This window comes from Arenibacter lacus, from assembly GCF_008711145.1.
GTDB classification, from domain to species: Bacteria; Bacteroidota; Bacteroidia; order Flavobacteriales; family Flavobacteriaceae; genus Arenibacter; species Arenibacter amylolyticus.
The window spans coordinates 1-57,671 of sequence record NZ_VVIN01000003.1 but is presented as its reverse complement, the minus strand read 5'-3'; the positions used below and the strand labels follow the sequence as shown (position 1 = coordinate 57,671).

Below are 57,671 nucleotides of genomic sequence, written 5' to 3'. Positions count from 1 at the left end.
ACCCTTCGGGAGTGAAATCCAAGTCTCGCGTAGATTCCGTTAATAGGGCATCAAATAGATTTTCTAGGTTATAAAAGGCAATCGTATGCATATTTTGTACTAAATTCCTCTTAAAAATCGAAAAATCCATGAAAATTATCTAATGGATGGCTAAATTAGGAAAACGCTTGCCAACTATTGTTTAGTTTTGTATTATAAACATATATATGCTAGAAAAAAACACTATAGATCATGAAAAAGTGGTCCTTATAGGCGTAATGAATAAGGACCAAAATGAAGAAAAAGTAACTGAGTATTTAAACGAATTGGAATTTCTCACCTATACAGCAGGTGGGGAAGTCTGCGAACGTTTTGTACAACGGATAGACGTACCCAACCCCAAGACCTATATAGGTAGCGGGAAAATGCTAGAAGTAGAAGCGTACGTAAAAAACAACGATATAGGATCTGTCATTTTCGATGACGAACTTACCCCTGGGCAACAGCGAAATATTGAAAGGCAGTTGAAGTGTAAGATTTTGGATCGTACCAGCCTCATCCTGGACATTTTTGCCCAAAGGGCACAGACTAGTTATGCTCGTACACAGGTAGAATTGGCCCAATATGAATACTTATTGCCCAGACTTACCGGGCTTTGGACCCACTTAGATAAACAACGAGGGGGAATTGGAATGAGAGGTCCTGGAGAGCGAGAAATTGAAACGGATAGGCGTATTGTACGTAACCGCATTACCTTGTTAAAGAAAAAGCTGAGCAAGGTAGATAAGCAAATGGAGACCCAGCGTGGAAATCGCGGATCGTTGGTACAGGTAGCCCTTGTTGGGTACACCAATGTGGGTAAATCTACCATTATGAATGTGGTAAGTAAAAGTGAGGTCTTTGCAGAGAACAAGCTTTTTGCAACAGTAGATACTACGGTACGAAAGGTAGTTTTGGGGAACCTTCCCTTTTTATTGAGTGATACGGTCGGATTTATACGTAAGCTTCCCACACAATTGGTAGAGAGTTTTAAAAGTACGTTGGACGAGGTACGGGAGGCCGACCTACTTTTACACGTGGTAGACATTTCACATCCCAACTTTGAGGAACATATAGAATCTGTGAACCATATTCTATCGGAAATTAAATGTGCCGATAAAAAAACAATCATGGTCTTCAATAAAATAGACCTTTACAAGCACGAGACCATAGAGGAAGACGATCTAATTACCGAAAAGACCAGTAAACACTTTACCCTGGAAGAGTGGAAGAAGTCTTGGATGCAACGGTCCGGGGAGAATGCCGTATTTATTTCGGCTACAGACCAGGAGAATTTAGAAGATTTCAGGAAAAAGGTATACGACGCAGTAAAAAGCATCCATACCACCAGATTCCCTTATAACGATTTTCTATACCCGGAAAACTTGGATGAATATTAGCCAAGTTTTTGTACTGCTTAAGGTTAGTGGCAGAATAAAACACCCCCTTGCCATGGTACACCACACATTAATGACCTTTCACAACAAAAATTAAGATTGTTGATAGGCATTGCCTAGTTTTACAGGGTAGTTAAGCGGTAATATTCCCCCTAAATCGTGTTGCCGCTTTAATAAATATTCAAATGTCCTTTTTTCCCCAAATTGACACTTGACAAAAGAATTTAGAAATACCCAATTTCAAAAAATTCCGACTTAACCAACACAAAAAATGCCCCTAGATTAGGGGCTTTTTTTATGGTAAATAGTTTAGTATCTCTAGAAGGAATAGTTAAGACCCAACAACCAATAGGTTTGTAAATCGTTATCTACATTATCAAAAGTAGGGGTGGGATCGCCTACATCCACATTATTGATGGCATAGGTTAATGCCTCTTGTTTATTATCCCTTAATCCAAATTCAAATCCTAGTCCTATACCTTTCCACAGTGTATACCCAAAGGAGTTGGTCCAGGTCCAGTTAGAAAAGTCGGACGACTTATAACTTTGGAACATGGACAAATTGGTTTTAAAGTTCACCTTTCCCAATTGTCTAGTATAATCGGCCACAATCTTGGCTCCCATAGAAGACTCAAAAACGGACTCCCCACTGCTAAAAACAAAGTTGTAGTTTAAGGGATGTATTACCACAATTAAATCTGTGATCGGAGTCCAGGTGGCACCCACACCAAAATCTAAATATCCGGGATCGTTAAAATTATCAATAATCGTAGTCCTGTATTCCCCTAGAGCAGAAATCGCCAATTTATCACTTAGGTTACGACCGTAGAGAGACGTTAGGGAAAACACATCGGTAGCGGAGCGGAAGCTATCATCATCGTCAGGATTATCCTTATCATCAAATTTCACCCAACCAAGATTAACGTTTAGAGAATTTCTCCAAAAAAACTTCTCCTGTTTCAAATTGGCATACACATTGGCCGTAACCCCTATATTACCCGAACTGGAGTTTGGCGCCCCTTTGGAGTACCAATTGTTAAACCCAGAAAGACTTAAACCTACAGTACCAAATGCTCCTGTTTTCCAGCCAGGTAGGGCCTTAATCTTTTTCTGAATGGCATCTACCCGTCCCTGTAGCGCAGCAATGGAATCGGTTTTTAGTTTCTTTTCCGCATTAAGTTCTTCCAAGGTTTGGGAATACCCCAATTGAAAGCCCATAAAAACGATTAATGCAAGTACAACTCTCCTCATAATAGTTTGTAATTAGTCAATTTTACACAAAACTAGGGGGTTACCGACTAAAATTTGAACCTTATCGCCAATTATTTTGCCTTATATAGCGGTACGGAAGAACAAGCTTCCCCATACATAACGCTTCTTGCCACGGTCTGGAGTTTGGCCGTAACCCATAAGTAGGCGTTGGCTGGCACGGGCTTATTAGAGCAACCTTTTACAATAACAGGCTTCCCTTCATACTCCGAAACGTCCAAGTTTTCTATAATTTCCTGGTAAAGGGAAGACTCCAAGGTATCCAAGTCTCCTATCACCATTTTTTTACAGAAAGGCTGAAGTTTGGTCCCAATGAGCATATAGGCCCATCCAGCGATAATGGCATCGGAAGAACAGCTTAGCGCCACATAACAGTCTTGGTACCTACTCCAATCGTGATTTTCCAATTGCGATCTAAAGTCCTTCTCTCTCAGAATTAACCCTTCATACAGCCAATCCTTTATATCCAACACTACCCTTTCCCCAGCAGGATAATAATCCTCCAGATCAAAGGTGATCAATTTACTATTCGCAACGCGATTTACAATCTCTGACATAATCAAAATTTAAGTAAAAATATCCCTAAATACATGGCCCCAGCTCCTATTAACAAGCTTTTAATGAAAACCCGCCTATTGGATTCCCCTATACATCATCATAATCTACCGTTAAGGTAGGCGTGGTGGGATGTGCCTGGCAGGTTAGTATTAATCCCTCGGCTATTTCGCCGTCCGTTAAAATTTGATTTTTTACCATTTCGGCCTTTCCTTCTTTGATCCTTGCGATACAACTACTGCAAACACCACCTTGACAAGAGTAAGGAGCGTCAATATTTTCTTTAAGCACCGCATCGAGCACCACAGTTTCCTTACTCATACTAAGTGAGAACTCCTCATCATCTACCAATACGGTCAACTGTGTGCTCCCCTCCAGGTTTACTGGAAGTTCATCCTTGATTTCCGTCTCGGTAAACAGTTCAAAATGAACCTTATCTTCAGTGATTTCATTTTCTTTTAAACGATCTTTCACCAAATGAATCATGGCTTCTGGCCCGCAGAGGTAGAAATCATCAAAGGCCAGGTCCTTGTGCTTGTTCTTTAATACATAGTTTACCGTAGAGGTATCTATACGCCCAAACAAGGATTCATCTTCCTGAGTCTGACTCAGTATAAAATATATGAAGAACCTATTGGGATAATCCAATTGCAATTTCACCAAGTCTGTATAGAACATGGTTTCTTTGTACGATTTGTTCCCATAGACCAGCACAAACGTATTTTTGGGATTACTGTCTAAGACGGTTTTGGCAATACTCATAATTGGCGTAATACCACTCCCTGCAGCAAAAGCAGCAATATTCTTAGGACTACTGCTAGGCTTAAAGACAAACCTACCTTCTGGCGGCATTACCTCCAACACATCGCCTACCTGTAATTTACTATTGGCATAGTCAGAAAATCCGCCTTTGTCTACCTTCTTCACCCCAATGGTGATAGAATCGGACTTGGGCGATGAGCTAATGGAGTATGATCTCCGCAATTCCTTCCCTTTAATTTCCTTTTTTATAGTAATATATTGACCTGAGGTAAAAGCAAAAGTCTGAATCAGATCCTTTGGAATAGTAAAGGTTACTGCAACTGAACTTGGTGTAAGTTGCTTTATTTTTTGTACCGTAAGTGAATAAAATTGGGCCATATTAAATCTTTGTGACAAAATTAAGCAAAGCAAGGACGATTTAAAACGGGATTGTAAAATAATATATACCTAAGTATCTTAGGTATGTTAGAAATCCCTATATTTAACACTTAAAAGCAAAAATACCGCTATACCTTAACTACTGATGCCGTCTTAAAAAAGCATTTTTCCACCAATTATGAGGAATTCTAAATTATATAAAGGAAGTTTAAACACCATTATCCTAAAACTCTTGGAAGAAAAAGGGAAAATGTACGGATATGAAATCACCCAAAAAGTAAAAGAGATCACCAAGGATGAGCTTCGGGTTACGGAAGGTGCATTGTACCCTGCCCTTCACAAGCTGGAAGCCGAAGGATTTTTGGAGGTAGAGGTTGCCAAAGTAGACAATAGGATTAGAAAATATTATAAACTAACAGAAGCGGGCGAAAAAGAGACCGTTAACCGTTTGCTAGCGTTGGAAGACTTTATCCGCAACATGCAGCAACTGTTAAATCCTAAATGGAGTTTAGAATAAACCTTACAAAAATGGCTGCCATCCCGATTATTAAATTCCCCAATAAATGAAATTAGACCAACACCAACTAAGTTTTATAGACACCTATCTAAAAAATTCAGGGATTGCATATGTAGACCTTCGTATGGAAATGCTAGATCATGTGGCCACTGGGGTCCTGGAATCAATGAATGGGGAAAACACTTCATTTTATGAGGCGTTTAAATCCTATATGGTAGTCAACAAGAAAGAACTCTTAAAGTGGAACAAAAAGTTCAGGAAGGTTACAGATGTTAAGGTATTGCAAGCCCTAAAAACCAACCTGTGCACCCCCATAAGCGCTCTGGCTTTCTTGGCTTGCATACTACTCCTAAAAATGGGAGCGGAATCATTTAATCTAATTACAACTTACAGATATATCCCAATAGGGGTATTATTGGTGATGCTGTGTTTTTATTGCTACACCTATAGGATTGTATTTGGAAAAAACCGTTTTTCAGGATTGGAGCGAATAGGAACACCCTTACTAATTTTTCAGCAGGGGATGTTATTTTTATTTTCCCCCTCTTATTCTAAAGTATTTTTTCAAGAGCAACCCTTAATTTACTTCACGCTTATTTCTTTATTCGTTCTAACGGGCTTCGCTTTTATAAAAATCATCCATACTTTAAAAAAGGAATATAGCGTTCACTTCCAAATCGCATGACATGAAAGTTAATCCAACCCAAATACAAGAGCTATACCTCTTTACACGCCAACATTTTGTAGAGCATTACGACCTACAGACCGAATTGGTAGATCATTTAAGCAATGGAATAGAAGCGCAATGGCAAGAAAATCCGAACCTTGATTTTAAAGACGCATTGAATAGGGAGTTTAAAAAATTTGGGGTTTTTGGCTTTCAGGACGTTATTACAGCACGCACCAAAGCCATGGAAAAAAGATATTTCTCCTTTATCTGGCGTTTTTTTAAAGACTATTTTAGCTTTCCTAAAGTTGCATTAACCGTTTTCTTAATAGCACTTTGCTATACGCTATTACGACTATTACCTGCCGAAATAGGAATTGGGGTGGTTTACGGAGTTTATGTCCTGTCTGTACTATTTATGCTCTACAAGCTTTTTAATTTTAAAAAGCAACAAGGTGCCAAGGAGAAAAGATGGATGCTAGAAGACATGATATTTAACCAAATAGGGTATTCCAATATTGGCATACTTCCTCTATATTTCATCTCATGGCCTTTCAGTCCTACGAGCTTAGAATCGGAGTGGCTACTAATCCTCCTATCCATTGCTCTCCCCTGTCTGTGTTTGTTTATTCATATAATTACCAACATCATCCCTCAAAAGGCAGAAGAACTACTGCAGCAAACCTATCCAGCATATAGAATTGTATAATTTACTGTAACAAATCCCACCACTTTACTACTAACCCATGGCTATAACCCAACAAGCAAATGTTAAAACACTTTTTTATCCTTGAGTGGAAATCATTCTTTAGAGCTGCTTCCTTTAAATCTAACCTAGGCATCAAAATCTTGATGTTTTTTGGGGCCATCTATTTTATGATGGTCTTTCTAGGGATGGGCGTAGGTGCTTACTACCTTATTAAAAAAAGTGGATGGGGCGATCCCTTGGAGGTAACCAATCAGTTTTTAATCTACTACCTGGCCATTGACCTTTATTTGCGGTTTATGCTTCAAAAAATGCCGGTCACCAATATAAAGCCATTACTATACCTACCCATCAAAAAAAGTGGTATTGTGAGGTACGCTATTGGCAAAACGGTCATTTCATTTTTTAATCTGTCCCACGCATTCTTCTTTATTCCCTTCTCCATTGTACTCCTAACAGAAGGGTACAACCCCCTAGGGGTAATTACATGGTTTTTGGGAGTCATGGCCTTCATATTCTGCAACAATTTTATCAATATCCTGATGAACAATAAGGATCAAGTCTTTTATGCCATCCTTGCAACGGTTACCCTTTTGGGCGCCAGTCAGTATTTTGAACTTTTCAATATCACCCACTATACTGGCTCAGCATTACACACCCTATACCAAATTCCATGGACCATCATTATACCATGGATTCTACTAATTACACTGGCCCTAGGCGCCTTCACCTATTTTAGAAGCCATATGTACCTGGATGCCGGCTTAGCTGGCAAAAAATCGGAGGCAAAGACAGAGGATTATACCTGGTTGAACCGTTTTGGAAATCTGGGTACTTTCTTAAAGAACGATATTAAACTCATTAAAAGAAACAAGCGCTCTAGGACTACCGTAATTATGAGCGTCCTCTTCATTTTTTACGGACTACTTTTCTTTACCAGGAGCATTGGAGCCTATGACAGTCCAGAATGGAAAATATTTGCAGGGATTTTTGTTTCCGGTGGCTTCCTATTTAGTTTTGGTCAGTTTGTTCCTAGTTGGGACAGTGCCTACTACCCCTTAATGATGAGCCAGAATATAAAATACAGGGAATACTTAAATTCCAAATGGTATTTAATGGTCATTGCCACTATTTTAAGTACGGTTCTCGCCTCCTTTTATCTCTATTTTGGATGGGATGCTTACTTAGCAGTTGTGGCAGGTGCTATTTACAATATTGGGGTTAATTCCTATTTAGTGCTCTGGGGAGGGGCCTATATAAAAACCCCCATTGACCTAGGCTCCAATAAAAAAGCCTTTGGAGACAAGCAGGCGTTTAACTCCAAAACCCTTCTACTTACACTCCCAAAATTAATCCTTCCCCTATTGGTATACGCCTTGGGACATTATCTAATAAGTCCTACCGCCGGCTATACTTTTGTGGTTCTGGCAGGAGTGCTTGGTTTCACCTTTAAAAACAAGGTGTTTATTAGAATAGAACGCATCTATAAAAAAGAAAAATATAAGACGCTGGCTGCCTACAAGCAAAAAGCTTAATAAGAAGATATTTTATGATTAAGATCGAAAACCTAACCAAGGCCTATGCTAGTGCCACGGTATTGAATATAGCGGATTTAGAAATTCCCAAGGGCCAGAGTTTTGGCCTAGTAGGCAATAACGGAGCAGGAAAGACCACTCTTTTTAGCCTGATGCTAGACCTGATACAACCCACAACGGGCCACATTACCAATAAGGAGGTGGTAGTAGACGAGAGTGAGGCATGGAAACCCTTTACATCTGCTTATATAGACGAGTCTTTTCTAATAGGCTACCTCACCCCCGAGGAGTATTTTTATTTCATAGGGGAATTAAGGGGGCAGAACAAGGCACAGGTAGATGAGTTACTGGCAGGTTATGAAGATTTTTTCCACGGGGAAATCCTAGGACAGAAAAAGTACTTGCGAGACCTTTCTAAAGGAAACCAGAAAAAAGTGGGCATTGTGGCCGCCTTTATTGGCAGTCCAGAGCTCATAATTTTGGATGAACCCTTCGCCAATTTAGACCCCACCACCCAAATTAGACTGAAAGGTATTATAAAGCAACTCACCCTTAACAGACAGGTGACCGTGCTAGTCTCTAGTCACGATCTTATTCACGTCACTGAGGTTTGCGAGCGCATTGCGGTATTGCACAAAGGGGAGTTGGTGAAGGATCTAAACACCTCTACCCAAACCCTTAAAGAGCTGGAAGCCTTTTTTGGGGGCGATGGCTTGCCTACACAGGCCGTTGGCTAGGCAATATTTCCATCAGGAAACCATCTAAATATAAGGCTGCACTAGCTAATTACCTGCATAAAGCATACGCTAGGCAGCCACCTCTATGATAGGCAAACATCCCCCTAATTTTAATTTTATAGTACCCCAAGATAGGATAGTCCAACAGGAACTGTCCTTCGTCATAAAATATTCCTACTTTTATCGACCAACTACATAATATTCCCGCTATTTTATAGTTTAAGAATACGTACGAATACGTTTAATTTTGAAGCTTCGCAATAATCTAATAATACTGGCCGTATTTGGTAGTCTGGCATTTAATGCCTGCTCTACCAAAAAGGATGCTTTGCTCAATAGAAGCTGGCATGCGCTAAATACCCAATACAATAGCTTGTACAATGGCAATCTTGCCTTTGAGGAAGGGCGGGAGGGACTCTATGAGTCCTACCAAGACAACTACTGGGAGGTACTGCCTGTAGAACGCCTGGAAGTTACGGAAGATTTAAAATTGGATTCCGAAGACAACAACCCCAACTTTATTATTGCCGAGGAAAAAGCTACCAAAGCCATACAGAAACACAGTATGGAAATTAATAACCGGGAACGCAATCCGCAAACGGACGAAGCCTTCCTGCTTTTGGGAAAGGCCCGGTATTTTGATCAAAGGTATATGCCTGCCTTAGAGTCCTTTAATTATATTTTAAACAAATACCCGCAGAGCGATAAGCTAAACGAAGCCACTATTTGGCGCGAAAAAGTGCATATCCGCCTGGAAAACGAAGAGCTGGCCATTAAAAACCTAAAACGGCTGTTACGACAAGAGCGTCTAAAGGACCAAGAATATGCGGACACCCATGCCATGATGGCCCAGGCGTATATTAATCTCCACATACCGGATACCGCTATACAACAACTAAAAATTGCCACCGCATACACCAAAAAAAATCCTGAAAAGGGACGGTATTTATACATCATTGGCCAGCTGTACAATCAATTAGGGTATAAGGACAGTGCCAATTATGCCTTCGATAAGGTGATTGCCTTAAACAGGAAGTCGCCCCGGGTCTATATGATTAACGCCCACATTCAAAAAATACAGAATACGGAATTAACAGCGGATAACCGGGACGCCCTATACCAACATTTAACCCGTTTAGAGGAGAATCGGGAGAACAGGCCCTTTTTAAATAAGATTTACAGGGAATTGGCAACATTTCATGCTGCGGAGAAATCGGATAGCTTGGCATTGGCCTACTATAATAAATCCCTAAGGGCCACTACCAATATGCCTCAACTGAACGCGTTGAACTATGAAAATCTGGCCAATTACAATTTTGACCGAAACCATTACCGACTCTCGGGAGCCTATTATGACAGTGTATTGCAAAACCTCCCTGAAACCTCCAAGAAACACCGACAGATAAAAAAGATATTAGACAATCTGGAAGACATTATTAAATATGAAGAGATTGCGCAGCACACAGACAGCATCATTGGATTATATGAACTCTCCATCCCAGATCGCCTTGCCTATTTTGAGTCACACATCGCCAAGCTAAAATCGGCCGCAGAAAAGGACAGAAAAAAAACTGCCCAGATGGCCAATGCAGGTTTCGAGGCGTTTTTAAAAACCAAGGGAGGCAGGGAAAACAAGGGCAAGTTTTATTTCTACAACATCACTGCCCTTGGCTACGGCAAAAACGATTTTAGATCCAAATGGGGAACCCGCAGCTTGGAAGACGATTGGCGCTGGTCTAATAAAAACAGGATAGTCCCCACGGAAGGCATCGCTGCAGCGGGAAATAAGGGTACAGCTCCTGTTGCTGGCACAGAGGGAGAAGACCAACGGTACCAGGTATCCTATTATATGGAGCAAGTACCCACCGACGAGAATCTGATAGACAGCTTAAGGACCCAACGCAATTTTGCCAATTACCAGCTGGGACTTATCTACAAGGAAAAGTTTAAGGAAAACGCTTTGGCAGCGGGGAAATTAGAGGATGTTTTAAGAAGGGATCCGGAAGAACGGCTCATTATTCCCAGCAAATACAATCTATATAAGATCTACGAGGAAGAAGGGAGTGCGTTGGCAGAAGACATGAGGTACAACATCATACAAAATCACCCCGAATCCCGTTATGCACAAATACTACTAAATCCCCAAGCCATTTTGACCCAGGATACCAATAGCCCAGAATTTGCGTATGGCCAACTATACAAACAATATCAAGGTCAAGAATACCTAAAGGTCATAACCGGTGCCGAGGCACAGATTAACAAATACCTTGGAGACCCAATAGTTCCAAAATTAGAATTACTAAAGGCAAATTCTATTGGGAGACTACAGGGATATGAGGAATTTAAGGAAGCCCTCAACTATGTAGCCCTGAACTATCCCAATGCTCCCGAAGGTAAGAAAGCACAACAGCTAGTTGCCCATCAATTGCCACAATTGGAAAACAAAACCTTCTCTATGGAAACGGGAAGTAGTGGGAGCGAAAATTGGAAGGTAGTTTTCCCGCTAAAAACCAGCGATGCCAAAAAAGCGCTCCGATTAAAGGAGCTATTAGAAAATTCCATTAAGGAATTAAGATATAGGAACAAGGTATCCTTGGATGTCTACAATTTAGAACAACTCTTCGTAGTTGTACACGGTTTTAGAGCCAAGGATTTTGCCCTAGGTTATACAGAATTGCTTCAAAAAAACAAGGATTATAGAATCGATGACGAGAATTTCGTAATTTTGTCGGCCAATTACAAAATCATCCAAGTGCATAAGAACTTAGATGACTATTTAAAAAAAATAAAAACCCCAAAATCTTAACATCATGTTTTCAGACAACAAAAAACCTCGCGTACCTAATGAACAAGGCGGACAACCTAACAGAATAGGGAGAAGCACAAGAATAAAGGGAGATATCATATCTGAAGCAGATTTTAGGATAGACGGCGAATTGGAAGGCAATATAAAAACCACTGGAAAGGTGGTTATTGGTGCCGAAGGAATCATAAAAGGAAAAGTAGAGTGCGTACAGGCCGATATTGAAGGAAAATATGAAGGCGAACTAATTGTCACCGAACTCCTATCCCTAAAAGCCTCCGCCGTAATAGAGGGTACGGTAAGCGTTGCAAAACTGGCTGTAGAACCAGGGGCAACTTTCAATGCCTCCTGCACCATGAGGGGAAAAGGAGCCAAAACAGCAAACATCCCCTCCGCCAACAAGGTAACAACCAATGGAACCGCAAAAATCTCCTAAAAAGAACAATGGCCTAAGAAATGCCGCAATCCTCTCCGGGGTCGCCATACAAATGGGAATCATAATTTTCCTGGCGGCCAAGGGCGGAATATGGCTGGACAACTATTTTGAAATGGAATCTAAGACCTTTGTTATCATCCTTACCTTAGTAGGGGTGGTTGTTTCCATTTATCTTGTTATACAACAATTGAAACGCATCAATAATTAATGTTTAAAAAAAATCTCCTTCACCGTTTTTATTTCACCCTGTTCTTATCATACCTTCTCGTATTTGGGCTACACTTATTAATATTATACGCGCTGGGCCTTCCCCTTACGGATCATAAGATTTTATTAGCCTATGGGGTCAACATCATAATGGCGGTTGCCATTTTCTCTATCCTTTACATCTTTAGGGAACCCTTTAAGGACCAATTGGGATTTTTATACTTGGCGGGAAGTATGTTAAAGTTTGTGGTCTTTTTTATTGTCTTTTACCCCGCTTATAAGCTAGATGGTGAAATGGAGACTATAGAATTTTCGGCCTTCTTTGTCCCCTATGTCGTAGGTCTCATAGTAGAAACCCTTTATACAGCCAAAATCCTGAACTCCATCAATAATTCTTAACACATCAAGTGTTTTCCGGACCTCATTAAAATAAACCGGCCAATGCTTTTTTCTTTTTTAAATAAAAGCGTACATTTGCACGGATTTTTCGAGACCGATATTTTTAAGCGATATGCAAAAACCTTTTTACGTCAGATTTCTTTTAGTCGCCACTTTCCTTCTGGGATTCACTGCTTTCGCACAAGATGAGGACGCTTCGTCCGGAAATGAGCAAGGAAGTGTAAAGGCAGAAATTAAAGAATTCATTGCGCATCACCTACTTGATTCGCATGATTTTAACCTCTTCACTATTGATGAAGAGAAGAATACGCATTTTGGCTTTCCGCTGCCTGTAATTTTATGGGATGATGGCTTAAAGGTATTTATGTCTTCTAAATTTGATCACGGCGATTCTGTTGCCCATGTAGATGGGAACTACTACGCCCTGTATCATGGTAAGATTGTAAAGACCGATGCCCAAGGCACCATCAATTACGATGAGGCCGGACATGCCACTAACGCCAAACCTTTGGATTTTTCCATCACCAAAAACGTGGTATTCATCATTGCGGTCTCGCTCCTAATGATCTTTATGTTCAGAAAAATGGCCAAATCCTACAGTGGCAGCATGCTGCCTAAGGGGATTGGACGTGGTTTGGAGCCAATTATCCTGTACATCCGTGACGACATTGCTATTCCCAATATCGGTGAAAAGCATTATAAAAAATACATGGGATATTTATTGACCGTGTTTTTCTTTATCTGGATTATTAACCTTTTAGGTCTATCGCCTCTAGGTGTAAACGTTACCAACAACATTGCGGTAACCCTTTGCTTGGCATTGTTCACCTATTTCATCACTGCTTTTACAGCCAACAAGAATTACTGGAAACACATCTTTTGGATGCCAGACGTTCCTGTATTCATGAAGATCGTATTGGCTCCGATAGAACTGCTAGGAACCTTTATTAAGCCCTTCTCCCTCATGATTCGTTTATACGCGAACATTACGGCTGGGCACTTAATATTAATGAGTATCCTAGGGATGATGTTTATCTTTAAAACCTGGATAGGAAGTTCTATGTCCTTTGTTTTGGCAAGTGCACTTTCTTTCTTGGAATTATTGGTAGCCGCCCTACAAGCGTATATATTCACCATGCTATCTGCCCTGTATTTTGGAATGGCAGTAGAGGAGCATGACGATCACTAAAAGTAGAATGTTTAATAATTAATTATATATATTATGGAAATCCCAACTATTTTAGGAGCTGGATTAATCGTTGTTGGTGCCGCTTTTGGTATCGGTAAAATTGGTAGTTCTGCTATGGATGCTATCGCGCGTCAGCCTGAGGCTTCTGGTAAGATTCAAACAGCAATGTTGATTGCTGCGGCTCTTATTGAAGGTATCGGTTTTGCAGCGTTGTTCGCAGCCTAATCAAACAAAGAAACAGCTATAACGGTTGGTTATAGCTGTTCTTTTTACCAAATTAATTATTACACGTATCTATCATAATATTACAACATGGAAAAATTAATAGAACAGTTTTCATTTGGATTGTTTTTTTGGCAATTATTATTGCTTGTAATACTGTTGCTTGTCTTAAGAAAAGTTGCATGGAGACCTATTCTTAATGCTATTGAAGCGAGGGAATCTGGCATAAAGGATGCATTAGAGGCAGCAGAGAATGCCAAAAAGGAAATGCAAAATGTTACTGCAGATAGTGAGCGTCTGTTACAGGAAGCTCGCATGGAGCGCGATGGCATGATTAAAGAGGCTCGCGAGATGAAGGAGAAGATTGTTGCCGATGCAAAAGCTTTGGCACAGGTAGAGGCAGAAAATATGATTAGTCAGGCCAAAACCGCCATTGAAGGTGAAAAGAAAGCTGCCGTTGCCGAAATTAAAGATCAAGTGGCTACCCTATCTTTGGAAATTGCCGAGAAGGTAATAAAAGGACAGATTTCCGATTCTGGGAAGCAATTGAAGTTGGTAGAAGAAATGGTAGGGGATATTAAGCTTAACTAAGGGTAAAAAATGAACGAATCTAGAGCAGCGGTACGTTACGCAAAGGCAGTTTTGGGAATGGCAGTGGATAACAATGCCACCGAAGCAGTGGAAAATGACATGCGAAATATAATGGCTACAATTTCTGGAAGCCCAGAGCTCCGTGAAATGTTGGCAAGTCCACTGCTAAAAAGAGAATCAAAGAAAGAGGCTTTATCCGCCATCTTTACGGGCAGCAATCCAGTTACGGAAGGGCTGTTTACCATCTTGGTTGAGAACAAAAGGATTTCCATGTTACAGCAAGTGGCAGAAAAGTTTATTATTCTCAATGAAACCAGAAAGGGCCAGGAAGTAGCTACAGTTACTACCGCAGTTCCTTTATCTGAAGAATTGGAAAAACAAATATTGGATAAGGTAGTTCAACTTACCGGAAACCAGTCCAGCTTAGAAAATAAGGTGGACGAAAGTATTATTGGAGGCTTTATTTTAAGGGTTGGAGATACGCAGTACGATGCAAGTATCGCCCATAAATTAGAGAACCTAAGAAGAGAGTTTACAAATAGTTTATAAATAATTACGTTGGACGACGTTGCATAACAATGAGTCCTAATCTTATATCTATAACAAATGGCAGGAGTTAAAGCCGCTGAAGTATCAGCAATATTAAGAAAGCAATTATCGGAGTTTGAAGCATCAGCTTCATTAAACGAAGTAGGTACCGTATTAAATGTTGGTGATGGTATTGCCAGAGTTTATGGGTTATCCAACGTTCAATACGGAGAACTTGTAGAGTTTGAAGGCGGACTTCAAGGTATCGTTCTTAACTTGGAAGAAGATAATGTTGGTGTGGTATTGTTGAGCCCCTCCAGAGATGTTAAAGAAGGTTCTGTTGTAAAACGCACCCAGACCATCGCCTCTATAAAAGTAGGTGAAGGAATTGTAGGTCGTGTGGTAGACACCCTAGGTAATCCTATCGATGGAAAAGGACCTATTACGGGCGACCTGTACGAATTGCCATTGGAGCGTAAAGCACCTGGGGTAATTTTCCGTGAGCCGGTAACCGAGCCATTACAAACTGGAATTAAAGCAATTGATGCGATGATTCCTGTAGGTAGAGGTCAGCGTGAATTGGTTATTGGTGACCGTCAGACTGGTAAGACCACGGTTTGTATAGATACCATTATAAATCAGAAAGAATTTTACGATGCAGGGGAGCCTGTATACTGTATATATGTTGCCATTGGCCAAAAGGCCTCCACGGTTGCACTAATCGCCAAGACCTTAGAAGAGCATGGAGCTTTAGCTTATACTACTATTGTAGCAGCGAATGCCTCTGACCCTGCTTCCATGCAGGTGTACGCTCCTTTCGCAGGTGCTGCCATTGGTGAGTTCTTCAGAGATACTGGAAGACCTGCTTTAATTGTTTATGATGATTTATCTAAACAAGCAGTTGCTTACCGTGAGATCTCTCTATTATTGAGACGTCCACCGGGACGTGAGGCGTATCCTGGAGACGTTTTCTTCCTTCACTCCAGATTATTGGAGCGTGCTGCTAAGGTAATCGCTGACGATTCCATTGCAAAGGACATGAACGATTTACCAGAAGCATTAAAACCAATGGTAAAAGGTGGTGGTTCTTTAACAGCCCTACCTATCATTGAAACGCAGGCAGGTGACGTTTCCGCATATATCCCTACTAACGTAATTTCTATTACGGACGGTCAGATATTCTTAACTCAGGACTTGTTTAACCAAGGGGTGCGTCCGGCAATTGATGTGGGAATCTCCGTATCTCGTGTTGGAGGTAACGCTCAGATTAAATCGATGAAGAAAGTAGCGGGTACGCTGAAACTAGACCAAGCACAGTTCCGTGAATTGGAGGCTTTTGCCAAGTTCGGTTCCGATCTAGATGCTGCTACCTTAAATGTGATTGAAAAAGGACGTAGAAACGTTGAAATCCTAAAACAAGCACAAAACGATCCATTTACAGTGGAAGATCAGGTTGCAATTATCTACGCAGGTTCTAAAAACTTGCTAAGAGATGTACCAGTAACCAAGGTAAAAGAATTTGAAAAGGATTATATCGAGTTCTTGAACGCTAAACATCGCCCCATCCTAGATCAGTTGAAGGCAGGGAAATTAACCGATGAGGTAATCGATGTATTAACGAAGGTTGCCAAAGAAGTATCAGCTAAATATAAAGGCTAATTTTGCGGATTTCGTTATCCAATAAGAAGTCTATTTATATAATGTGTAATGACAATTAATGATGCAGCATGGGATAAGGAGCTAAGTTAATCCTTACCAATGCTGCTCATTAAAACCTCATTACTCAACACCAAAAAAGATGGCTAATTTAAAAGAAATAAGAAATAGGATTACCTCGGTATCCTCTACCATGCAGATTACCAGTGCCATGAAAATGGTATCTGCTGCTAAGTTGAAGAAGGCCCAGGATGCTATTACCGCCATGCGCCCTTATTCCGATAAACTATCGGAGCTTTTGCAAGGTCTTAGCGCAAGCTTGGAGGGTGATTCGGGGAGTATCTACGCTGATAATCGTGAGGTAAACAAAGTACTGATCGTTGCTATCACCTCTAACCGTGGTTTGTGTGGAGCTTTTAACTCCAATATCATCAAACAAAGCAATCATTTAATCAACCATGTCTATGCCAATAAGGAGGTAGACTTCATGGCCATAGGTAAAAAAGCGAATGACATACTGCGTAAAAACAATGAGGTCATTGCAGATCATAGTGATATTTTTGATCACCTAAGCTTTGAGAATGTAGCTGAAATTGCAGAGGAGTTGATGAACCTATTTTCTACGGGTGTTTATGACAAGATTGAAATTGTATACAATCAATTCCGAAATGCAGCCACCCAGATTGTAACAACCGAACAATTTTTACCCATAGTTCCTATGGAAGGCGAGGCTGATGATATTGCCGATTACATCTACGAGCCAACAAAAGAGGAGATTGTAGAGGAGTTAATCCCTAAATCCTTAAAAACTCAATTGTACAAAGGGGTATTGGACTCTTTTGCTAGTGAGCATGGTGCCCGTATGACGGCGATGCACAAGGCTACCGATAACGCCACCGAACTTAGAGATCAATTAAAACTTACCTACAACAAAGCAAGACAGGCTGCTATTACCAGCGAAATTTTGGAAATTGTTGGAGGAGCGGAAGCGCTGAACAATTAAGCGTAGCGAAAGCGAAGCTAAATGCAACAATAGCGGAAGCGTTGAACAATTAGGCAACTAGCGGAAGCGTTGAACAATTAGACGGAGCAATAAATCATTATCTTTTCAATTGTGACAAGAATAAAATTAAGGCCCTACAGCAATGTGGGGCTTTTTTTTGTCCACTACCTCCCCACACAGCAACCAAACTCGCCTCCTCCAACAATAGGGGTAAATAATAGTCCCTTCCAGAACCTTATTCACTAACTTTGCACCTATTAATTAAATCTCTATTTTTAAGGCTAATTCATAGATTTCTTTGAGTCAGATAAAAAAACTATTTAAGCAGACCTTTATCTATGGCTTGGCAACTGTATTGCCGAGAATGCTATCATTTCTTCTACTACCCCTTTACACCGGGGTTTTAGAAACTGCAGGCTATGGCGAAATCAGTATTATATTTTCCTGGTTTGCCATCTTTAACGTCCTCTTGGCCTATGGAATGGAAACCGCTTTTTTTAGGTTCTACAACAAAGAAGAAGATCGCTCTAAGGTGGTTACCACCTCCTTAATAACCATTGGAAGCACTACCCTCCTATTTGTTGTTCTTGCCCTATTCTTAAAAGACTTTATTGCCAGCGTCACCCAAATAGACGTTAAGTACATCCATTACGCTATTTATATCTTAGCCTTAGACGCCCTCGTTATTATCCCCTTTGCTTGGCTCAGGGCCAACGAAAGGCCCATGCGCTATGCGGTGATTAAAATCCTAAACGTCTCCATTAATTTTGGACTGAATATATTTTTCCTGATTTTATTGCCCAACTGGGTGGCAGAAACCCCCAACTCGTTTCTCTCCGCTTGGTACAGACCTAATTTTGAACTTTCGTACATTTTTATATCCAACCTCATTGCCAGCGGCATTACCCTCTTGTTTATGCTGCAGTTGTATGTAAGACAACCCTATGTTTTTGATAAAAAACTGTGGCGCAAAATGATGCGCTATGGCATGCCCGTTCTAGTTGCCGGCATTGCATTTACTATCAACGAGGTTTTTGATAAAATTCTCCTGTCTTACCTCTTGCCTGCTGATATAGCAGAGAGCGAAATTGGAAAATATTCTGCCTGCTATAAACTAGCAATGTTTATGACCCTGTTTGCTACCGCCTTTAGAATTGGTATAGAGCCCTTCTTTTTTAGCCACTCTTCCTCCAAAAACCCCCAAAAGGCCTATGCGCAAATCACCAATTATTTCGTGATTTTTGGAAGCATTATTTTATTAGGGGTAGTGGTTTATGCCGATTTACTGAAATTGCTTTTCGTACGGGACAGTTCTTACTGGGAGGCCATGTCCGTAGTTCCCATAATTGTATTAGCGGCTTTTTGCCTAGGTATCTATCACAACCTTTCCGTTTGGTACAAGGTAACGGACAGGACCAAATTTGGCGCCTATATATCCATCGCTGGCGCCGTGCTGACCATTGTGGTTAATTTCGCATTCATACCCAAATTTGGTTATAAGGCATCGGCAATAGCTACCTTATTGGCGTACGCCAGCATGATGCTATTATCGTATTATTACGGAAAAAAGTATTATCCCATCCCCTATAACCTAAAGAAGATATTATTTTACCTAGGATGCTCCATTCTTTTCTCGGTAGCATCGTTCTATATTTTTGACCGGAATTTGATTATTGGAAGTATATTTCTTCTTATATTTTTGGGATTGGTATACAGATTTGAACACAATACATTAAAACAAATATTCTTAAAAAAATGACCATAAACATCATCAATAAATCGGATCACCCCCTACCCCATTACGAAACCCTAGCCTCTGCAGGAATGGATTTAAGGGCCAATATTTCCAAGCCCATCACCTTACAACCTATGGAACGGGCCATTATTAAAACAGGCCTTTTTATAGAACTACCCATAGGCGTAGAAGCCCAAGTGCGACCACGAAGTGGGTTGGCAGCAAAAAAGGGAATTACGGTACTGAATGCCCCTGGAACCATCGATGCAGACTACCGAGGGGAAATCGGCGTGATTCTTGTGAACCTTTCTAATGAGTCCTTCGTAATTGAGAATGGCGAGCGCATTGCTCAAATGGTCATTGCCAAACACGAACGGGCACAATGGAACCAAGTAGACGTGCTTTCCGAAACCTCGCGTGGGGAAGGTGGATTTGGAAGTACAGGCATTAAATAATTATGCAGAGACCGTTCCAGGTCACATGGAACATCGTACTTTTGATACGGAGGCCTTTGGAAAGCCAATAAACTTGTAAACTAAAGTTGGTGAAATGAACAAGATAGGTACCTTCTTTCTCCTAATGATAGGGTTTTTATTAACCCCTATAACCTCCCATGCGCAAAACGAACTTTTTGAGGAGGAAGAAAGTGCCGAGCTTACCATGGAAGCGTATACAGACGAATTCCAAGAGAAGTTTTTTGAAGCTTTAAAACAAAAGGGCATAGAAAACTATGACCGAGCCATTAACCTCCTGCTAGAATGTAAGGCTATGGGGCTAGATTATGCGATTGTAGACTATGAGTTGGCAAAAGCCTACTTAGCCTCCAAAAACTATGTAAAAGCTCAGGAACATGCCCTAGCAACCTTAAGAAAGAGGCCTCAAGATTATTGGGTGCTTCATACCACCCTCGGCATTCTTGCCAGTCAAGGTCTCCATCTCGTAGATATAAAGCAACAGCTCCCCATCAGCAATATGGACTTAAAGAAAAATGCCGTGTTAATCTACTACCAGCAGCAACGCTATGAGGCCGCTATGGAAGTGTTAAAGGAGATGGAAAAAAGCTCTTTTTCTACAGAATTCACACAAAAAATTGAAGATTCCCTTCATACAACAGAACAGGAGGATGTAGAGGAAGTGATAGTACCAACAAAGGAGGAAAATCCAATGGATAGGTATTTCCGATTGCTCCAAGATCTTTTGAGCAAGGAAAATTATACGGAATTACAGGCACAAAGCTTAGAAGCAATGGAGCATTTCCCCGTACAACCTTACTTTTATTACACCTATGGCGTAGCATTACATAAAAACGGAAGCCATAAAGAAGCCATTTCAATTTTGGAATCGGGTTTAGATTTTATATTAGACGATGAGGGCCTATCCAAAAAGATATACCAAGAATTGGCAAGTGCACACACCGCTTTAGGAAATTCTTCCAAGGCAAATATGTATCTTAGCAAATTAAAATCCGGGTCTTAACACAATGGGAAATATAAAAATACATCTTCAACAGTGGGCCGTAGTGCTAGTAATGCTTTCACTACTCGCCTCCTGTAAATCTACCAGCGTAGTAACAGACGGGACGGTAGATGAGAATGTCAGTGCAAAATCGGTTATTAGAAACCACTACTACAATAACCTGAGCTTCAAGACACTGAGCGGAAGAATGAAAATAGAATACCAAGACGGAGCTACCTCCAACAGCGTCAATGTCTCCTTACGAATGGAAAAGGACAAGGCCATATGGATTAGCGCCCCCTTGGGGATCGTAAAGGCATATATTACCCCTAATAGGGTATCCTTTTACAATAAATTGGACAACGAATATTTTGATGGCGACTTTTCCTATTTAAGTCAGCTTTTGGGAACGGATCTAGATTTTAACAAAGTACAAAGCTTACTTCTAGGGGAGGCCTTATTTGATTTAAGGGATCAGAAATACACGGTAGATATCGCGAATAACAATTACCAGCTAAAACCTAAGAAATCTGAGGACCTCTTTAAAACACTTTTCCAGATAGAACCTCAAAATTATCGGATGGCCACGCAGCAGCTCTCGCAACCCTGGAATAAACGGCTGTTGGAAATTCAATATAAAAATTACCAAAAAGTAAGCCACTGGATCCTTCCTAACAAGATAGAGATCTTAGCGCTGGACGGAGATAATTCCAATAACATCCGCCTAGAATTTAGAAACATGGAATTCAATAGGGCCTTAAACTTCCCCTATAGTATTCCCAATGGTTTTAAAGAAATTGCCTTAAAGGAATATGGGAATTAGAAGGTCTTTGTTTACATATCTCCTACTGTTTGCATGCCTTCTTGGAGGTACAGGTCTTGTTGCACAATCTAATGAGCAAAAAGCCCTTGAGACTAAGCGGAAACAGTTGGAAAAGGAGATTAAGGAAATTAACCGCTTGCTTTTTGCCGAGAAGAAAGAGCGGGGCAATGTATTGGAGCAGCTAGAAGCCATGGATCACAAGATCAATGTAAGGCAGCAACTAATCCGCGTAACCAACCAACAAGCCAACCTGTTAAACAGGCAGATAAACACCAACATTAGAAATATAGGGAAACTACGGAAAGACCTTGAACTATTAAAGGAGGAGTACGCCAACATGATTCTAAAGTCCTATCAAAACAAATCCCAACAGAGTAGACTTATGTTTCTGTTGTCTGCGGACGACTTCTTCCAGGCGTTTAAGCGGTTTCAGTATATGAAACAGTACACCCAATACCGTAAAGAACAAGGGGAAGAGATTCAGAAAAAAACCGACGAGCTAACCCAACTTAACAAGGAACTTTCCACACAGCGCAAAGAAAAAGACAGATTGGTTGCAGAGAACACCCTGGTGAAAAATCAGCTGTTTAAGGAAATGCAATCTCAAAAAGAACTATTAAAAAATATAAGGCGGAACGAAAGTAAGTATGCGGCCCAAATTAAAAAGAAACAACAGGAGGCAAAACGAATTGATGAACAAATAGAGCGTCTAATACGAAATGCCATTGCCGCCGCCAATAAAGAAGCCGGAAAATCTACGAATACCAAAACTGCCGGCAGCAGTAAATTTGTAATGACCCCAGAAGCCACTATAGTAGCCAATAATTTTGCTGCCAATAAAGGGAAGTTAATCTGGCCTGTGGAAACGGGAATTAAAAGACAGGGCTTTGGGATCTACAAGGATCCTGTATACCCCGGTATAAAACACCAGAGCAATGGTGTAATTATTGCTACGGACGAAGGTGCCCAGGCCCGATCTATCTTTGAAGGAGAGGTAATTGCCATACTATCTGTTCCCGGGGGTAACAAGGGGGTTCAGATTAAACACGGTAACTATATAAGCACCTATTACAATCTGTCTACCGTGAATGTAAAAAAGGGAGACAAGGTTAAAATAAAGGACAGTTTGGGGGAAATCTACACCAGCAAGTCCAATGGCAGCACCCAATTAAAGTTCTATTTGTACCGAGATGCTACCAAACTAAATCCTGAAGACTGGATTTATCAATTGTGATTTAAAGCACTTCCCGAAAGCGGGATAATTACTGAGTAAACAGATTAACGGGTCGTCATGGAGCCACCAATTGGTAGCCCGTGACAAACATACTTATAGAGGATAAAATAGCCTCCTCCAGGGAATATTAATCCATAAAGAGGGCGCGCAGTTCCGTAGCCTCTTTGGGCTTCATTTTTCCTGCTAGTACCAAACTCAATTGTTTTCTGCGCAATGCGGCTGCAAATCGTTCCTTTTCTAAAGGAGTTTCTGGGGATAGTTCTGGTACCTTAACAGGCCTACCACTATCATCTACTGCTACAAAAGTGTATATGGCCTCGTTCACCTTGGATCTCTCCCCGCTAAAACGATCTTCCATCCAAACGTCTATAAAAATCTCCATGGACGTATTAAACGCCCTGGAAACGGCAGCTTCTACGGTTACCACGCTACCTACCGGCACCGCTTGGTTAAAGGCTACGTGGTTCACAGAGGCGGTTACCGTAATCCTTCTACTGTGCCTCCTGGCAGCAATACTGGCAGCCCGGTCCATACGGGCCAATAGCTCTCCTCCAAAAAGGTTGTTCAGTGGATTGGTTTCACTAGGTAAAACCATATCGGTCATTAAAGTACGCGATTCACTCGGTGTTTTGGGCTGCATAAATATCAATTTTTGCCCAAAGATACACTGCTATTAATAAGGTGAAAAATAGAAGCGCAATTATTTTACAGAGCGCATCCAAGCCTCGGAAGATTCGGAAGTTTTTATTTTTCTCAGTTCCTTTAGTGCAACCTCAGCGTCATCATAAGTCCCGTAGGCAACCATGTGCAGACCATACTCGTTTTCCCCTATATAGGAAGCGTTATACCCCTTCCCTTTTAATTGGGTTACCTTTTTCTCCGCATTTCCCTTAACTCGGAAGGCACCAGCAATAATCTGATGAGACTCCTTCTTTTTAGGAGTACTAATAGATAGGGAAATTACCGGCAATTCTAAAGGCGCGGTATTAAAGAAGGTTGCTTCCTGAATATTTTTGGAAACCTGTTGTTGGGCTTCTTGCCTTACCAATTGTTGGGTAATTACATTCTCATTATACAACCTATACCCGGTAAAACCAGTGGCCACTGCCAATAAAACCACAGCGGCATATTTAAAGTAAGGCCTATTACTTCTAGACTTACGGGCTTCGGGAGTAATGGTAAATGGAATTTTTTCCTCTAAGGCTACTACTTCCTCTTTCATAACTTCCCGTTGGATTGGGGCAGCTACAAAGGAAGACAGTCCAAAGGAAGAGGTAAGGTAATTAACTTCGTTAGAAGGTTGAAATTGAGTCTTCCCCTCGTTGTTGCGCCATAAAACGCCCAAATTGGGAAACCTCAGTTCTTCACCTGCTTCCAAACGCTGTGTCCACTCTTGGGAAACCAAGGCAATTTTTTGCTGCATCTCCTCATAAGATGTCCTTTCGGCCTCTGCCATATACGAAACCAATAGACCATCGTTGGACCTAAGCTGTCCGTTGAAAGAGATACTCTTCCTTGGTGGTACAAATGTATTGTTGTGTTCGTTAATTACCGCAGACTCCATCTGGGTTAAAAACGCGCCAAATTCTGGCACCATAACACAATTATATCTATAAAGTAATTCCGCTATATAAAATTCCGTTCCCATAAAGACAAAGATTGCAAATATTACGCAAGTTCAAAACACCTGAGCCATCTTTTTATTAACATAAAATTTTATGTATTTTGTAAACAACTAAGCATGGGATACAAATGTCTAAAGATGAAATAATTGCACTTTTAAGATTACAGAACGCCCCCCATATAGGCGACATCTCAGCCAAAAAATTAATTGGGCATTGCGGGGGTGCCGAAGCTGTTTTTTCTAGTGGCACCTCATCACTTCTTAACATTGATGGCATTGGTAAACACACCTTAAAGGGACTTTTTGACACCGAACATTTAGAAGCCGCAGAGGAAGAGTATATTTTTATCCAAGAAAACAACCTGCAGCTATATCCCTTTACACACCCCCTCTACCCAGCTGCTTTAAAACATTGTATAGATGGTCCTATCTTGCTTTTTGGCAGGGGCAACATCAATTTAAATAAAAAAAGAATCATTAGTATAGTAGGCACTAGAAACATTACCAGTTACGGTGCGGCCTTCTGCGAGGAGCTCATAGCAGAGATTGCTCCCTTAGACCCTATTATCGTAAGTGGTTTTGCTTATGGGGTAGATATCTGTGCACAGCGGGCAGCCATAAAACACGGCCTACAAACTATAGGCTGCTTAGCCCATGGTTTAAATCAGATTTACCCAAAGGTCCACGAGTGTTTTGTAGGAGATGTAGAAAGGAATGGAGGCTTTTTAACGGAATTCTGGAGCACTTCACAACCAGAGAGGGAAAATTTCCTAAGACGAAATCGCATTATCGCTGGCACCAGCGAAGCAACCGTGGTTATTGAGTCGGCAGAAAAAGGGGGCAGTTTGGTAACCGCGGATATTGCCAACAGCTATAATCGCGATGTATTTGCGGTTCCCGGACGGGTGCAAGACCGATTTAGCATTGGCTGCAACAACCTTATAAAACAACAAAAGGCACAAATGATTACCTCGGCGGCAGATCTCATCTATATGTTGGGCTGGGAATTAGAGGAAAAACAACCACAAGCAATACAGAAGCAACTATTTGTGGAATTGGATGAAACGGAAAAGGATATTTACAACTACTTACAATTAGGCGGAAAAAAAATGCTGGATAACATCGCTTTAGATTGCAAGCTCCCCATCTTTAAAGCCTCCTCTACCCTTTTAAATATGGAAATGAAAGGGGTAATAAGACCGCTACCAGGAAAAGTTTTTGAAGCGATTTAAGTTTTAACCAAAATCTAAGGCACTTACCAATACATATTCCTGTTTAGGCCACCCGGTTACCTCCTTACAATCCGACCAAACGGTCTAAAATCCCTTCTTTCACCCCTAAAATGTAAATTATGTAAGCTTTTAACGATGAATTCCGTCAAAAAAAAGAAAAACCCACCACACCAATGAGGAGCAGTGGGTATACTTAAAGACCAAGCGGTCTTTTATTAGGTTTAGTACCCTACTTTATCTCTTACACGCAATAAGACCTCATCGGCTATTAGCTGAGCTTTTTTAGCACCCAACGCCAAGGCGGCATCCAACTCATCTAAGTTTGCCATATAGTAATTGAATTTCTCACGAGCCTCTCCAAAGCGCTCCAACACCACCTCGTACAAGGCTTGCTTGGCATGGCCATACCCGTAATTTCCCTTTAGGTAATTCTCGCGCATTTCTGCTACCTGACTTTCCGAAGCTACTATTTTATAAAGCGCAAATACATTATCCGTATCCGGATCTTTTGGATCTTCCATAGGCGTACTATCGGTTTGGATCCCCATAATCTGCTTCCTCAATTGCTTGTCCGTTTGAAAAAGACTGATTAGGTTCCCCTTGCTCTTGCTCATTTTGGCTCCATCGGTTCCTGGGATATACATGGTTTCTTCCTGCACCTTTCCCTGTGGCAATACAAAAGTGTCTCCTAACTGAGCATGAAACCTAGATGCCACATCGCGGGCCATCTCCAAATGCTGCATCTGGTCCTTGCCTACAGGCACAATCTCTGCGTCGTAGAGCAAGATATCTGCCGCCATTAGCATGGGGTAGAAAAACAAACCTGCATTTACATCATCCAAACGATCTGCCTTATCCTTAAAAGAATGCGCAAGGGTAAGTCTTTGATACGGGAAAAAACAACTTAGATACCACGCCAGTTCCGCCGTTTGCGGAATATCACTTTGGCGATAAAAAACAGTCTTGTTTATATCCAGTCCAAAGGCAAGCCAAGTAGCGGCCACCGCATAGGTATTATTCCTTAACTCCTCCCCATTTTTTATCTGGGTAAGAGAATGCATATCAGCGATAAAAAGAAAAGATTCGTTCTTCGGGTCGTTCGCCATTTCTATAGCTGGGAGAATGGCTCCCAATATGTTGCCCAAGTGCGGGGTTCCCGTACTTTGTATTCCTGTTAAAATTCGTGCCATCGTATTATTTTCAAAAGACTACAAAGGTAAAAGAAATCCTAAAAAGGAACTTATAATTATTATTTTTGATTTTATGATATCAATCCTAAGAAAAATAGGTCAGACCCTATATCGCATCTGGTTTTATTTGTTGGTAGCCCTACCCATTTTAGTAATGCTACCTTTTCTAGTTATTTTTACCATGTCCGAAAAAACCTATGCCCAGTTCTTTTGGCTGGCCCGAAACATTTGGGCAAATTGTATTTTATATGGCATGGGATGTTATCCTAAAATAAAAAGGGAACAGCAGTTGATAAAAGGAGAGAGCTATATGCTGGTGGCCAACCATACCAGTATGTTAGATATTATGTTGATGCTAAAGGTGAGCAAAAACCCCTTTGTATTTATTGGAAAGAAAGAACTGGTGAAAATCCCTCTATTTGGATTTTTCTACAAGCGGGTTTGCATAATGGTAGACAGGGAATGTACCAGAAGCAGGACGGCTGTTTATAGAAGGGCACAAAGAAGGTTAGACCAAGGCCTCAGCATTTGTATTTTTCCGGAAGGTGGGGTGCCAGACGAATCAATCCTCCTAGACAATTTTAAGGATGGCGCCTTTAAGATGGCTATTGCGCATAACATCCCCGTTGTTCCAATCACATTTTGCGATAATAAAAAACGGTTTTCATTCACCTTTTTTAGCGGGGGTCCCGGGAAACTGCGCACAAGAGTACACCGTTTTTTTGATACGGAACACCTGGGCTCCGAAGACAAAAATGAATTAAAGGAAGAGGTAAGAAAGGTTATCCTTAACGAGTTAAAGGCTAACTGCTCCCACCCGATAACCCCAAGTAGCATTTCCGTAAAACTATAACGCCTAAACCCAGACAGCGCATTCTTTCTTAAAACTTAAAGCTAAAACCGCTATACACCCCTAAAGAATAAGGGTTAAAACTCCCTGCCGTATCCTCAAACGTATTTAATTGATACTTGAATACCGGCTCTACGTTCAGCTTTAACTTACTATTAAATTCATAATTAAGCCCCAAACCAATATTGGTACTAAAGTTTACCGAATTGATATTATTGGCCTCTCCCAAGACCGTGGTCTTTCCGCTAGATTGTAACACCACCTCATTATCCGTTAGAAAAAGGGAACTGACCCCACCAATTAGGTTCACGCCAAACCTACTATCTACTAAGGTGTAATTAACCTCCAAGGGAACCTCTACATAGCCAATCTGCTGCCCCATGGTTCCCATACGGCTGGGACTTTTCCCGCTAACATCCAACGCAACTGGCACTCCCCCTTGCTGAATTCCTAAGTGGTTTCGGGTATCCCTAATAACAATGGACTGAGCAGTATTGGTATAATTAATATTTTCTAATTGGGCATGCGAAGGAGCATTAAAAGAGGAAGTAAAGGCAACATTATTGGTGTTGTATCCAAAATCTACCTTATGAACCCCTGAGCGTATGCTAATTTTTTTAGACACTTCATAGGCAACATTCACCCCATAACTAATGGTAACGCTACCAGTCTTGGAATTGGAGGCCAACATAGAATTTATAGGCGATCCTCCACCGATACCATTAAAATAAACAGGAGCCACACTTGGCCCAGCAGACCACTTACTCCCCTTAACTCCAGCAACAGCATTTTCTTCGGCCTGTTTTTCAATTTCATCCAGAAGGGATTTCTTCTTCAGATCCACCTCGGCTTGGGAAGTATCAATTGCCTTTGCCAATTGGCTTTGCTCTGCCAATCCATTAGTCTCCTCCCCTAGCGGAACCTGATTTCCGGTATCCATCAATTCTCGGTTGCCTTCCTTATTAGCATTTCCTTCTACTAGGTTCTGGTTGTCTGCCACCCCCATTTCTTTAGTCTCCCCGTCTGCGGGAAACACACTTGGGTCCTCAATATTGGTGCTCCTTGTAGCTACTCCTATATTAGTTGCGGACTGTTGGCCTTTTATCCCTTTCCCGGTCACCTCTAGTAATATAGACTCTTCCTTGTTCGCTTTCTGGGTATCAGTAAGTACGGGCGTCTCCTGCACCGCTTCATTTAAATTGTTTTTTGGAGCATCCTCTACCTCATCCACATCCTTAATTTCTACATCGGTAACGATAGGGCTTAGGGTAACCGAATCGAAAAATGGATTAATAGCCACAAATAGAAGGGCCAGAACAGCCGCAATGCCACCCAGTTTCCACCAAAGGGGAATCACCTTCCGAGACCTTTGTTTTTTATCCAAGGATGCCTCAATGGAGCACCAAATCCTTTCGTCTGGCACTTCTTGAAAGTCATTCAACTTTTCCTGGAATAATTTGTCTAATTTATTTTCACTCATATTTTCTGCACTTGGGGCATAGACACCTTTTACGGGCTTATCCCTCTATATATATCTTGGCCTTATTGGCTTCAATTTTTTCTTTTAATATTCCCCTCGCCCTCGCCAAATTGGATTTTGAAGTCCCTTCGGAAGTTCCAAGCATCTCGCTAATTTCTTTATGACTATATCCGTCCAAAACATATAGGTTAAAGGTAAGACGGTATTTATTGGGAAGTTCCTGCACGTAACGCAATAAGGTTTTTAGGTCCAAATCTACATAACCTGACTCTTCTACCGCCTCTTCCTCTATATTTTCGGATACCAATGGAAGGCTTTCCTCCTTTCTATATTTCTGCAGTACGGTATTAATGGCAATCCGCTTCATCCAACCCTCAAAAGACCCCTGATGTTTAAACTGATCTATCTTATCAAAGATGGTCATAAAACTATCGTGCAAGCTATCTTCGGCCTCCGTTTTATTGCGCGAGTACTTGAGACAAATACCGAACAGTATTCGGGAATAATCCCGATATAGCTGTTCTTGTGCTTGTCTATTCCCTTTTTTACAATTATTAATGAGCTCAACTAGATTACTCAAAATACAGATTGGGTTATGCTATTCCTTTGCCTGATCGGAGCTGTCCGAACCTACGGGAACCGTAATTTCTAAATACTCCGACTCACCATTTTCATTGTCACCAGTCCAAAATTTAAACAAATAAGGCTGATCGTACAACACTTCAAAGTTAAATGATGCCGTTACCTCATCCATTTTTTCGATACATTGGGAATCCTTATTCTCAATAACCGATCCAACAGCGACCACATTACGGGTGGTAAGCTCCTCTTTCACCACATCAAAACCTTCAAAATAAGTACAGCTATCAGGTCTAAAATACGATACTTTTATATTGTACACCTCACCCAATTCGAAGGATTCCGGCATTTCCACGGAATTAATCTTCAAAGCTTCAAAATGATAATTAATACCATCGTCCACAGAGCAGGAAGTCAATACAGAAAAAGTGGCAACCACCAATAAAAAGAGTAATCTTTTCATGTTTACACTACATTTAAAATGATTTGAGAAACCTTTGGCATCCCTTAAGCCTCCTTCTGAGGAGTAGGATAAAAACACCTTCAGTTTCAATACAATTCCTTTTTATTAGGTAGATGTGATTTAAAGCAATGGTTGCGTATGGGTAAAAAAAAAATCCCGAATAAATCGGGATTTTTTTAATTCTTATGAATTTACTGTTTTGATGGCGTCCACAATTTTGCCTTCTAGTTCTTCCAGCAATTCGGGATTGTCCAACAACAGATTTTTAACGGCATCTCTTCCTTGCCCAAGCCTGGTATCACCATAGCTAAACCAAGAACCGCTTTTCTTAATAATTTCGAACTCCACTCCCAAGTCAATGATCTCTCCTACCTTGGAAATTCCTTCGCCATACATAATATCAAACTCGGCGGTCCTAAATGGAGGAGCCACTTTATTCTTTACAATTTTCACCCTGGTTTTGTTTCCTTGCACTCCACCATCGGTATCCTTTATCTGGGTAGACCTCCTAATATCCAATCGCACAGAAGCGTAGAACTTAAGGGCGTTTCCACCAGTAGTAGTTTCTGGGTTACCAAACATCACCCCAATCTTCTCCCTTAACTGGTTAATAAAAATTACGGTACAATTGGTTCTACTAATAGAACCTGTTAATTTTCTAAGCGCCTGTGACATTAATCGGGCATGGAGTCCCATTTTGGAATCCCCCATCTCCCCTTCAATCTCACTCTTAGGCGTTAAAGCCGCCACGGAATCTATCACCACTATATCGATCGCTCCGGATCTAATAAGGTTATCGGCAATTTCCAATGCCTGCTCCCCGTGGTCTGGCTGGGAAATAATTAAGTTATCTATATCTACCCCTAATTTTTGGGCATAAAATCTATCAAAAGCATGCTCCGCATCAATAAATGCGGCTATTCCCCCATTTTTTTGGGCTTCTGCCATGGCATGCAAGGTAAGGGTAGTTTTACCGGAAGATTCCGGTCCGTAAATTTCAATAACCCTTCCTCGTGGGTATCCACCAACACCCAATGCAACATCCAATCCCAAAGACCCAGAGGATATTACCTCTACATCTTGGACTACGCTATCCCCCATCTTCATTACGGCTCCTTTACCGTAAGTTTTATCTAATTTATCTAGGGTTAGTTTTAATGCTTTTAATTTTGCTTCTTTTTCAGAACTCATCTTCGTATTGTATTAGGGTCGCTAAAATACCATTTCTTTTTGCATAATGCCATCTAAAAAGCGGATTTTATACGGGGTGATCTCTTAGCCTGCATGGTCCCTTAGGACACTTATGAACAAGAACCGTATTAGGCACGGGATCTTTAATCGGCTAGACAACACCTAACGCAAGCAACTGTAACCTAGCTACTTCAAAAATAAATCCAACTTTTTTTTTACCAAATACGCAACCTTTTTCAAATACTCACATCTAACTATTAACTAACTCAAATTAGGTTGCTTATTGTTTTTGGTAGGACAATAAGGGTTGAAGGTCAATATCACATCAAAAGTCTATGAAAAAGAGGTTTTGGTATTGACTAAATTAAAAAGGGTCTTGAACGTTCAAGACCCTTTTTTTATACCACAGCTCGCTCTGCGCGACTTAAAAATAGCTTAATTGCTTTTAAACCCTCCCTAGATGTCTTAATTTTGCACTTTTAATAATATCTTTTAACTTAAACTATTGGTATAGCATGCAACTGTACAATACACTAAGTGCAAAGGAAAGAGAAGTTCTTATAGAGGAAGCTGGGGAAGACCGGCTAACAATCTCTTTCTACAAATATGCACACATTGGCAATCCGGCCATTTTTAGAAATCACTTATTTATTCATTGGAACGAATTGGATGTCTTAGGCCGTATTTATGTGGCCCATGAAGGAATAAATGCCCAGTTGTCCGTTCCTGCAACAAACTTCACGAAGTTTAAGTCACACTTGGACAGTATTTCGTTCTTGGAAAACGTTCGTTTAAACATCGCCATTGAACAAGACAACAAATCTTTCCTTAAGCTAAAAGTGAAGGTTAGAAAGAAAATTGTAGCCGATGGACTAAACGATGCTACTTTTGATGTTACCAACAAAGGTATTCATGTAGATGCAGAGAAGTTCAATGCGCTTATTGAAGATCCAGATACCATTTTGGTAGATATGCGCAACCATTACGAAAGCGAAATTGGCCATTTTAAAAATGCCATCACCCCGGATGTGGATACGTTTCGGGATTCTTTGGACATCATTGAACAGGATTTGGCGGCCCATAAGGAAGACAAAAAACTGGTTATGTATTGCACCGGTGGTATCCGTTGCGAAAAGGCCAGTGCTTATTACAAGCACAAAGGTTTTCAACAAGTATATCAATTAGAAGGAGGTATTATAGAGTACACCAGACAGGTACAGGAGAAAAACCTAGAAAACAAGTTCTTAGGTAAGAATTTTGTGTTCGATCACAGGCGCGGGGAACGCATTACAGACCATGTAATTGCCAACTGCCATCAGTGCGGCGCTCCCAATGACACCCATGTTAACTGCGCCAACGAAGCCTGTCACTTATTATTTATCCAATGCGAATCCTGTGCGGAAAAGATGAACAATTGCTGCTCCAAGGAGTGTATGGACATACATGCCTTGCCTTATGAAGAGCAGAAAAAATTGCGGAGAGGTAAGGTAGTAAGCAATAAGATCTTTAAAAAAGGAAGGTCCGAAGTACTTACCTATAAGCGGTAGGGATCTAAATGTATCTAACGGCACTCTTTCTTTTCATCGCTTAAAAAAAACACTATCTTTACGGTTGATAAAAATTATGAACCTTTTTCGGTGACAGTATTACTTTCTTCACCGAACCAACATATTAATTATGGGTTGCAGCAGTTGTTCAACCGGTAAGGACGGACAGCCAAAGGGATGCAAGAACAATGGGACTTGTGGCACCGATGGCTGTAATAAATTGACGGTATTTGATTGGCTTTCCAATATGTCGCTACCAAATGGGCAAAAACCATTTGATTGCGTGGAAGTCCGCTTTAAAAATAGTAGAAAAGAATTCTTCAGAAATTCCGAAAACCTGTCACTTTCCATCGGGGATGTGGTGGCCACCCAGGCTGCCTCTGGACACGATGTAGGCATTGTTTCCCTTACGGGGGAATTGGTGCGGGTGCAGATGAAGAAGAAGAAAGAGGATTATAACAATCCCCAACTCCCTGTGGTGTATCGGAAAGCCACACAGAAGGATATCGATAAATGGCAAAAATGTAGAGACCGCGAAGAGGAAATAAAGAAGAGGGCCCGAGAAATTGCCATTCTTTTAAACCTGGAAATGAAAATTTCGGATGTGGAATTTCAAGGGGATGGTTCCAAAGCCACCTTTTATTATACTGCGGAAGATCGGGTAGATTTTAGGCAGTTAATCAAGGACATGGCCAAGGCATTCAGAATCCGCATAGAAATGCGGCAGATTGGCTATAGGCAGGAAGCACAGCGCCTAGGTGGGATTGGATCTTGCGGAAGGGAATTGTGTTGTTCTACTTGGTTAACCGACTTTAGATCTGTTAGCACCTCGGCCGCACGTTACCAGCAGCTTTCCCTAAATCCGCAGAAATTAGCCGGACAATGCGGAAAGTTAAAATGCTGCCTCAACTACGAACTAGATGTATATTTAGATGCCCTAAAAGATTTCCCTAGTCAAGATACCAGACTCTTCACAGAGAAAGGGGTAGCCTTTTGTCAAAAAATTGATATTTTTAAAGGATCCCTGTGGTTCTCCTATAAAAGCGATCCGGCCAATTGGCACGAGCTAACCAAAAATCAGGTTGCTGAAATAAAGGAGAAAAACAAGAAAAAGGAAAGTGTAACCAGTTTGGAGGAATACACCCTAACCAATGTGGAGCGCGATGAAAAAGTGTTCGAAAATGTAGTAGGACAGGACAGCCTTACGCGTTTTGACGCTCCCAAAAGATCTAGAAATAAAAAAAGGAGTAAAAAAAGAAGAAAGTCCAACTACAAAAAAAGACCTTCCAATAATGCTTAGAGGCATAGCGTTACTAATGCTGGTCAGTTTAATGGTTTCCTGTGACGGACAGACCGTTAAATCTGCCTATACCCCTACCAACAATGGGGTGTGGCACAAGGACAGCATAATTCAGTTTAACTTTTCCGGTCTAGATACGGTACAACCCTTTAATGTGTTTATCAACATTAGGAACGATCAGACCTACCCCTATAGCAATTTATTCCTTATTGCCGAGCTGCAAAGTCCGCTGGGCGACCTAGTAAGGGATACCTTGGAATACGAGATGGCCCGGCCCAATGGCGAATGGTTAGGGAGTGGCCACGGTAGTTTAAGAGAAAATAAATTGTGGTATAAGGAAAACATCGTTTTCCCAGCCTCTGGCGTATATACCTTAAAAGTTTCCCATGCCATGCGCAAAAATGGCCAAGTAGAAGGCATTGAAGCACTGGAGGGTATAACCGATGTAGGATACCAAATAGAAAAAATTAATCCGTAGGCCCATGGCGACCGCAAAAAAAACAACGAAAAAGAAAGGAAAAAGCTTCTCAAAATTCATCTTATGGTTCTGGATCCTGTTCATTACCGGAATCCTATCCGTGGTTTTGATATTCTATATTACCGCTTGGGGAGCTTTTGGCCCCATGCCAGAATACGAGCGTTTGGAAAACCCACAAACCAATCTCGCCAGTGAGATCATTTCCTCGGACGGGGAAACCCTGGGAAAATTTTACCTGGACGACAACCGGACGGATGTAAATTATGAAGACCTACCAAAGACTTTGGTACAAGCCCTAATTGCTACCGAGGATGCCCGCTTTTACCAACATTCCGGTATCGATGCTCGGGGTACTTTAAGAGCCGTTGTATTTTTGGGAAAAAGAGGGGGAGCAAGTACCATTTCACAACAATTGGCCAGACAACTATTTGTTGGGGTACGCTCTAAGAATTTATACGAGACCATTACTCAAAAACTAAAGGAGTGGGTCCTAGCAACTAGGTTAGAGCGCAGCTATACCAAAGAAGAGATCATCAAAATGTATCTCAATATTTATGACTTTAACTATAATGCCGATGGCATTCGGTCGGCTGCAAGAATTTATTTCGGTAAGGAGCCCAGTAACCTAAAGATTGAGGAATCGGCCGTTTTGGTGGGTATGCTAAAAAACTCTTCCTACTATAATCCCTTGCGAAGGGAAAAACTGGTATTGGATCGTAGAAATACCGTCTTGGCACAAATGGCCAAATACAACTATATCACGGAAAAGGAAAAAGACTCCCTACAGGCCTTAAAAATGGACATCAATTTTAGTCCGGAATCGCATAGGGAAGGGATTGCCACCTATTTTAGGATGTACCTACAAGGCTTTATGCGTAAGTGGATAGCAGAAAATCCCAAACCAGCCATCGAAGGGGAACGCGACAAATGGAATATCTATTTAGACGGTCTTAGAATCTACACCACCATTGATTCCCGTATGCAAAAAAATGCCGAAGAGGCCGTGGAGGAGCATATGAAACGACTACAGGCAGAGTTTTTCCATCAAAACACACCACAAAGGAACAAAACAGCGCCTTTTATAGAGGAATTTCCAGGAGAAATAGATCGTATCATGGAAAGAGGAATGAAAACCTCGGACCGTTGGCGAATCATGAAGGCGGAAGGCAAATCTGAAAAGGAAATCAGGGAATCTTTTACCAAGAAGACCGAGATGACCGTTTTTGATTGGAATAGTGAGACCATGGAGAAGGATACCATCATGACTCCCCTAGACTCCATTCGCTACTACAAATCCTTTTTAAGGGCAGCCATGATGTCCATGGAGCCACAAACAGGCCATGTAAAGGCATGGGTAGGCGGACTCAATTACAAGCATTTTCAGTACGATAATGTATACCAAGGAGCGAGACAGGTAGGATCTACCTTTAAGCCCTTTGTATATGCTGCCGCCATAGACCAATTAAGATTATCGCCCTGCGACGTGCTTCCGGACAATCAATATTGTATTGAAGCCAATAAACACGGAAACCCTGACCCATGGTGTCCTAAAAACTCCAATGCACAATATTCTGGGGAAATGCTTACCCTTAAGGATGCCCTAGCAAATTCTGTTAACACTATCACCGCCCAGTTAATAGACAAGGTAGGCCCCAAAGCGGTTATAGATATTGCTAAAAACCTGGGGATTACCGGCCACATCCCAGAGGTTCCCTCCATTGCCTTGGGTAGTGCAGACCTCAACGTTTATGAGATGGTGGGCGCCTATGGAGCCTTTGCCAACCAAGGCGTATATGTAAAACCGGTAATGGTTACTAGAATAGAGGATAAGAACGGGACCGTTTTATTCGAATATGTACCCGAGACTAGGGATGTGCTCAGTAAAGACGTATCCTATGCAATGATAGACCTTATGTCTAGCGTTACCCAGGGAGGATCCGGAACAAGGTTAAGAACCAGAGGTGCTGAAAAATGGAACAAGATGTACGATGAAATCATCACTGGGTATCCCTACGAATTTGACAATCCTATAGCGGGTAAAACAGGGACTTCCCAAAATCAGACCGATGGTTGGTTTATGGGAATGGTGCCTAATTTGGTCACCGGAGTATGGGTTGGTGGCGAGGATAGGGCCACCCATTTCAGAACCATCACCTACGGACAGGGAGCCTCCATGGCACTACCCATTTGGGGATTGTACATGAAAAAGAACTACGCAAACGAAGAATTGGGAGTTTCCAAAGGCGAATTTGAAAAACCTGAGGAATTATCTATCAACGTAGATTGTAGCAAAACCACCGAAGAAGAAGAACAGGATATAGACATGGAAGACGATCTGAATTTCTAGGATCTACCTCCTATCATTTAATAAAGACGCCCTAGCTTTTTACCGAAAGTTAAGGGCGTTTTTTGATTAAAATCCCGTATTTTAGGAGAAAGGAAGCAACGAATAAATGAACCACCTATAAAATATGGCTTAAATGATACGGAAAACAGTAGCAAACGTAGAAGAGGCACTCAAGGGTGTCCAAGATGGAATGACACTAATGCTTGGCGGATTCGGATTGTGTGGTATCCCCGAAAATGCGATCTCAGAATTAGTAAAAATGGGCATCAAGGACCTCACCTGCATATCCAATAATGCCGGGGTAGACGATTTTGGGCTAGGACTGCTATTACACAAAAAACAGATTAAAAAAATGATATCGTCCTACGTAGGCGAGAACGACGAGTTTGAACGACAAATGCTCAGTGGGGAATTGGATGTAGAGCTTACTCCACAGGGCACCTTGGCAGAAAAATGCAGGTCGGCACAAGCAGGCTTTCCCGCTTTTTACACTCCAGCAGGCTATGGGACCGAAGTGGCAGAAGGAAAGGAAACCAGGGAATTTAACGGTAAAATGTACGTGCTAGAAGAAGCTTTCAAGGCCGATTTTTCCTTTGTAAAGGCTTGGAAAGGCGATGAGGCAGGTAATCTCATATTTAAAGGAACCGCCCGTAATTTTAATCCCGTTATGTGCGGCGCTGCGAAGATTACAGTAGCAGAAGTGGAAGAGTTACTTCCCGCAGGTTCCCTAGATCCCAATCAAGTACATGTTCCCGGTATCTTTGTACAACGGATCTTTCAAGGCACCAATTACGAAAAACGCATTGAGCAGTTGACGGTTAGAAAAAAAGGATAAGAAATGTAACAATGAAATCAATTTAGCAATGTAGCAATGAAAAACTAAATTAATGTGGAAATGTGACAAATTGGAGATGTGCCATGAAAACCAATGTAGAAGTATATTAACAACATCAATGTAGCAATGAAAAACTAAATTAATGTGGAAATGGAAGTCAATGTAGCAATGTGAAAATGGAATAAGGTAACAATGAGGCCTTGAATTAGTGTGAAAATGTTACAACGGAAGTCAATGTAGCAATTAAATACTAAAACCATGTGGAAATGCACCGATAGATACTAATATTAATATAGTAATGAACATTATTATTACTATGGAAATTTTAAACAATATAGAAATGTAACTATTCATTATTTTATCAAAATGCTAAAAAAGGAAAATATTGCAGTTACAAAGTCTATCAACTGTGCACTTATGATTATTGATTTCTGTGAACGTCTAAAAAAAGAAGAAAAGTATGTTGTAGCAGGACAATTATTAAAATCGGGAACCAGTATAGGAGCAAATGTTCATGAAGCTCAAAATGCTGAAAGTAGGACTGACTTTATACACAAAATGAAAATCGCCGTAAAGGAATTGGAAGAAACCAAATATTGGCTTATTTTATGTGAAAGGTCACCATCTTATCCTTTCGACAAAAACCTGAAGAAAAACATTGATGAATTAGGATTGATATTATATAAAATCATAAGCACCAGTAAAAGGAATTTATAGTAGATTTTTTCAATAGTCAATGAGGATAGCCAGTTGCTATATAATTTCATTAATAAATTGATACATTGGTAAATCATTACATTAATTATGTTGGACAAAAACGGAATCGCAAAGCGAATAGCAAAAGAAGTAAAGGACGGATATTATGTAAACCTGGGAATTGGCATACCCACTCTGGTGGCTAATTTTGTTAGGGATGATATTAGCGTAGAGTTTCAAAGTGAGAATGGCGTTTTGGGCATGGGGCCCTTTCCACTGGAAGGGGAGGAGGATGCCGATATAATAAATGCAGGTAAACAAACCATCACCACCTTACCGGGAGCCTCCTTTTTTGACTCTGCGACGAGTTTTGGAATGATTCGGGGGAAACATGTAGACCTCACCATCCTAGGCGCTATGGAAGTCGCTGAAAACGGAGATATAGCCAACTGGAAAATACCAGGTAAAATGGTGAAGGGAATGGGGGGCGCTATGGACTTGGTTGCCTCTGCAGAAAACATCATAGTCGCCATGATGCATACCAACCGCCAAGGAGAATCTAAATTATTAAAACGCTGCAGCTTACCACTCACTGGGGTAGGATGTGTTAAGAAAATAGTAACCAATTTGGCCGTGCTAGAAGTTGTTTCCAACGGTTTTAAACTCTTGGAAAGGGCGCCTGGAATTACGGTAGAGGAAATAAAAAAAGCCACCCAAGGGAACTTAATTGTGGAAGGAACCATCCCTGAAATGGAACTCTAAAACAGGGGTTACCCATTACACCTCAACCACTTACACAATTAACTCACAACAAATACCATGGGTTTCACAACAAATAGTATTGGAACTACCTAAGATCTAGTATATTGATCCTATCATATAAACATACCTACGACAATCAATTACTCTAAAACTTAACCACCATGGACGCCCAAATGAATCATGCCCCAACCCAAGAAAAAATTCAGGTTTATCAGAACGACTTCTATCAAGGAACCCTAAGATTAATCAAAAAGTTATTTATGCTTTAAGATAGCAAACCCCACTTATAAAACGGCAATGCATCACAGCTTGCCGTTTTTTGTTTTTAAGACAGCCCGTAAAATATTATTTTTAATATAAAATAATATATGGAGCTAACCCTATCCCTTTGCACCCTTAAGAACTTAGACACCCTGATAGCCATAGGGAAACGCACCTTTACGGAATCGTTCCAAGAACAGAATAATCCGGACGACTTTAACGATTACTTGGAATCGGCCTTTAGTAAAGCGACCATTTTAAGTGAACTGAAAGATCCCAACACCTCGTTTTATTTTGTTTATAGGGGCACCATAAAGGTAGGGTACTTTAAAATTAACAAAGCTGCATCCCAAACGGATATTAAGGACGACAATGCCATAGAACTGGAGCGCATTTATGTACTAAAGGAACATCAGGGGCAGCGTATTGGCAACTACATCTTAAACTGGGTTATGGATTATGCCCGCTCCAAAAACAAAAGATATGTATGGCTGGGGGTTTGGGAACGCAATGCCAAGGCCATCGATTTCTATAGACGGTATGGATTTGTAAAGTTTGGAACACACCCCTATTATATTGGCAAGGATCGGCAAACGGACTGGCTAATGCGGTACGATTTATAGCGCCATCCAAGGAATATCCATCAGCTTCCCTTATCCGAAACAACGACTACCCCATAACTGCAAATTGAGAAGCTACTTGTATTTTTTGGCAACCTTTTGCTAGGAGATACCAAGCCAATAACAGCACGTCTAGCAAGCTATTATTGTATAGACACCCTTAAACTAGGCCACACATCACAACCACTATTAAAGTGGCCTATTTTAGTTTTCTTGCCTTATACCTGCCCCTTTTCATGACAAATTAGGATCCATACTCCTCAAATGAGAGATGACCGATTGCAAACAATGATCAAATTCCTTGGAGATTTGTTGTGCCCAAAATCTAAACACCTTATATCCCAATTCCTTCAAAGCCCCATTCACTTCCTCATCCCGTTGGATATTACGCTCTATTTTTGGAATCCAAAACTCCCTATTGGTCTTAATCTTTTGTTTTCGCTCCCCCCAATTATATCCATGCCAATATTCACCATCAATAAAGATCACCGTTTTATACTTATTGAGTACAATGTCCGGCCTTCCTATTAATTTTTTATAATCGATCCGGTACCTATAACCCGCCCTCCACAACGCCTTTCTAAAAGCCAACTCGGGCTTTGTGTCCTTAGCGCGTATCTTACCCATTATTTTGGAGCGTTCAGGAGTAGTATAAAACCCCGATTCCTCGTTAAAGCGAGGGACTATAATCCGATTAGGTGGATACTTTTTGGGCATATTTAAAGATAAAAAATATTATTCTGAATAAATAGCTCTAGGGGTATCCTAAAATTTTTCTACGTACCAACAATAGAATCGCAACCCATGGCATACGGAATTATAGCAACAAAAAAATCCCAAGCTCCAGTAATTGGTGCTTGGGATTCAGTGTTTTAATGATCTATCTACAGGAGGGGATGACTACCCCTTTACATTCGCCTTAAAATACTCTCTATTTAATCGAGCTATATTCTCCAAGGAGATCCCTTTTGGGCATTCTACCTCACAAGCGCCCGTATTGGTGCAGTTTCCAAAACCTTCAAGATCCATTTGTGCCACCATATTCTTCACTCGGTCCACAGCTTCTACCTGTCCTTGTGGCAATAGGGCGTACTGGGATACTTTGGCTCCTACAAACAACATAGCTGAAGCGTTTTTACAGCTGGCCACACAGGCACCACAACCGATACAGGTAGCTGCATCCATCGCCTTGTCCGCTGCGTGCTTATCAATAGGAATAGCATTCGCATCCTGGGTATTTCCGGAAGTGTTCACGGAAATATACCCTCCTGCTTGCTGTATTCTTTCAAAGGAACTACGATCTACCACCAAATCCTTGATCACCGGAAAAGCTTTGGCTCTAAACGGCTCTATGGTAATGGTATCGCCATCCTTAAAGGAACGCATGTGCAATTGGCAGGTGGTAATGCCTTTATCCGGACCATGGGCCTCGCCATTAATGTGCATGGAACACATCCCACAGATACCTTCCCTACAATCGTGATCAAAGGCAACCGGTTCTTCTCCCTTATTGATGATCTGTTCATTTAAGACATCCATCATCTCCAAGAAAGACATGTCTTTAGAAATATCAGACACTTGGTAATCTACCATTCTACCCTTGTCCTGAGATCCGTTTTGTCTCCAAATTTTTAATGTAAGATTCATATGTTAAGTATTGAGTATTGAGTATTGAGTATTAAGATTTCTTCTATCCTCTAATCTGTCAACACTACTTATTTATAACTCCTTTGTTTCAATTCTATATCCTTAAACTCCAATTCTTCCTTGTGTAGAACGGCATCGGAGGGTTCCCCCTTGTATTCCCATGCGGCCACAAAGGCAAATTCGGCGTCGTTACGCTTAGCCTCTCCTTTTTGCTCTCCTTCTAGCTCCACGGACTCTTCCCTAAAATGCCCGCCACAGGATTCCTCCCGCATCAGTGCGTCCTTGGCAAACAATTCTCCAAGCTCCAAGAAATCGGCCACACGACCCGCTTTCTCCAATTCCGGGTTCATTTCATCGGCTCTACCAGGTACTTTTACGCTTTTATAGAACTCCTCACGGATTTCCTTGATTTCTGAAATAGCCTTCTTTAAATCGGTCGCGTTCCTAGACATACCGCATTTATCCCACATTACCTTACCTAGTTTCTTATGGAAATAATCTACGGAATGGGTTCCATTATTGTTGATAAATGCATTGATCCGATCTTTCACTGCTTTTTCAGCTTCATCAAATTCTGGCGTATCCGTTGGTATCTTCCCGGTCCTAATTTCGTGAGACAGGTAGTCTCCAATAGTATAAGGTAAAATAAAATACCCATCGGCCAAGCCTTGCATTAGCGCGGAAGCCCCCAAACGGTTAGCACCGTGATCGGAGAAGTTAGCCTCCCCAATACAGTACAGCCCCTCCACAGTAGTCATTAGGTTATAATCTACCCAGATACCACCCATAGTATAGTGCGTAGCAGGATAAATCATCATTGGGGTCTTATATGGATTTTCATCCACAATTTTTTCGTACATCTGGAAAAGGTTCCCGTATTTAGCTCTTACGATTTCCTCTCCCAATTCGGTAATTTTTTCTTTGCTAGGATTGGTTAATCCATGAAGTTTTGCCTGCTCGTTTCCATAACGCTCAATAGCTGATTGGAAATCTAGGTAAACCGCTTCTCCTGTAGCATTTACCCCATAGCCAGCATCACATCTTTCCTTGGCTGCCCTAGAGGCAACGTCCCTTGGCACTAAGTTTCCGAAGGCTGGATATCTTCTTTCCAAATAATAATCCCTTTCCTCCTCACTTAGGTCAGTAGGTTTCTTCCTTCCCTCCCTAATAGCCAGTACATCTTCCATCTTTTTGGGAACCCAGATCCTTCCATCGTTACGAAGCGATTCTGACATCAGAGTCAATTTGGACTGATAATCGCCAGAACGAGGAATACAGGTAGGGTGAATTTGGGTGTAGCATGGGTTGGCAAAGAAGGCTCCTTTTTTATGTATTTTCCACGCTGCGGTAGCATTGGATCCCATGGCATTGGTGGAAAGGAAATACACGTTTCCATATCCTCCGGTAGCGATTACCACTGCATGTGCAGAATGGCGCTCTATTTCTCCGGTTACCAGGTTACGGGCAATAATACCCCTTGCCTTTCCATCAATTTTTACCACATCCAACATCTCGTGTCGGTTGTGCATTTCTATTTTTCCACGGGCAATCTGCCTGTTCATGGCAGAATAGGCACCTAACAGCAATTGCTGTCCTGTTTGTCCTTTGGCATAAAAGGTACGGGAAACCAATACCCCTCCAAAAGAACGGTTGTCCAACAGTCCCCCATAGTCACGCGCAAACGGCACCCCTTGGGCAACACATTGGTCAATAATATTTGCAGATACTTCTGCTAAACGATATACATTCGCTTCTCGGGACCTATAATCGCCCCCTTTTACAGTATCGTAGAAAAGGCGGAAGGTAGAATCCCCATCCCCCTGGTAATTTTTAGCCGCATTGATCCCTCCTTGGGCAGCAATAGAGTGTGCCCTACGCGGTGAATCTTGATAGCAAAATGCTTTTACATTATATCCCAGCTCCGCCAAGGTTGCCGCAGCAGAACCTCCAGCCAACCCGGTCCCAACCACAATAATATCTATAGAGCGTTTGTTGGCGGGATTAACTAAGTTAATCTTATCCTTATAGTTTGTCCATTTATCCTTTAATGGCCCTTCTGGTACTTTAGAATCCAATACAGACATAGGTTTGTAGTATTATATTAATGGTTGAAATGGTGAAAAAGTGCAATGAAAATAAATCCTAATGGAATTAGGATAGCATATGCTTTTCCAAACCCTTTTAATCCTCTTGTGTATTTGTTATTGGCACCCACCGACTGAAATGCAGAACTAAATCCGTGTAACAAGTGAAGGGAAAGAAATACAAACCCTACACAGTAAAGTGCTACCCTCCAAATAGGAACAAACTTATGGGTTAGTTCCTCATAATATCGATAATCGCCATTCGGTAGCAACCCCGACATATCCCCTTGGATAAATTTGGTGTTGATTTCCGGAAACCAGAAATCGATAAAGTGAATGACTAAAAATATCAGAATAAATCCGCCACTCCAGATCATGTTTCTACTCATCCAAGTAGCATTGGCAGCGCCATTGTTGCGAACATACTTAACCGATCGGGCGTTCCTGTTTCTGATTTCCAGGATAAAACCCATCACAAAATGAAAAATAACCCCAAAGAGTAAGATTGGCTGCAATCCAAACTGGACTAATGGGTTAGTTCCCATAAAATGGGAGATTTCGTTAAAAGCATCCGGATTGAATACGGAAAGAATGTTAATTGCAAAATGTTGAACGATAAAAATCATCAAGAAAAAAGCGGAAAGTGCCATAGCGTACTTTCTGCCTATTGAGGAGTTAAAAAATCCACTCATTACGTTAGTTGTTTTAAATACAAATCTACTCTACAAAGCAGTTATTAACAAACTTTGTTTGCTTAATGTCTCATATTTAGAACCAATTTAAAGAAAAGGTTCCATTTTAGGAGAGACTTAGCCCTAAAAAGAGGGCTAGCCTATAAAAATACCGATTGTCCTAAAAAATTAAAAGAAACAGATTCCAAGCTGCATTTCACAGCACATCAATCGGAATTGTAAACAACACTTTCTTAATCCTTTACAGCACCTCACCTAAATAAATCTATAATACCTAAAACTTATACATCCCAATTAAGACCTTCCGTATTTATTATGCAATTCTGAAATAAAACTTTCTGCCTGCACTTCCAATACGGACTGAGCCATTAGAATTGCCTTTTCCACTATGGCAGTATTTCCTGAGTTACTAATATCTCGGGTAGCTTCAATTGCCTTTAGGTACCAATCTGCCCACGCCTCTATAATTTGCTCCTCATCTTTTGGTGAGGCTCCATTCTTTACAGCGGCTTCACTCAATAAAAACTCTGTCGCCAAACGCTCTGTACCGGCCTCTTTCAGTAGCTCAATGAGGTCAACAGCCGTATAACTATCCCCATTCACCAAGGTAAGGGCACTCGCCAGCGCCGCCGTACTAACATTTCTAAGTGTTTCCTTAGACACCTTGTCCATGGTATCATTATCCGTATGATAAAATTCATCCGTAAAATGCCAAAGCAATAAGCCTGGTATATTGGCCCTTAAGAAAGGCATATGATCACTGCCCCCTTCATAGGGATTGGTTTTCACCACCCAATTAGCAAACTTGCCCTGATCTTTAAAGTTGTGCAGAATAAAATCATTTAAATAGTGGGGCTTCATATCCTCTAGGCTAAGCACTCTCCCACCCCATTCCGAATGCTGGTCCTTCCCTCGGGTCCAAATAGCACTGGGATCTGGCATTTTCTCAATTAAGAAACTACCCCCTGTTAATGCGGTGTTTTGCCCTACCATATCTAGGCTAATTCCCCATTTAATATTTTTTGCTCTCGCTTCATCCTCAACGATATACCGATTGGTAGATATAATCTCATCCCCCCATAAAAAGGTGATACTCCTGTAGGCATCTATGGTCTCGGAAGCTATGAGTTTGGCTGTGGTGATAGCCATTTCTAACTGGGCACCTACCCCAGATGCATTGTCATTTGCTCCAGGCTCCTGCACGTGTGCACTAAAAACGAGCCGTTCTTCCGGTAGTTCGGCCCCTCTAATATCGGCCACTAAGGTTAGGTCTTCCGAAGCATATAACCTGGTATCCACTTTCACCCTGGCACGTACCGGTCCGTTTTTCATGGCCGACACTAAATTCTCCTTAGCCTCATAAGATAAGGCTATAGCCCATTTATTATCAGGATGGTAAGCTAGGCTCCGAAATTGGATGGAGGTCCTGTTTTTTTCTGGCTGTAAATAGCTAGGATTGTTATAACTCAACATTCCCAATGCGCCCTGTTCCAACACCCCTTGTTTATAGATTTCCGATACGCGTCTGGTATCCGTATATATAATTTTCCCTCGTACCGATTGGTTTTTTAATTCCTCCGCATCTGCAATATAGACCACCTCCCCAACAACTCCATTTTTAGGAGTAGCCGCAGAATTTATATAGACCATGTTCCGATTAGTAGCCTGACTAAGCAAGGGAGAAGAAGCCCCCACAAGACTTAACTCCGCATCCACTGGCTCCCAAGTAGGATGTTGAAGGGGCCGCTTTTCTACCCTATAAGTAAATCGGTCCAAAGCCGTTGCTTTTTCCTCCAGTACATAACCAGCAGCTTCCAACTCGGAGGCCAGCTTAAAAATACTTTTATCAAAGCCCGAGTTGCCCACTACCCGCCAGAATTGGGATACGTAAGCGGTGGTTTCATATGCCTTCTCTCCGTTAATGTTCTCTCGCAACAATTTAAAATAATCCTCGGTAGTAACCGCCGAACTTTTTTCTTGGGACCAGCCCATATTCATCGCGAGGAAAAAGAAAAAAACTAACTTTTTTGTCATATCAACATATTATTATAAACCGAAAGCCACCTTCACATGCGTACAGTTGGCCAAGGTGGTAAAAACCTTGCCGAAGATAGGATATTTTGAAATTTTGCAGAATGGAAGACCTTCTTTTTAAAATGATTTGCTCCTTCTTGGCATTAAGCCTATCCTATTTCATAAATTTGCAAACATAATTAAAAACTGGTGCATAGTAATTAGGGGTTGCCGCCCTTTGTGCGGAATGATGACAACGCCACGTTCCCGCCCAAATAATTTTGGCAAGACCCTATGCCCATAAAAATATATCAGATGAAGTACGAGCAAATACCACAACAACTATTCGTGAAGAACCGCAAGAAGTTCATGGCCCAAATGAAGCCTAACAGCATTGCAGCATTCAATTCCAACGACATATACCCAATGGGTGCGGATAGCACCATGCCTTTTGAGCAGGATCGGGACCTTTTTTATTTAAGTGGTGCAGATCAGGAAGAAACCATTCTTTTACTTTTCCCGGATGCCCATGACAAAAAGCATAGAGAAGTATTATTTGTAAGAGAAACCAATGCCCATATTGCGGTATGGGAAGGCGCTAAACTCACAAAGGAAAAAGCGACCGAGGTATCTGGAATAGAATCCATTTACTGGCTTACGGAATTTGACAAGGTATTCTTTGACCTAATGACCGAAGCAGACACCATTTATTTCAACACCAACGAACACTATAGACAATCGGTGGAAACCCAAACAAGGGAAGACCGATTTATAGAAAAGGTAAAAAAGGAATACCCTGCACACAATTGGGCAAAGAGTAATCCCATCCTACAGGAAATTCGAGGTGTTAAGGAGCCAGAGGAGATTGCGATTATACAAACGGCCTGTAACATCACCGAAAAAGGCTTTAGACGCTTACTACCTTTTGTAAAGCCAGGCGTATGGGAGTATGAAATTGAGGCTGAATTACTACATGAGTTTATCCGAAACCGATCCAAAGGATTTGCCTACACCCCTATTATTGCCTCTGGGAACAATGCTAATGTATTACATTACATAGAAAACAACAGGCAGTGCAAGGACGGCGACCTTTTGTTAATGGACGTAGCTGCAGAATATGCTAACTACTCCAGTGACCTTACCCGTACCATTCCCGTAAATGGAAGATTCACCCCTAGACAGAAGGAAGTATACGAAGCGGTTCTAAGAGTAAAGAATGAAGCTACTGCCATGTTGGTGCCAGGAACCATGTGGGCAGAATTCCACAAGGAAGTAGGTGATATAATGACATCGGAATTATTAGGACTAGGATTGCTAGACAAGGCCGATGTTCAAAATGAGGACAAGAATTGGCCTGCCTACAAAAAGTACTTTATGCACGGTACCAGTCACCACATAGGGTTAAACACCCATGACTATGGCCTGTTAAAATCCCCTATGAAAGCAAATATGGTATTTACCGTTGAGCCAGGCATCTACATCCCAGAAGAAGGTATGGGAGTTAGATTGGAAGACGACGTGGTAATCCAGGAAAATGGTGCCCCATTTAATCTAATGGCCAATATTCCGATTGAAATAGAGGAGATTGAAGAACTGATGAACACTAAGGGATAAGAAAATTCACAGCATAGCAATTCTAAAAGAGCCAGCGAACTGGCTCTTTTTTATTTTAAACACTTTTACGCTCCAATTCCGCTCTTGGAACTAGTGGCCTTATCAAGGACATTCGCAATTATAAATGCCACCAACGCAGGCAGCACCCATCCTAATTGATAATCACTAAAGGGAATCCACCCAAAAATATCGGTATTTATATCCACAAAGCTTAAGGTTCCCAAAAAGTCGGGAATACTAAAGACAAAGGTCGCCAGCACAACTTTTTTAAATACCCTGGGAGACGCCCATCTATCCGGGACTAGATTTAACAGGATCAACACAATGGTAATAGGATAGATAAACATTAGTGCTGGCAAGGCAATAGTTATAATATATCCCACATTAAACTGCCCTATTAAGATTCCTAGCAAACAGCCAATGATTGCCGTGGCTAGATATCCGTAATACCATCGCGAGAATTTTGCCTTAATAAAATCGGCCGCCCCAGTTACAATTCCCACTGCGGTAGTAAAACACGCCAAACTTACCAAGATGCTTAAGAAAATATTAGCCGTATTCCCTAGCGTTAAACTACTTATTCCGGTAAGTAGTTCGGTTCTACTGACACCCTCCATAAAATGATCTTGTTGCAATGCTCCGGTAAGTATCAGCCCCGCATAAATCAAGAACAGCGCGAGTCCGGCCAACCAGCCCGATCTTTTAATTAATCTTTTTTTGGCCTCGTAGGGCGCCTTGGACCTTAGGTTAATAGAAACAATGATAACACCTCCAACCACCAATGCCGCAATAGCATCGAACGTCTGGTATCCTTCCAAAATACCGAGGCTCAACGGATTCACAATAGACGATTTCTCAAATGCAAAATCGAGGTCCATTATAGTGATTCCTATGATGGCCAACAATATAAATATGATAGCAGGAGTAAGTAGTTTACCAAGAATATCCAAAATTTTGGAACGATTCATTACAAACACAAATACCAGAGAAAAATAAAGGATACTTGTAGTTAGGGACGAAACATTAAAGAATGGCTGTATGGCAATTTCATGGGTTACTGATGCGGTACGCGGGGAGGGAAGGCCAACAGCTATAGCATAAATTGCAAAGGAATAGACCATACTAAAGGCTGGAGACACCTTCTTTCCAAAATCGAATATAGTCCCTTGCAATTTCGCATGAGCCAGGATTCCAAAGATGGGCACCAAGACTGCCGAAATGGCAAAGCCCCAGGCCACCAACCACCATAATTCCCCAGATTTGAAACCCAAAAAAGGGGGTAAGATTAGGTTGCCCGCCCCAAAAAATAGGGAAAACATAGCAAAAGTAGTAATCAGCGTCTCTTTATTCTTAAGCATACTGGCAAATTTCGGCGAAAGATAGGATAAAAACCAATTAGTATAAAACTTAACTTCAGCTTCAATAAACAACCGTTCATCGAAAACATGTGTATTTTGCAGGTAAAATCAAAAAAAGATATAAGACACACTCAATAATTTTTAAATTAACCCGTTAGAGTGTTGTTAAGCATGAAAAGTATTGCTTTAACCACCAACCAATACGTTTAATATACAGCTACGGATCCAAACCCGTATCATCCCCAACTAACCCCCAACATTATGAAAAACAACATCAACCACTACGCCAACAGACTTAGCACCTTTTTCTGCGCTATTTTTGGACATCATTATGCAGTGACCAAGATTATTACCTCCCACATTAAGGAGTACCAATGCGTTCACTGTAATAAGGAAGTCACTACGGATGCCAATGGCAATCTCTCCGAACTGACCCCTAAACAACAGGATATCAATAATACCTTGCAGTACATTTACCAAAAAAGACATGGGGCAGACCAACAGGTTGCATAGCCACTAAAGGCTACCCACCATCGGCGGAGTAGACTGATAACGACTAACATTCCTGAAGATAGAAGGCCTAAGATTTGTTTAAACTGTCCCCCCCCCTAGACAGCAACAATAAACCAGCCATCAGTTTTCGGGAATTTTTTGTTTAGGTAAAGGAGTTCCACCCCTGGGCGGTTATTGGAATCTTAGTATTGGCACGGGAAATTAAATGAGCTCCTTCCTTGTGATCTGTCATATGTCCAATTACCGAAAAATGGGGATTCCCCTTTATCTTAGGGAAATCTTTTTGATCTATGGTAAACAACAGCTCATAATCCTCTCCTCCACTCAGGGCTACCAACGTACTGTCAATTTTAAACTCTTCACAGGCCGAAATAACGGTTGGATCCAGTGGAATTTTATCTTCATACAGATTACACCCCACCTCACTTGCCTTACAAATATGCAATATCTCTGAGGAGAGCCCATCACTAATATCAATCATGGCAGTAGGTTGAATTTCCAATTTTGCCAACAAGCCTTTTACATCCTTTCTGGACTCAGGCTTTAACTGTCGCTCTATGATATAGGTATAGGGAGAAAGATCGGGTTGGTTGTTGGGATTCACCTTAAACACTTCTTTTTCCCTTTCTAACACCTGCAGACCACAATACGCTCCGCCCAAATCACCAGAAACCACCAACAAATCATTGGGCTTAGCCCCACTTCTATAGGTAATATCGGCCTCGTTTGCTTCCCCAATGGCCGTTACACTAATGATCATCCCTTTGGTAGAAGAAGTAGTGTCTCCGCCAATTAAATCTACTTTATAAATTTTTGCTGCCAAGGCCACGCCAGCATAAAACTCCTCCAAAGCTTCCAGGGGGAACCTATTGGAAACCGCAATAGACACCGTAATTTGAGTTGCTACGGCATTCATGGCGTATATATCCGATAAGTTCACCATTACCGACTTATAGCCCAGGTGCTTCAAGGGCATATAACTGAGATCAAAATGCACTCCTTCTACCAGCATATCCGTAGAAACCACCACCTTTTTATCGCTAAAATGGAGCACAGCGGCATCATCCCCGATTCCTTTTACGGTAGAACTTTGTTGTATTTCAAAGTTTTGAGTAAGGTGCTGGATTAATCCAAATTCTCCCAGCTCCTCTAGACTTGTCTTTTCTTGATTCTTATCTTCTAACATGCTGCAAAAGTAAGGAGGAAATTTATTTATTGCCCCTTTTGCGCTAAATATTGAGAGGAGGCGCCTATATTTTAGAAATACTATTTTATTCATTACTCCCCTAAGACTACCTGCCGCAATTTAACAGGTATTTTGTACTGCAAGTCGGTAGCAAGGTCGCTTACAAAATAAAACGCCAGCCTTTTCAAGAAAGACTGACGTTTATATATTCTAATTACGGGAGTTCCTAACCCAAGGAGTAGCCTTCCCTATAATTTCGTTTCACGTATTTATTGGCGGCATCAAAATTGCTCACCTTCATATTTTCTGCATCCCACAGAAGTCGCTTTCTACCATAATACTGAGAACCACCGCTCCAGAACCCTTTGTTTTCTGCATTAGGATCTACCTCAAAATAGGCCTTAAGCGCCAAGTTCCCAATAAGGATACTTTCGGTAAAAGGACCAGCATAATCGAAAGAAGAACTGGTTTCCGCATTTTCGTAGCCGGCCATACAAGCATTTACCCACTGCAAGTAGTGTCCTTCAGGCACCCTGGCTATGGTTTCTTCCACTTCAAACTGTTCGTTTAAGCTTAAGGGAAGCAATCTAGGATTAGCTCCATAACAATCTGCCATTAACTTTCCTTTGGTGCCTATAAATAGCACACCACCATCCCAGTTACCCATTGGCTCGTCATCGCCCATTTCCTCTGGACGCTCTGGAAGCAATCCGCCATCCATCCAGGTAACCTTTACTTTCCCTTTACCATCGGTTCTAGGGTAGCTTAGGTGTATTTTACTGGAGTTGGGGAAGCTTTTTGGGTAATCGGCAGTTTCAAACTTCCCTTTAAAGGAATCGGACACACTACACTCTACTTGGTCTGGGTATAGAATGGGGAGAATTCTATAAACTGGGTCCATAATATGGCAAGCCATATCCCCTAGGGCACCCGTTCCAAAATCTGACCAGCCCCTCCAATCAAACGGAAGGTACGCATCGTTGTAATCGCGCATTTCTGCAGTGCCCAACCACAGATCCCAATTAAGCCCCTTGGGAATCCGGTCTTTTTTAGTAGGTGTTTGCAAGGCTTGGGGCCATATAGCCCTATTGGTCCAACATTTAACGGTATGCACTTCTCCAATGATCCCGGTATCGTAAATCTCCTTCATTTTTCGGACTCCATCCCCGGAGCCTCCTTGGTTCCCCATCTGGGTAACCACCTTGTATTTTTTAGCCGCTTCGGTAAGCATTCTTGCTTCCCAAATATCATGGGTCAACGGTTTTTGAACATACACGTGCTTCCCCATCTGCATGGCCATATAGGCCTGAACTGCGTGATTGTGATCTGGTGTAGATACGGAAACAGCATCAATGGTATTTCCTTCCTTCTCCAGCATCTCCCTAAAATCTGCATAATACTTGGCCTTTGGGAAGTTCTTTCTGGAATCTACTGATTGCCTATCGTCCACATCACAAAGCCCCACAATATTAACATTTGGGCTTTCAGCAAAAGAAGTAAGATCACTCCTTCCCTTTCCACCAACTCCAATGCCGGCAATGTTTAATTTATCACTTGGGGCAACAAACCCAGGGCCGCCCAAAACATGCCTTGGAACGATCATAAACCCGGCAGTTGCCAGCCCGGTCCCCTTTATAAAATCCCTCCGGGATTTACTGCTAAACGTGGTTTTTTTGTTGGACATAACTTTAGTTAATTTTTTGGTTTTTTAAAAATGCTGTTGAATTTAAAGGTTTTTTTTTAAACGATATACGGATCAAGGAACTATTTTTTCACCAATCCATTGGTTGCGGCAATTCATAGACCCCATCCAAAATTGACACCACCTCCTATCCCCTAATTTCCTTTAAGGTTAAATCGGAGCACAACTTACTACATTCCTACAATATAAAAAAACAACCTCCTTTCTTATCATTATCCCACCAACTCCCTAGGCTATTTATCAATCACATAATTATACAGGGCAATTCCCCATAAATTAGCAGCGAATAAAATTGGAAAAACTTTGGTTAAATCAGTCCAGCTGGGACTTTCAAACCGCTTGCCATACGCTTATCCTTCCCATAGAGAAATCTAATACCCCTATTGGCTAGATTAATGTTGTAAAGTATGGTAAAACCCTTCTTATGTAGTATCTTTGCAATCTAATTTAGATTAAATCCAATTAACAATGATTAAAGTATCTGAAACAGCAAGAGAAAGGGTAACGGCCCTGATGCGCGAAGGAGGCTTTGATGCAAGCACCGACTATGTGAGGGTAGGAGTTAAAAGCGGCGGATGCAGCGGATTGTCCTATGAGCTGAATTTTGACAAAACGATTGGAGAGGACGACAAAATGTTTGAGGATAATTCCGTGCGTATCGTAGTGAATAAAAAAAGCTTTTTATACCTCGTAGGCACGGTCCTGGAATATTCTGGCGGACTTAACGGTAAAGGATTTGTCTTTAAAAACCCCAATGCGCAAAGGACTTGCGGATGTGGGGAAAGTTTTTCCCTGTAAAGCATCAAAGGGAAACAAAGCAAATGCATCCAAGCTTGGAAATGTCTTTACCAGCGAAAAATAATCAATCATCACCAAGAGCATTTGTTAGATTATAAAATTTGTTAATAAGAGTAACGGTTAAGTTACAACCTACCCTCTTTCTAACTCGTTAACTTATATGAAATGGCATACACAGAAGAAGAATTAAAAAAAGAATTAGAAACCAAGGAGTATGAGTATGGTTTCTATACAGATATTGAATCGGATACCTTTCCAAAGGGATTGAACGAGGAGGTCGTTATTGCTATCTCCAAAAAGAAAGAGGAACCAGAGTGGATGACCCTATGGAGGCTAAAGGCATTTAAGATTTGGAAAGAGATGGTAGAGCCCGAGTGGCCAAACGTAAAGTATGAGAAGCCAGACTTCCAGGATATCTCCTATTACTCTGCACCCAATGTAAAACCAAAATACGATAGTTTGGACGAGGTGGATCCAGAGCTTCTGGACACTTTTAACCGTTTGGGGATTTCATTGGAGGAACAAAAGAAGTTGGCAGGGGTAGCCGTGGATATTGTGATGGACTCTGTTTCTGTAGCTACTACCTTCAAGGAGACCTTGGCAGAAAAAGGAATTATTTTCTGTTCTATTTCCGATGCTATTAAGAACCATCCGGAATTGGTCAAGAAATACATCGGTACCGTGGTTCCACAAACGGACAATTTTTATGCAGCCTTGAACTCGGCCGTATTCTCGGACGGATCTTTTTGCTACATCCCAAAAGGAGTTCGCTGCCCCATGGAACTATCTACCTACTTTAGAATTAACCAAGCTGGTACCGGACAGTTCGAGAGAACTTTGGTAGTTGCAGACGAGGATAGTTATGTAAGCTATTTGGAAGGTTGTACTGCCCCCTCCCGTGACGAAAACCAATTGCATGCGGCCGTTGTAGAACTTATCGCCTTGGATGGTGCTGAGATAAAATACTCCACTGTTCAAAACTGGTTCCCAGGAACCAAAGAAGGAAAAGGCGGTGTCTTTAACTTTGTAACCAAGAGGGGTATTTGTGAAAAGAACGCGAAAATTTCTTGGACGCAAGTAGAAACCGGATCTGCCGTTACATGGAAGTATCCTTCTTGTATCCTTAAGGGAGACAATTCTATTGGGGAATTTTATTCCGTTGCCGTTACCAACAATCACCAACAGGCTGATACCGGTACAAAGATGATCCATTTAGGGAAAAACACCAAGAGTACCATTATCTCTAAGGGGATCTCCGCAGGGCACTCTCAAAATAGTTACCGAGGATTGGTACAGGTGGGTAGTAGGGCCGAAAACGCTAGAAACTTTTCCCAGTGTGATTCCTTATTGATGGGGAATGATTGTGGCGCCCATGCCTTCCCATATATTGAAGCCAAGAATAAATCCGCAATGATAGAACACGAGGCAACGACGAGTAAAATTGGGGAGGATCAGATTTTCTATTGTAACCAAAGGGGAATTGATACTGAAAAAGCCATTGCCCTAATCGTAAATGGGTTTAGTAAGGAGGTATTGAACAAATTACCGATGGAATTTGCCGCGGAAGCCCAAAAATTATTGGAAATAAGCTTAGAGGGCTCTGTAGGATAAACCATCAACCCCGTAGAAAGGGAAATAAAAATCTGGATTAAAAAAACACTATAACGAGAAAAATAGTTTAAAATGCTAAAAATCACAAACTTACACGCCAACATAGAGGGCAAAGAAATATTAAACGGAATCAATTTAACCGTGAATGCTGGGGAAGTACATGCCATAATGGGACCAAACGGTTCTGGAAAAAGTACTTTGGCCTCTGTTATTGCAGGAAAAGAAGAGTTTGAAGTTACCCAAGGTGAGATTACCATGGATAATGAGAGTTTGGAAGAGCTATCTCCTGAGGAAAGAGCCCATAAGGGGGTATTCCTTTCCTTCCAATATCCTGTAGAAATTCCTGGGGTATCGGTTACCAACTTTGTTAAAACCGCTATCAACGAATCTAGAAAAGCACAGGGCTTGGAGGAAATGAGGGCAAAGGAAATGTTGCAATTACTACGTGAGAAATCCGAGTTGTTGGGGATCGATAGAAAATTCTTATCACGTTCATTGAACGAAGGCTTTTCTGGAGGGGAAAAGAAACGAAACGAAATATTCCAAATGGCTATGTTAGATCCAAAATTGGCCATCTTGGACGAAACAGACTCTGGTCTGGATATTGACGCGCTAAGAGTTGTTGCCAATGGGGTAAATACTCTTAAGAGTAAGGACAATGCTGTAATATTGATTACCCACTACCAGCGCTTGTTAGAATACATAGTTCCAGATTTTGTACACGTACTTTACAATGGTAAGATCGTGAAGTCCGGCACCAAGGAACTGGCATTGGAGTTAGAGGAAAAAGGATATGATTGGCTAAAGCCAGAGACGGTGATCTAATACCACCGTCTGCGGTTCCAGATCTTAATGCAAAAAGTCTATAAAATCGTACTACCTCTCATAAGTAGGGCATGGTAAGAAGCAAAATGTTTGAAGCAATAAATTCCCAGAAAGTAAAAAGGGATTTCTTCGAGCAAGTTTTAAGCCCCGTCCGCAAGGGCGTCCTAGAGCAGGATGGCGATTTAATTTGGCTACCCAAAAGAGCTGCCAATTCCATAAGCTCCCAATCAGCAATAAGATTTGAAGGAAAATTGATAATGGGTTATTCACTACCCATACAGCTTATAGGAAAACCTGGAGTAAGAAAATCCGAGCTGTAGCCAACATAAGAACTGGGACATTAGGATAACATGGAAACTATCATATTAAAGGAATAAAAGAAAATATTTCTAAACTGTTAAGTAGTTATCGAACATCTCAACACAAATAAGAGATCTATAACCTTTAACATTTAGACATTACAACTTAAGAAAATGGATTTAAAAGAAAAATTAGTCTCCTCTTTTTTAGCGTTTGAGAATAATGTAGACGTAGAGCATTCCGTACATGATATACGTACCGAAGCAATAAAGAAGTTTGAGGAAAAAGGATTTCCCTCCCGAAAAGAGGAGGAGTGGAAATACACTTCCTTAAATAGACTACAAAAAGTAGATTTCAGCATATTTCCCAAAACCGAGAGTAACCTAGACTATAAGGATGTTAAGCGGTATTTTATGCATGAGATAGATACTTATAAAATTGTATTTGTCGATGGTGTCTACAGTTCTTATTTATCGGAAACCACCCATGACGGGGTAGATGTTTGCCTAATGAGTTCTGCGCTTACCAAACCTATGTACAAGCCGGTAATAGACGTATACTTCAACAAGATTGCCAACAAGGAGGATTCATTAACAGCTCTAAACACTGCCTTTAGCAGAGAGGGAGCCTATATTTATATCCCCAAGCACAAGACACCCAAAAAACCCATAGAAATTATACATTTCTCTACGGGTACGGAGGCCGCCTTGATGTCACAACCACGTAACCTGATTATCGCTGAAGAAAATTCTGAGCTTCAGGTTATAGAGCGCCATCAAAGCCTTACCTCTAATGAGGTCTTTACCAACGCGGTAACGGAAATATTCGCAGGGAAAAATGCGATCGTGGACTACTATAAGGTACAAAATGATGGATTATCGGCTTCCTTGATAGACAATACCTATATAGATCAGAAAGATGGAAGTGTAGTAGACGTACACACCTTCTCCTTCGGTGGTAAACTTACTAGGAACAACCTAAACTACTATCAGAACGGGGAGCGACTAAACTCTACCTTAAGAGGGGTAACCATTATTGAAGGGAAACAACA

At 41.3% G+C, this 57,671-nt stretch carries 56 protein-coding genes (1 of these 56 running past the window's edge); 37 read left to right on the top strand and 19 right to left on the bottom strand.

From position 1 onward, the window contains the following. On the bottom strand, nucleotides 1-130 hold the beginning of the coding sequence (locus F1E73_RS02215) for an endonuclease/exonuclease/phosphatase family protein (protein WP_150450997.1). The gene continues 845 nt to the left of window position 1, outside the view; only the first 130 of its 975 coding nucleotides appear in the window; its start codon is at nucleotides 128-130; its stop codon lies off the left edge, out of view. Nucleotides 131-206: 76 nt separating this feature from the next. Here F1E73_RS02215 and hflX point away from each other — a divergent pair, with 76 nt between their 5' ends. Beyond that, complete coding sequence (hflX, locus tag F1E73_RS02210) at nucleotides 207-1,418, top strand: GTPase HflX (RefSeq protein WP_086476455.1); 1,212 nt, start codon at nucleotides 207-209, stop codon at nucleotides 1,416-1,418. A 315-nt stretch (nucleotides 1,419-1,733) separates the two neighbouring features. On the opposite strand, the gene F1E73_RS02205 is transcribed toward hflX, so the two are convergent. From F1E73_RS02205 to F1E73_RS02195, 3 genes are all read right to left on the bottom strand, one after another. After that, nucleotides 1,734-2,666 (bottom strand): DUF3078 domain-containing protein, encoded by a 933-nt coding sequence (locus F1E73_RS02205; RefSeq protein WP_150450996.1) that lies wholly within the window; start codon nucleotides 2,664-2,666, stop codon nucleotides 1,734-1,736. Between the two features lie 71 nt (nucleotides 2,667-2,737). After that, nucleotides 2,738-3,241 (bottom strand): DUF2480 family protein, encoded by a 504-nt coding sequence (locus tag F1E73_RS02200; protein ID WP_086476457.1) that lies wholly within the window; start codon nucleotides 3,239-3,241, stop codon nucleotides 2,738-2,740. A gap of 88 nt (nucleotides 3,242-3,329) precedes the next feature. Next, nucleotides 3,330-4,379 (bottom strand): ferredoxin--NADP reductase, encoded by a 1,050-nt coding sequence (locus F1E73_RS02195; protein ID WP_086476458.1) that lies wholly within the window; start codon nucleotides 4,377-4,379, stop codon nucleotides 3,330-3,332. A 178-nt stretch (nucleotides 4,380-4,557) separates the two neighbouring features. On the opposite strand from F1E73_RS02195, the gene F1E73_RS02190 reads away from it, so the two are divergent. From F1E73_RS02190 to F1E73_RS02095, 20 genes are all read left to right on the top strand, one after another. Continuing rightward, entirely contained in the window at nucleotides 4,558-4,896 is a 339-nt protein-coding gene (locus F1E73_RS02190) for a PadR family transcriptional regulator (protein WP_150450995.1), read from the top strand. Nucleotides 4,897-4,942: 46 nt separating this feature from the next. Further along, nucleotides 4,943-5,581 (top strand): hypothetical protein, encoded by a 639-nt coding sequence (locus tag F1E73_RS02185; protein ID WP_150450994.1) that lies wholly within the window; start codon nucleotides 4,943-4,945, stop codon nucleotides 5,579-5,581. A 1-nt stretch (nucleotide 5,582) separates the two neighbouring features. Further along, the gene (locus tag F1E73_RS02180) at nucleotides 5,583-6,272 is read left to right on the top strand and encodes a hypothetical protein (RefSeq protein ID WP_150450993.1); all 690 of its coding nucleotides are present in this window, start codon (nucleotides 5,583-5,585) and stop codon (nucleotides 6,270-6,272) included. A 59-nt stretch (nucleotides 6,273-6,331) separates the two neighbouring features. Continuing rightward, entirely contained in the window at nucleotides 6,332-7,804 is a 1,473-nt protein-coding gene (locus F1E73_RS02175) for a DUF5687 family protein (RefSeq protein WP_150450992.1), read from the top strand. 14 nt (nucleotides 7,805-7,818) lie between these two features. Next, on the top strand, nucleotides 7,819-8,541 hold the full coding sequence (locus tag F1E73_RS02170; RefSeq protein WP_150450991.1) for an ABC transporter ATP-binding protein: 723 nt from the start codon (nucleotides 7,819-7,821) through the stop codon (nucleotides 8,539-8,541). A gap of 247 nt (nucleotides 8,542-8,788) precedes the next feature. Next, entirely contained in the window at nucleotides 8,789-11,347 is a 2,559-nt protein-coding gene (porW, locus tag F1E73_RS02165) for a type IX secretion system periplasmic lipoprotein PorW/SprE (protein WP_150450990.1), read from the top strand. Nucleotides 11,348-11,351: 4 nt separating this feature from the next. Next, nucleotides 11,352-11,780, top strand: a complete 429-nt coding sequence (locus F1E73_RS02160; protein WP_150450989.1) for a bactofilin family protein — start codon at nucleotides 11,352-11,354, stop codon at nucleotides 11,778-11,780. Further along, a complete protein-coding gene (locus tag F1E73_RS02155) occupies nucleotides 11,758-11,988 on the top strand; it encodes an AtpZ/AtpI family protein (protein ID WP_086476466.1) in 231 nt (76 codons plus the stop codon). The genes F1E73_RS02160 and F1E73_RS02155 overlap by 23 nt, the downstream gene beginning before the upstream one ends. Further along, nucleotides 11,988-12,386 carry a DUF6168 family protein gene (locus F1E73_RS02150; protein WP_150450988.1) on the top strand — a complete coding sequence of 133 codons (399 nt, stop codon included), beginning with the start codon at nucleotides 11,988-11,990 and terminating at the stop codon, nucleotides 12,384-12,386. The genes F1E73_RS02155 and F1E73_RS02150 overlap by 1 nt, the downstream gene beginning before the upstream one ends. 112 nt (nucleotides 12,387-12,498) lie before the next feature. Then, nucleotides 12,499-13,575 (top strand): F0F1 ATP synthase subunit A, encoded by a 1,077-nt coding sequence (gene atpB / locus F1E73_RS02145; RefSeq protein WP_150450987.1) that lies wholly within the window; start codon nucleotides 12,499-12,501, stop codon nucleotides 13,573-13,575. Between the two features lie 33 nt (nucleotides 13,576-13,608). Further along, entirely contained in the window at nucleotides 13,609-13,800 is a 192-nt protein-coding gene (gene atpE, locus F1E73_RS02140; RefSeq protein ID WP_176328460.1) for an ATP synthase F0 subunit C, read from the top strand. An 87-nt stretch (nucleotides 13,801-13,887) separates the two neighbouring features. Next, nucleotides 13,888-14,388 carry a F0F1 ATP synthase subunit B gene (locus F1E73_RS02135; protein ID WP_086476470.1) on the top strand — a complete coding sequence of 167 codons (501 nt, stop codon included), beginning with the start codon at nucleotides 13,888-13,890 and terminating at the stop codon, nucleotides 14,386-14,388. Between the two features lie 9 nt (nucleotides 14,389-14,397). Continuing rightward, nucleotides 14,398-14,937, top strand: a complete 540-nt coding sequence (gene atpH, locus F1E73_RS02130; RefSeq protein WP_150450986.1) for an ATP synthase F1 subunit delta — start codon at nucleotides 14,398-14,400, stop codon at nucleotides 14,935-14,937. Between the two features lie 57 nt (nucleotides 14,938-14,994). Beyond that, nucleotides 14,995-16,575: a F0F1 ATP synthase subunit alpha gene (gene atpA / locus F1E73_RS02125; protein ID WP_086476472.1), complete on the top strand. Its 1,581-nt coding sequence runs from the start codon at nucleotides 14,995-14,997 to the stop codon at nucleotides 16,573-16,575. Nucleotides 16,576-16,714: 139 nt separating this feature from the next. Next, nucleotides 16,715-17,575 (top strand): ATP synthase F1 subunit gamma, encoded by an 861-nt coding sequence (atpG, locus tag F1E73_RS02120; protein WP_150450985.1) that lies wholly within the window; start codon nucleotides 16,715-16,717, stop codon nucleotides 17,573-17,575. A 298-nt stretch (nucleotides 17,576-17,873) separates the two neighbouring features. Then, the gene (locus tag F1E73_RS02115; RefSeq protein ID WP_150450984.1) at nucleotides 17,874-19,334 is read left to right on the top strand and encodes a lipopolysaccharide biosynthesis protein; all 1,461 of its coding nucleotides are present in this window, start codon (nucleotides 17,874-17,876) and stop codon (nucleotides 19,332-19,334) included. After that, nucleotides 19,331-19,765, top strand: a complete 435-nt coding sequence (gene dut, locus F1E73_RS02110; RefSeq protein ID WP_150450983.1) for a dUTP diphosphatase — start codon at nucleotides 19,331-19,333, stop codon at nucleotides 19,763-19,765. Before F1E73_RS02115 ends, dut begins: the two co-directional genes overlap by 4 nt. Before the next feature lie 94 nt (nucleotides 19,766-19,859). Then, complete coding sequence (locus F1E73_RS02105; protein ID WP_086476238.1) at nucleotides 19,860-20,786, top strand: tetratricopeptide repeat protein; 927 nt, start codon at nucleotides 19,860-19,862, stop codon at nucleotides 20,784-20,786. 4 nt (nucleotides 20,787-20,790) lie between these two features. Beyond that, nucleotides 20,791-21,588: a DUF4292 domain-containing protein gene (locus F1E73_RS02100; protein WP_223883337.1), complete on the top strand. Its 798-nt coding sequence runs from the start codon at nucleotides 20,791-20,793 to the stop codon at nucleotides 21,586-21,588. After that, complete coding sequence (locus F1E73_RS02095; protein ID WP_150450982.1) at nucleotides 21,578-22,822, top strand: murein hydrolase activator EnvC family protein; 1,245 nt, start codon at nucleotides 21,578-21,580, stop codon at nucleotides 22,820-22,822. Before F1E73_RS02100 ends, F1E73_RS02095 begins: the two co-directional genes overlap by 11 nt. 127 nt (nucleotides 22,823-22,949) lie before the next feature. On the opposite strand, the gene F1E73_RS02090 is transcribed toward F1E73_RS02095, so the two are convergent. Together F1E73_RS02090 and F1E73_RS02085 are read right to left on the bottom strand one after the other, a co-directional pair. Next, a complete protein-coding gene (locus F1E73_RS02090; RefSeq protein WP_086476236.1) occupies nucleotides 22,950-23,462 on the bottom strand; it encodes an acyl-CoA thioesterase in 513 nt (170 codons plus the stop codon). Nucleotides 23,463-23,522: 60 nt separating this feature from the next. Continuing rightward, the gene (locus tag F1E73_RS02085) at nucleotides 23,523-24,470 is read right to left on the bottom strand and encodes an HU domain-containing protein (RefSeq protein WP_086476235.1); all 948 of its coding nucleotides are present in this window, start codon (nucleotides 24,468-24,470) and stop codon (nucleotides 23,523-23,525) included. Between the two features lie 104 nt (nucleotides 24,471-24,574). On the opposite strand from F1E73_RS02085, the gene dprA reads away from it, so the two are divergent. Next, complete coding sequence (gene dprA, locus F1E73_RS02080; protein ID WP_086476234.1) at nucleotides 24,575-25,678, top strand: DNA-processing protein DprA; 1,104 nt, start codon at nucleotides 24,575-24,577, stop codon at nucleotides 25,676-25,678. 221 nt (nucleotides 25,679-25,899) lie between these two features. Here the strand turns inward: dprA and trpS are convergent, their stop codons facing one another. Beyond that, entirely contained in the window at nucleotides 25,900-26,868 is a 969-nt protein-coding gene (gene trpS, locus F1E73_RS02075; RefSeq protein ID WP_086476233.1) for a tryptophan--tRNA ligase, read from the bottom strand. A gap of 73 nt (nucleotides 26,869-26,941) precedes the next feature. Here trpS and F1E73_RS02070 point away from each other — a divergent pair, with 73 nt between their 5' ends. Further along, nucleotides 26,942-27,721 (top strand): lysophospholipid acyltransferase family protein, encoded by a 780-nt coding sequence (locus tag F1E73_RS02070; RefSeq protein ID WP_086476232.1) that lies wholly within the window; start codon nucleotides 26,942-26,944, stop codon nucleotides 27,719-27,721. A 28-nt stretch (nucleotides 27,722-27,749) separates the two neighbouring features. On the opposite strand, the gene F1E73_RS02065 is transcribed toward F1E73_RS02070, so the two are convergent. The 4 genes from F1E73_RS02065 to recA form a co-directional block, all read right to left on the bottom strand. Continuing rightward, complete coding sequence (locus tag F1E73_RS02065; protein ID WP_150450981.1) at nucleotides 27,750-29,198, bottom strand: outer membrane beta-barrel protein; 1,449 nt, start codon at nucleotides 29,196-29,198, stop codon at nucleotides 27,750-27,752. Between the two features lie 37 nt (nucleotides 29,199-29,235). Beyond that, nucleotides 29,236-29,778 (bottom strand): RNA polymerase sigma factor, encoded by a 543-nt coding sequence (locus tag F1E73_RS02060; RefSeq protein ID WP_086476230.1) that lies wholly within the window; start codon nucleotides 29,776-29,778, stop codon nucleotides 29,236-29,238. Between the two features lie 18 nt (nucleotides 29,779-29,796). Beyond that, nucleotides 29,797-30,240: a hypothetical protein gene (locus tag F1E73_RS02055; RefSeq protein ID WP_086476229.1), complete on the bottom strand. Its 444-nt coding sequence runs from the start codon at nucleotides 30,238-30,240 to the stop codon at nucleotides 29,797-29,799. A gap of 183 nt (nucleotides 30,241-30,423) precedes the next feature. Then, nucleotides 30,424-31,431 (bottom strand): recombinase RecA, encoded by a 1,008-nt coding sequence (recA, locus tag F1E73_RS02050; RefSeq protein ID WP_086476228.1) that lies wholly within the window; start codon nucleotides 31,429-31,431, stop codon nucleotides 30,424-30,426. Nucleotides 31,432-31,946: 515 nt separating this feature from the next. Here recA and trhO point away from each other — a divergent pair. From trhO to F1E73_RS02010, 8 genes are all read left to right on the top strand, one after another. Further along, entirely contained in the window at nucleotides 31,947-32,978 is a 1,032-nt protein-coding gene (trhO, locus tag F1E73_RS02045) for an oxygen-dependent tRNA uridine(34) hydroxylase TrhO (protein WP_150450980.1), read from the top strand. Between the two features lie 130 nt (nucleotides 32,979-33,108). Then, nucleotides 33,109-34,278, top strand: coding sequence for a PSP1 domain-containing protein (locus F1E73_RS02040; protein ID WP_086476226.1), 1,170 nt, complete (start codon nucleotides 33,109-33,111; stop codon nucleotides 34,276-34,278). Next, nucleotides 34,271-34,756, top strand: coding sequence for a gliding motility lipoprotein GldH (locus tag F1E73_RS02035; protein WP_150450979.1), 486 nt, complete (start codon nucleotides 34,271-34,273; stop codon nucleotides 34,754-34,756). The genes F1E73_RS02040 and F1E73_RS02035 overlap by 8 nt, the downstream gene beginning before the upstream one ends. Nucleotides 34,757-34,760: 4 nt before the next feature. Further along, nucleotides 34,761-37,103 carry a penicillin-binding protein 1A gene (locus F1E73_RS02030; protein WP_086476224.1) on the top strand — a complete coding sequence of 781 codons (2,343 nt, stop codon included), beginning with the start codon at nucleotides 34,761-34,763 and terminating at the stop codon, nucleotides 37,101-37,103. Between the two features lie 133 nt (nucleotides 37,104-37,236). Then, nucleotides 37,237-37,938 carry a CoA transferase subunit A gene (locus F1E73_RS02025; RefSeq protein ID WP_086476223.1) on the top strand — a complete coding sequence of 234 codons (702 nt, stop codon included), beginning with the start codon at nucleotides 37,237-37,239 and terminating at the stop codon, nucleotides 37,936-37,938. Nucleotides 37,939-38,304: 366 nt separating this feature from the next. Continuing rightward, on the top strand, nucleotides 38,305-38,655 hold the full coding sequence (locus tag F1E73_RS02020) for a four helix bundle protein (protein ID WP_086476222.1): 351 nt from the start codon (nucleotides 38,305-38,307) through the stop codon (nucleotides 38,653-38,655). A gap of 87 nt (nucleotides 38,656-38,742) precedes the next feature. Further along, nucleotides 38,743-39,396 carry a 3-oxoacid CoA-transferase subunit B gene (locus F1E73_RS02015; RefSeq protein ID WP_086476221.1) on the top strand — a complete coding sequence of 218 codons (654 nt, stop codon included), beginning with the start codon at nucleotides 38,743-38,745 and terminating at the stop codon, nucleotides 39,394-39,396. Between the two features lie 368 nt (nucleotides 39,397-39,764). Next, on the top strand, nucleotides 39,765-40,280 hold the full coding sequence (locus F1E73_RS02010) for a GNAT family N-acetyltransferase (RefSeq protein ID WP_086476220.1): 516 nt from the start codon (nucleotides 39,765-39,767) through the stop codon (nucleotides 40,278-40,280). Nucleotides 40,281-40,511: 231 nt separating this feature from the next. On the opposite strand, the gene F1E73_RS02005 is transcribed toward F1E73_RS02010, so the two are convergent. From F1E73_RS02005 to F1E73_RS01985, 5 genes are all read right to left on the bottom strand, one after another. Further along, on the bottom strand, nucleotides 40,512-40,994 hold the full coding sequence (locus F1E73_RS02005) for a very short patch repair endonuclease (protein ID WP_150450978.1): 483 nt from the start codon (nucleotides 40,992-40,994) through the stop codon (nucleotides 40,512-40,514). A 183-nt stretch (nucleotides 40,995-41,177) separates the two neighbouring features. Further along, a complete protein-coding gene (locus F1E73_RS02000; protein WP_086476218.1) occupies nucleotides 41,178-41,924 on the bottom strand; it encodes a succinate dehydrogenase/fumarate reductase iron-sulfur subunit in 747 nt (248 codons plus the stop codon). 68 nt (nucleotides 41,925-41,992) lie between these two features. Further along, the gene (locus tag F1E73_RS01995; protein ID WP_150450977.1) at nucleotides 41,993-44,008 is read right to left on the bottom strand and encodes a fumarate reductase/succinate dehydrogenase flavoprotein subunit; all 2,016 of its coding nucleotides are present in this window, start codon (nucleotides 44,006-44,008) and stop codon (nucleotides 41,993-41,995) included. Nucleotides 44,009-44,025: 17 nt separating this feature from the next. Further along, entirely contained in the window at nucleotides 44,026-44,700 is a 675-nt protein-coding gene (locus F1E73_RS01990; protein WP_086476216.1) for a succinate dehydrogenase cytochrome b subunit, read from the bottom strand. A gap of 294 nt (nucleotides 44,701-44,994) precedes the next feature. Beyond that, nucleotides 44,995-46,734: a M28 family peptidase gene (locus F1E73_RS01985; RefSeq protein WP_150450976.1), complete on the bottom strand. Its 1,740-nt coding sequence runs from the start codon at nucleotides 46,732-46,734 to the stop codon at nucleotides 44,995-44,997. Between the two features lie 294 nt (nucleotides 46,735-47,028). Between F1E73_RS01985 and F1E73_RS01980 the strand changes: the two genes are divergently transcribed. Then, nucleotides 47,029-48,327, top strand: a complete 1,299-nt coding sequence (locus F1E73_RS01980) for an aminopeptidase P family protein (RefSeq protein WP_150450975.1) — start codon at nucleotides 47,029-47,031, stop codon at nucleotides 48,325-48,327. Between the two features lie 65 nt (nucleotides 48,328-48,392). On the opposite strand, the gene brnQ is transcribed toward F1E73_RS01980, so the two are convergent. Further along, nucleotides 48,393-49,685 carry a branched-chain amino acid transport system II carrier protein gene (gene brnQ, locus F1E73_RS01975; RefSeq protein ID WP_150450974.1) on the bottom strand — a complete coding sequence of 431 codons (1,293 nt, stop codon included), beginning with the start codon at nucleotides 49,683-49,685 and terminating at the stop codon, nucleotides 48,393-48,395. A gap of 261 nt (nucleotides 49,686-49,946) precedes the next feature. Here brnQ and F1E73_RS01970 point away from each other — a divergent pair, with 261 nt between their 5' ends. Continuing rightward, nucleotides 49,947-50,198, top strand: a complete 252-nt coding sequence (locus F1E73_RS01970; protein ID WP_150450973.1) for a hypothetical protein — start codon at nucleotides 49,947-49,949, stop codon at nucleotides 50,196-50,198. Between the two features lie 142 nt (nucleotides 50,199-50,340). Here the strand turns inward: F1E73_RS01970 and thiL are convergent, their stop codons facing one another. Together thiL and F1E73_RS01960 are read right to left on the bottom strand one after the other, a co-directional pair. Then, nucleotides 50,341-51,384 (bottom strand): thiamine-phosphate kinase, encoded by a 1,044-nt coding sequence (gene thiL / locus F1E73_RS01965; protein WP_150450972.1) that lies wholly within the window; start codon nucleotides 51,382-51,384, stop codon nucleotides 50,341-50,343. A gap of 226 nt (nucleotides 51,385-51,610) precedes the next feature. Further along, nucleotides 51,611-53,068, bottom strand: a complete 1,458-nt coding sequence (locus F1E73_RS01960) for a Gfo/Idh/MocA family protein (protein ID WP_150450971.1) — start codon at nucleotides 53,066-53,068, stop codon at nucleotides 51,611-51,613. A 486-nt stretch (nucleotides 53,069-53,554) separates the two neighbouring features. Between F1E73_RS01960 and F1E73_RS01955 the strand changes: the two genes are divergently transcribed. From F1E73_RS01955 to F1E73_RS01940, 4 genes are all read left to right on the top strand, one after another. Continuing rightward, entirely contained in the window at nucleotides 53,555-53,884 is a 330-nt protein-coding gene (locus F1E73_RS01955; protein ID WP_086476210.1) for a HesB/IscA family protein, read from the top strand. 165 nt (nucleotides 53,885-54,049) lie between these two features. After that, nucleotides 54,050-55,495 carry a Fe-S cluster assembly protein SufB gene (gene sufB / locus F1E73_RS01950; RefSeq protein ID WP_086476209.1) on the top strand — a complete coding sequence of 482 codons (1,446 nt, stop codon included), beginning with the start codon at nucleotides 54,050-54,052 and terminating at the stop codon, nucleotides 55,493-55,495. A 72-nt stretch (nucleotides 55,496-55,567) separates the two neighbouring features. Continuing rightward, nucleotides 55,568-56,320: a Fe-S cluster assembly ATPase SufC gene (gene sufC / locus F1E73_RS01945; protein ID WP_150450970.1), complete on the top strand. Its 753-nt coding sequence runs from the start codon at nucleotides 55,568-55,570 to the stop codon at nucleotides 56,318-56,320. 473 nt (nucleotides 56,321-56,793) lie between these two features. Further along, nucleotides 56,794-57,671: SufB/SufD family protein (locus F1E73_RS01940; protein WP_191088974.1), on the top strand; the 878-nt coding region annotated here is incomplete at its 3' end.

Bases quoted from the DNA above. Each gene is read 5' to 3' on its own strand.
- hflX (WP_086476455.1), top strand. From the start codon at position 207: ATGCTAGAAAAAAACACTATAGATCATGAAAAAGTGGTCCTTATAGGC.
- F1E73_RS02205 (WP_150450996.1), bottom strand. From the start codon at position 2,666: ATGAGGAGAGTTGTACTTGCATTAATCGTTTTTATGGGCTTTCAATTG.
- F1E73_RS02200 (WP_086476457.1), bottom strand. From the start codon at position 3,241: ATGTCAGAGATTGTAAATCGCGTTGCGAATAGTAAATTGATCACCTTT.
- F1E73_RS02195 (WP_086476458.1), bottom strand. From the start codon at position 4,379: ATGGCCCAATTTTATTCACTTACGGTACAAAAAATAAAGCAACTTACA.
- F1E73_RS02190 (WP_150450995.1), top strand. From the start codon at position 4,558: ATGAGGAATTCTAAATTATATAAAGGAAGTTTAAACACCATTATCCTA.
- F1E73_RS02185 (WP_150450994.1), top strand. From the start codon at position 4,943: ATGAAATTAGACCAACACCAACTAAGTTTTATAGACACCTATCTAAAA.
- F1E73_RS02180 (WP_150450993.1), top strand. From the start codon at position 5,583: ATGAAAGTTAATCCAACCCAAATACAAGAGCTATACCTCTTTACACGC.
- F1E73_RS02175 (WP_150450992.1), top strand. From the start codon at position 6,332: ATGTTAAAACACTTTTTTATCCTTGAGTGGAAATCATTCTTTAGAGCT.
- F1E73_RS02170 (WP_150450991.1), top strand. From the start codon at position 7,819: ATGATTAAGATCGAAAACCTAACCAAGGCCTATGCTAGTGCCACGGTA.
- F1E73_RS02160 (WP_150450989.1), top strand. From the start codon at position 11,352: ATGTTTTCAGACAACAAAAAACCTCGCGTACCTAATGAACAAGGCGGA.
- F1E73_RS02155 (WP_086476466.1), top strand. From the start codon at position 11,758: ATGGAACCGCAAAAATCTCCTAAAAAGAACAATGGCCTAAGAAATGCC.
- F1E73_RS02150 (WP_150450988.1), top strand. From the start codon at position 11,988: ATGTTTAAAAAAAATCTCCTTCACCGTTTTTATTTCACCCTGTTCTTA.
- atpB (WP_150450987.1), top strand. From the start codon at position 12,499: ATGCAAAAACCTTTTTACGTCAGATTTCTTTTAGTCGCCACTTTCCTT.
- atpE (WP_176328460.1), top strand. From the start codon at position 13,609: ATGGAAATCCCAACTATTTTAGGAGCTGGATTAATCGTTGTTGGTGCC.
- F1E73_RS02135 (WP_086476470.1), top strand. From the start codon at position 13,888: ATGGAAAAATTAATAGAACAGTTTTCATTTGGATTGTTTTTTTGGCAA.
- atpH (WP_150450986.1), top strand. From the start codon at position 14,398: ATGAACGAATCTAGAGCAGCGGTACGTTACGCAAAGGCAGTTTTGGGA.
- atpA (WP_086476472.1), top strand. From the start codon at position 14,995: ATGGCAGGAGTTAAAGCCGCTGAAGTATCAGCAATATTAAGAAAGCAA.
- atpG (WP_150450985.1), top strand. From the start codon at position 16,715: ATGGCTAATTTAAAAGAAATAAGAAATAGGATTACCTCGGTATCCTCT.
- dut (WP_150450983.1), top strand. From the start codon at position 19,331: ATGACCATAAACATCATCAATAAATCGGATCACCCCCTACCCCATTAC.
- F1E73_RS02105 (WP_086476238.1), top strand. From the start codon at position 19,860: ATGAACAAGATAGGTACCTTCTTTCTCCTAATGATAGGGTTTTTATTA.
- F1E73_RS02100 (WP_223883337.1), top strand. From the start codon at position 20,791: ATGGGAAATATAAAAATACATCTTCAACAGTGGGCCGTAGTGCTAGTA.
- F1E73_RS02095 (WP_150450982.1), top strand. From the start codon at position 21,578: ATGGGAATTAGAAGGTCTTTGTTTACATATCTCCTACTGTTTGCATGC.
- F1E73_RS02090 (WP_086476236.1), bottom strand. From the start codon at position 23,462: ATGCAGCCCAAAACACCGAGTGAATCGCGTACTTTAATGACCGATATG.
- F1E73_RS02085 (WP_086476235.1), bottom strand. From the start codon at position 24,470: ATGGGAACGGAATTTTATATAGCGGAATTACTTTATAGATATAATTGT.
- dprA (WP_086476234.1), top strand. From the start codon at position 24,575: ATGTCTAAAGATGAAATAATTGCACTTTTAAGATTACAGAACGCCCCC.
- trpS (WP_086476233.1), bottom strand. From the start codon at position 26,868: ATGGCACGAATTTTAACAGGAATACAAAGTACGGGAACCCCGCACTTG.
- F1E73_RS02070 (WP_086476232.1), top strand. From the start codon at position 26,942: ATGATATCAATCCTAAGAAAAATAGGTCAGACCCTATATCGCATCTGG.
- F1E73_RS02065 (WP_150450981.1), bottom strand. From the start codon at position 29,198: ATGAGTGAAAATAAATTAGACAAATTATTCCAGGAAAAGTTGAATGAC.
- F1E73_RS02055 (WP_086476229.1), bottom strand. From the start codon at position 30,240: ATGAAAAGATTACTCTTTTTATTGGTGGTTGCCACTTTTTCTGTATTG.
- recA (WP_086476228.1), bottom strand. From the start codon at position 31,431: ATGAGTTCTGAAAAAGAAGCAAAATTAAAAGCATTAAAACTAACCCTA.
- trhO (WP_150450980.1), top strand. From the start codon at position 31,947: ATGCAACTGTACAATACACTAAGTGCAAAGGAAAGAGAAGTTCTTATA.
- F1E73_RS02040 (WP_086476226.1), top strand. From the start codon at position 33,109: ATGGGTTGCAGCAGTTGTTCAACCGGTAAGGACGGACAGCCAAAGGGA.
- F1E73_RS02035 (WP_150450979.1), top strand. From the start codon at position 34,271: ATGCTTAGAGGCATAGCGTTACTAATGCTGGTCAGTTTAATGGTTTCC.
- F1E73_RS02030 (WP_086476224.1), top strand. From the start codon at position 34,761: ATGGCGACCGCAAAAAAAACAACGAAAAAGAAAGGAAAAAGCTTCTCA.
- F1E73_RS02025 (WP_086476223.1), top strand. From the start codon at position 37,237: ATGATACGGAAAACAGTAGCAAACGTAGAAGAGGCACTCAAGGGTGTC.
- F1E73_RS02020 (WP_086476222.1), top strand. From the start codon at position 38,305: ATGCTAAAAAAGGAAAATATTGCAGTTACAAAGTCTATCAACTGTGCA.
- F1E73_RS02015 (WP_086476221.1), top strand. From the start codon at position 38,743: ATGTTGGACAAAAACGGAATCGCAAAGCGAATAGCAAAAGAAGTAAAG.
- F1E73_RS02010 (WP_086476220.1), top strand. From the start codon at position 39,765: ATGGAGCTAACCCTATCCCTTTGCACCCTTAAGAACTTAGACACCCTG.
- F1E73_RS02005 (WP_150450978.1), bottom strand. From the start codon at position 40,994: ATGCCCAAAAAGTATCCACCTAATCGGATTATAGTCCCTCGCTTTAAC.
- F1E73_RS02000 (WP_086476218.1), bottom strand. From the start codon at position 41,924: ATGAATCTTACATTAAAAATTTGGAGACAAAACGGATCTCAGGACAAG.
- F1E73_RS01995 (WP_150450977.1), bottom strand. From the start codon at position 44,008: ATGTCTGTATTGGATTCTAAAGTACCAGAAGGGCCATTAAAGGATAAA.
- F1E73_RS01990 (WP_086476216.1), bottom strand. From the start codon at position 44,700: ATGAGTGGATTTTTTAACTCCTCAATAGGCAGAAAGTACGCTATGGCA.
- F1E73_RS01985 (WP_150450976.1), bottom strand. From the start codon at position 46,734: ATGACAAAAAAGTTAGTTTTTTTCTTTTTCCTCGCGATGAATATGGGC.
- F1E73_RS01980 (WP_150450975.1), top strand. From the start codon at position 47,029: ATGAAGTACGAGCAAATACCACAACAACTATTCGTGAAGAACCGCAAG.
- brnQ (WP_150450974.1), bottom strand. From the start codon at position 49,685: ATGCTTAAGAATAAAGAGACGCTGATTACTACTTTTGCTATGTTTTCC.
- F1E73_RS01970 (WP_150450973.1), top strand. From the start codon at position 49,947: ATGAAAAACAACATCAACCACTACGCCAACAGACTTAGCACCTTTTTC.
- thiL (WP_150450972.1), bottom strand. From the start codon at position 51,384: ATGTTAGAAGATAAGAATCAAGAAAAGACAAGTCTAGAGGAGCTGGGA.
- F1E73_RS01960 (WP_150450971.1), bottom strand. From the start codon at position 53,068: ATGTCCAACAAAAAAACCACGTTTAGCAGTAAATCCCGGAGGGATTTT.
- F1E73_RS01955 (WP_086476210.1), top strand. From the start codon at position 53,555: ATGATTAAAGTATCTGAAACAGCAAGAGAAAGGGTAACGGCCCTGATG.
- sufB (WP_086476209.1), top strand. From the start codon at position 54,050: ATGGCATACACAGAAGAAGAATTAAAAAAAGAATTAGAAACCAAGGAG.
- sufC (WP_150450970.1), top strand. From the start codon at position 55,568: ATGCTAAAAATCACAAACTTACACGCCAACATAGAGGGCAAAGAAATA.